This window comes from Thermoplasma volcanium GSS1, from assembly GCF_000011185.1.
In the GTDB taxonomy this organism is placed as follows: domain Archaea; phylum Thermoplasmatota; class Thermoplasmata; order Thermoplasmatales; family Thermoplasmataceae; genus Thermoplasma; species Thermoplasma volcanium.
Map to the genome: position 1 here is coordinate 459507 of NC_002689.2, position 57241 is coordinate 516747.

The 57241-nt window shown below is 40.3% G+C and carries 61 protein-coding genes and 2 tRNA genes (2 of these 63 only partly in view); 30 read left to right on the forward strand and 33 right to left on the reverse strand.

Annotated features, from left to right (window positions below; all coding sequences use genetic code 11):
• The 3 genes from TVG_RS02460 to TVG_RS02470 form a co-directional block, all read left to right on the forward strand.
• Positions 1–151 carry the 3' portion of a YeeE/YedE family protein gene (locus TVG_RS02460; protein ID WP_010916730.1) on the forward strand. The gene continues 1247 nt to the left of window position 1, outside the view, so the window shows 151 of its 1398 coding nt (coding positions 1248–1398); the start codon falls outside the window, past its left edge; its stop codon occupies positions 149–151.
• Positions 152–434: 283 nt separating this feature from the next.
• Positions 435–1601, forward strand: a complete 1167-nt coding sequence (locus TVG_RS02465; RefSeq protein ID WP_010916731.1) for an NAD(P)/FAD-dependent oxidoreductase — start codon at positions 435–437, stop codon at positions 1599–1601.
• A 5-nt stretch (positions 1602–1606) separates the two neighbouring features.
• Positions 1607–2029: a hypothetical protein gene (locus TVG_RS02470; protein WP_010916732.1), complete on the forward strand. Its 423-nt coding sequence runs from the start codon at positions 1607–1609 to the stop codon at positions 2027–2029.
• A gap of 4 nt (positions 2030–2033) precedes the next feature.
• Here the strand turns inward: TVG_RS02470 and TVG_RS02475 are convergent, their stop codons facing one another.
• Positions 2034–2756 (reverse strand): DUF72 domain-containing protein, encoded by a 723-nt coding sequence (locus TVG_RS02475; RefSeq protein WP_010916733.1) that lies wholly within the window; start codon positions 2754–2756, stop codon positions 2034–2036.
• Positions 2757–3005: 249 nt separating this feature from the next.
• Between TVG_RS02475 and TVG_RS02480 the strand changes: the two genes are divergently transcribed.
• The gene (locus TVG_RS02480) at positions 3006–4214 is read left to right on the forward strand and encodes a YeeE/YedE family protein (RefSeq protein WP_010916734.1); all 1209 of its coding nucleotides are present in this window, start codon (positions 3006–3008) and stop codon (positions 4212–4214) included.
• A 5-nt stretch (positions 4215–4219) separates the two neighbouring features.
• Complete coding sequence (locus TVG_RS02485; protein ID WP_048053933.1) at positions 4220–4507, forward strand: hypothetical protein; 288 nt, start codon at positions 4220–4222, stop codon at positions 4505–4507.
• A gap of 12 nt (positions 4508–4519) precedes the next feature.
• Here the strand turns inward: TVG_RS02485 and TVG_RS02490 are convergent, their stop codons facing one another.
• The 3 genes from TVG_RS02490 to TVG_RS02500 all read right to left on the reverse strand — a co-directional run bounded on the left by TVG_RS02490 (position 4520) and on the right by TVG_RS02500 (position 7487).
• Complete coding sequence (locus TVG_RS02490) at positions 4520–5776, reverse strand: arginine deiminase family protein (RefSeq protein ID WP_010916735.1); 1257 nt, start codon at positions 5774–5776, stop codon at positions 4520–4522.
• Positions 5777–5838: 62 nt separating this feature from the next.
• Positions 5839–6846, reverse strand: coding sequence for a 60S ribosomal export protein NMD3 (locus TVG_RS02495; RefSeq protein ID WP_010916736.1), 1008 nt, complete (start codon positions 6844–6846; stop codon positions 5839–5841).
• A 26-nt stretch (positions 6847–6872) separates the two neighbouring features.
• Positions 6873–7487, reverse strand: a complete 615-nt coding sequence (locus TVG_RS02500) for a DUF998 domain-containing protein (protein WP_010916737.1) — start codon at positions 7485–7487, stop codon at positions 6873–6875.
• A gap of 75 nt (positions 7488–7562) precedes the next feature.
• On the opposite strand from TVG_RS02500, the gene TVG_RS02505 reads away from it, so the two are divergent.
• Positions 7563–8645, forward strand: coding sequence for a DUF763 domain-containing protein (locus TVG_RS02505; protein WP_010916738.1), 1083 nt, complete (start codon positions 7563–7565; stop codon positions 8643–8645).
• 45 nt (positions 8646–8690) lie between these two features.
• Positions 8691–8993, forward strand: a complete 303-nt coding sequence (locus TVG_RS02510; protein WP_010916739.1) for a DUF2175 family protein — start codon at positions 8691–8693, stop codon at positions 8991–8993.
• Here the strand turns inward: TVG_RS02510 and TVG_RS02515 are convergent.
• From TVG_RS02515 to TVG_RS02550, 8 genes are all read right to left on the reverse strand, one after another.
• Positions 8988–9155 (reverse strand): 30S ribosomal protein S27ae, encoded by a 168-nt coding sequence (locus TVG_RS02515; RefSeq protein WP_010916740.1) that lies wholly within the window; start codon positions 9153–9155, stop codon positions 8988–8990. The genes TVG_RS02510 and TVG_RS02515 overlap by 6 nt on opposite strands.
• 11 nt (positions 9156–9166) lie before the next feature.
• A complete protein-coding gene (locus TVG_RS02520; protein ID WP_010916741.1) occupies positions 9167–9466 on the reverse strand; it encodes a 30S ribosomal protein S24e in 300 nt (99 codons plus the stop codon).
• A gap of 11 nt (positions 9467–9477) precedes the next feature.
• Positions 9478–9978, reverse strand: a complete 501-nt coding sequence (locus TVG_RS02525) for a GTP-dependent dephospho-CoA kinase family protein (protein WP_010916742.1) — start codon at positions 9976–9978, stop codon at positions 9478–9480.
• Positions 9956–10150, reverse strand: a complete 195-nt coding sequence (gene spt4 / locus TVG_RS02530; protein ID WP_010916743.1) for a transcription elongation factor subunit Spt4 — start codon at positions 10148–10150, stop codon at positions 9956–9958. Before spt4 ends, TVG_RS02525 begins: the two co-directional genes overlap by 23 nt.
• Positions 10147–10725 (reverse strand): DNA-directed RNA polymerase, encoded by a 579-nt coding sequence (locus TVG_RS02535; protein WP_010916744.1) that lies wholly within the window; start codon positions 10723–10725, stop codon positions 10147–10149. The genes spt4 and TVG_RS02535 overlap by 4 nt, the downstream gene beginning before the upstream one ends.
• A gap of 116 nt (positions 10726–10841) precedes the next feature.
• Entirely contained in the window at positions 10842–11939 is a 1098-nt protein-coding gene (gene dnaJ / locus TVG_RS02540) for a molecular chaperone DnaJ (RefSeq protein ID WP_010916745.1), read from the reverse strand.
• A gap of 20 nt (positions 11940–11959) precedes the next feature.
• Positions 11960–13801: a molecular chaperone DnaK gene (gene dnaK / locus TVG_RS02545; RefSeq protein WP_048054084.1), complete on the reverse strand. Its 1842-nt coding sequence runs from the start codon at positions 13799–13801 to the stop codon at positions 11960–11962.
• 5 nt (positions 13802–13806) lie between these two features.
• Positions 13807–14337 carry a nucleotide exchange factor GrpE gene (locus tag TVG_RS02550; RefSeq protein WP_010916747.1) on the reverse strand — a complete coding sequence of 177 codons (531 nt, stop codon included), beginning with the start codon at positions 14335–14337 and terminating at the stop codon, positions 13807–13809.
• Positions 14338–14451: 114 nt separating this feature from the next.
• Between TVG_RS02550 and TVG_RS02555 the strand changes: the two genes are divergently transcribed.
• From TVG_RS02555 to cgi121, 6 genes are all read left to right on the forward strand, one after another.
• Positions 14452–15684, forward strand: coding sequence for an MDR family MFS transporter (locus TVG_RS02555; protein ID WP_010916748.1), 1233 nt, complete (start codon positions 14452–14454; stop codon positions 15682–15684).
• A 24-nt stretch (positions 15685–15708) separates the two neighbouring features.
• Entirely contained in the window at positions 15709–16155 is a 447-nt protein-coding gene (locus tag TVG_RS02560) for a YbhB/YbcL family Raf kinase inhibitor-like protein (protein WP_010916749.1), read from the forward strand.
• 11 nt (positions 16156–16166) lie between these two features.
• Positions 16167–17486, forward strand: a complete 1320-nt coding sequence (locus tag TVG_RS02565; protein WP_010916750.1) for an NfeD family protein — start codon at positions 16167–16169, stop codon at positions 17484–17486.
• A gap of 81 nt (positions 17487–17567) precedes the next feature.
• On the forward strand, positions 17568–17909 hold the full coding sequence (locus tag TVG_RS02570) for a putative transcriptional regulator (RefSeq protein WP_010916751.1): 342 nt from the start codon (positions 17568–17570) through the stop codon (positions 17907–17909).
• A gap of 186 nt (positions 17910–18095) precedes the next feature.
• Positions 18096–20063, forward strand: coding sequence for an ATP-dependent protease LonB (gene lonB / locus TVG_RS02575; RefSeq protein ID WP_010916752.1), 1968 nt, complete (start codon positions 18096–18098; stop codon positions 20061–20063).
• On the forward strand, positions 20053–20478 hold the full coding sequence (gene cgi121 / locus TVG_RS08290) for a KEOPS complex subunit Cgi121 (RefSeq protein ID WP_010916503.1): 426 nt from the start codon (positions 20053–20055) through the stop codon (positions 20476–20478). The genes lonB and cgi121 overlap by 11 nt, the downstream gene beginning before the upstream one ends.
• Here the strand turns inward: cgi121 and cobS are convergent.
• Both cobS and TVG_RS02585 read right to left on the reverse strand, forming a co-directional pair.
• Positions 20418–21194, reverse strand: a complete 777-nt coding sequence (gene cobS, locus TVG_RS02580) for an adenosylcobinamide-GDP ribazoletransferase (protein ID WP_010916753.1) — start codon at positions 21192–21194, stop codon at positions 20418–20420. The two genes, cgi121 and cobS, sit on opposite strands and share 61 nt — an antisense overlap.
• Before the next feature lie 4 nt (positions 21195–21198).
• Positions 21199–22236, reverse strand: a complete 1038-nt coding sequence (locus TVG_RS02585; RefSeq protein ID WP_010916754.1) for a pyridoxal phosphate-dependent aminotransferase — start codon at positions 22234–22236, stop codon at positions 21199–21201.
• Positions 22237–22626: 390 nt separating this feature from the next.
• On the opposite strand from TVG_RS02585, the gene TVG_RS08445 reads away from it, so the two are divergent.
• Together TVG_RS08445 and TVG_RS08450 are read left to right on the forward strand one after the other, a co-directional pair.
• Positions 22627–22776: a hypothetical protein gene (locus tag TVG_RS08445; protein WP_156769052.1), complete on the forward strand. Its 150-nt coding sequence runs from the start codon at positions 22627–22629 to the stop codon at positions 22774–22776.
• Between the two features lie 298 nt (positions 22777–23074).
• On the forward strand, positions 23075–23233 hold the full coding sequence (locus TVG_RS08450; RefSeq protein WP_156769053.1) for a hypothetical protein: 159 nt from the start codon (positions 23075–23077) through the stop codon (positions 23231–23233).
• Between the two features lie 376 nt (positions 23234–23609).
• On the opposite strand, the gene TVG_RS02595 is transcribed toward TVG_RS08450, so the two are convergent.
• Positions 23610–23682: transfer RNA gene (locus TVG_RS02595), tRNA-Arg, on the reverse strand.
• A 1-nt stretch (position 23683) separates the two neighbouring features.
• A complete protein-coding gene (locus tag TVG_RS02600) occupies positions 23684–24166 on the reverse strand; it encodes an adenosine-specific kinase (RefSeq protein WP_010916755.1) in 483 nt (160 codons plus the stop codon).
• A gap of 130 nt (positions 24167–24296) precedes the next feature.
• Between TVG_RS02600 and TVG_RS02605 the strand changes: the two genes are divergently transcribed.
• The 4 genes from TVG_RS02605 to kdpC all read left to right on the forward strand — a co-directional run bounded on the left by TVG_RS02605 (position 24297) and on the right by kdpC (position 30402).
• The gene (locus TVG_RS02605; protein ID WP_010916756.1) at positions 24297–25844 is read left to right on the forward strand and encodes a tRNA uridine(34) 5-carboxymethylaminomethyl modification radical SAM/GNAT enzyme Elp3; all 1548 of its coding nucleotides are present in this window, start codon (positions 24297–24299) and stop codon (positions 25842–25844) included.
• Between the two features lie 174 nt (positions 25845–26018).
• Positions 26019–27776 carry a potassium-transporting ATPase subunit KdpA gene (gene kdpA / locus TVG_RS02610; RefSeq protein WP_010916757.1) on the forward strand — a complete coding sequence of 586 codons (1758 nt, stop codon included), beginning with the start codon at positions 26019–26021 and terminating at the stop codon, positions 27774–27776.
• Positions 27773–29779 carry a potassium-transporting ATPase subunit KdpB gene (kdpB, locus tag TVG_RS02615; RefSeq protein WP_010916758.1) on the forward strand — a complete coding sequence of 669 codons (2007 nt, stop codon included), beginning with the start codon at positions 27773–27775 and terminating at the stop codon, positions 29777–29779. The genes kdpA and kdpB overlap by 4 nt, the downstream gene beginning before the upstream one ends.
• Positions 29773–30402 carry a potassium-transporting ATPase subunit KdpC gene (gene kdpC / locus TVG_RS02620; protein ID WP_010916759.1) on the forward strand — a complete coding sequence of 210 codons (630 nt, stop codon included), beginning with the start codon at positions 29773–29775 and terminating at the stop codon, positions 30400–30402. Before kdpB ends, kdpC begins: the two co-directional genes overlap by 7 nt.
• 12 nt (positions 30403–30414) lie before the next feature.
• On the opposite strand, the gene TVG_RS02625 is transcribed toward kdpC, so the two are convergent.
• The gene (locus tag TVG_RS02625; RefSeq protein ID WP_010916760.1) at positions 30415–31233 is read right to left on the reverse strand and encodes a universal stress protein; all 819 of its coding nucleotides are present in this window, start codon (positions 31231–31233) and stop codon (positions 30415–30417) included.
• A 281-nt stretch (positions 31234–31514) separates the two neighbouring features.
• On the opposite strand from TVG_RS02625, the gene TVG_RS02630 reads away from it, so the two are divergent.
• Positions 31515–32009, forward strand: a complete 495-nt coding sequence (locus TVG_RS02630; protein WP_010916761.1) for a hypothetical protein — start codon at positions 31515–31517, stop codon at positions 32007–32009.
• Here the strand turns inward: TVG_RS02630 and TVG_RS02635 are convergent.
• Complete coding sequence (locus TVG_RS02635) at positions 31995–32984, reverse strand: kinase (RefSeq protein ID WP_010916762.1); 990 nt, start codon at positions 32982–32984, stop codon at positions 31995–31997. The genes TVG_RS02630 and TVG_RS02635 overlap by 15 nt on opposite strands.
• A gap of 85 nt (positions 32985–33069) precedes the next feature.
• On the opposite strand from TVG_RS02635, the gene TVG_RS02640 reads away from it, so the two are divergent.
• Complete coding sequence (locus tag TVG_RS02640) at positions 33070–33945, forward strand: TIGR01777 family oxidoreductase (RefSeq protein WP_010916763.1); 876 nt, start codon at positions 33070–33072, stop codon at positions 33943–33945.
• 2 nt (positions 33946–33947) lie between these two features.
• Here TVG_RS02640 and twy1 read toward each other — a convergent pair whose 3' ends face one another.
• The 4 genes from twy1 to TVG_RS02660 all read right to left on the reverse strand — a co-directional run bounded on the left by twy1 (position 33948) and on the right by TVG_RS02660 (position 38343).
• The gene (twy1, locus tag TVG_RS02645; RefSeq protein WP_010916764.1) at positions 33948–34886 is read right to left on the reverse strand and encodes a 4-demethylwyosine synthase TYW1; all 939 of its coding nucleotides are present in this window, start codon (positions 34884–34886) and stop codon (positions 33948–33950) included.
• Positions 34887–34959: 73 nt separating this feature from the next.
• Complete coding sequence (gene thsB, locus TVG_RS02650) at positions 34960–36594, reverse strand: thermosome subunit beta (RefSeq protein ID WP_010916765.1); 1635 nt, start codon at positions 36592–36594, stop codon at positions 34960–34962.
• A gap of 73 nt (positions 36595–36667) precedes the next feature.
• Complete coding sequence (thiE, locus tag TVG_RS02655) at positions 36668–37303, reverse strand: thiamine phosphate synthase (protein ID WP_010916766.1); 636 nt, start codon at positions 37301–37303, stop codon at positions 36668–36670.
• Complete coding sequence (locus TVG_RS02660; RefSeq protein ID WP_162009530.1) at positions 37300–38343, reverse strand: AIR synthase family protein; 1044 nt, start codon at positions 38341–38343, stop codon at positions 37300–37302. Before TVG_RS02660 ends, thiE begins: the two co-directional genes overlap by 4 nt.
• Positions 38344–38482: 139 nt before the next feature.
• On the opposite strand from TVG_RS02660, the gene TVG_RS02665 reads away from it, so the two are divergent.
• Genes TVG_RS02665 through TVG_RS02675 form a run of 3 tightly spaced genes read left to right on the forward strand, consistent with a single transcriptional unit; the run spans position 38483 to position 41736 of the window.
• Positions 38483–40036, forward strand: coding sequence for an APC family permease (locus TVG_RS02665; protein ID WP_010916768.1), 1554 nt, complete (start codon positions 38483–38485; stop codon positions 40034–40036).
• A gap of 4 nt (positions 40037–40040) precedes the next feature.
• Positions 40041–40961, forward strand: a complete 921-nt coding sequence (locus tag TVG_RS02670; protein ID WP_010916769.1) for an ABC transporter ATP-binding protein — start codon at positions 40041–40043, stop codon at positions 40959–40961.
• A 1-nt stretch (position 40962) separates the two neighbouring features.
• Positions 40963–41736: an ABC transporter ATP-binding protein gene (locus tag TVG_RS02675; protein WP_010916770.1), complete on the forward strand. Its 774-nt coding sequence runs from the start codon at positions 40963–40965 to the stop codon at positions 41734–41736.
• 129 nt (positions 41737–41865) lie between these two features.
• Here the strand turns inward: TVG_RS02675 and thiD are convergent, their stop codons facing one another.
• The 3 genes from thiD to TVG_RS02690 form a co-directional block, all read right to left on the reverse strand.
• Positions 41866–42666: a bifunctional hydroxymethylpyrimidine kinase/phosphomethylpyrimidine kinase gene (gene thiD, locus TVG_RS02680; RefSeq protein ID WP_010916771.1), complete on the reverse strand. Its 801-nt coding sequence runs from the start codon at positions 42664–42666 to the stop codon at positions 41866–41868.
• A 69-nt stretch (positions 42667–42735) separates the two neighbouring features.
• Positions 42736–43416 carry a helix-turn-helix domain-containing protein gene (locus tag TVG_RS02685; RefSeq protein WP_010916772.1) on the reverse strand — a complete coding sequence of 227 codons (681 nt, stop codon included), beginning with the start codon at positions 43414–43416 and terminating at the stop codon, positions 42736–42738.
• Positions 43417–43520: 104 nt separating this feature from the next.
• Positions 43521–44777 (reverse strand): amidohydrolase family protein, encoded by a 1257-nt coding sequence (locus tag TVG_RS02690; RefSeq protein WP_010916773.1) that lies wholly within the window; start codon positions 44775–44777, stop codon positions 43521–43523.
• Positions 44778–44893: 116 nt separating this feature from the next.
• Between TVG_RS02690 and TVG_RS02695 the strand changes: the two genes are divergently transcribed.
• From TVG_RS02695 to TVG_RS02710, 4 genes are all read left to right on the forward strand, one after another.
• Positions 44894–45361 carry a PadR family transcriptional regulator gene (locus TVG_RS02695; RefSeq protein WP_010916774.1) on the forward strand — a complete coding sequence of 156 codons (468 nt, stop codon included), beginning with the start codon at positions 44894–44896 and terminating at the stop codon, positions 45359–45361.
• Positions 45348–46793 carry an MFS transporter gene (locus TVG_RS02700; RefSeq protein WP_010916775.1) on the forward strand — a complete coding sequence of 482 codons (1446 nt, stop codon included), beginning with the start codon at positions 45348–45350 and terminating at the stop codon, positions 46791–46793. Before TVG_RS02695 ends, TVG_RS02700 begins: the two co-directional genes overlap by 14 nt.
• The gene (locus TVG_RS02705) at positions 46783–48384 is read left to right on the forward strand and encodes a COG1361 S-layer family protein (RefSeq protein WP_048053935.1); all 1602 of its coding nucleotides are present in this window, start codon (positions 46783–46785) and stop codon (positions 48382–48384) included. The genes TVG_RS02700 and TVG_RS02705 overlap by 11 nt, the downstream gene beginning before the upstream one ends.
• Positions 48385–48468: 84 nt before the next feature.
• A tRNA-Gly gene (locus tag TVG_RS02710) sits at positions 48469–48555 on the forward strand.
• Between the two features lie 90 nt (positions 48556–48645).
• Here TVG_RS02710 and TVG_RS08455 read toward each other — a convergent pair.
• The 3 genes from TVG_RS08455 to TVG_RS08950 all read right to left on the reverse strand — a co-directional run bounded on the left by TVG_RS08455 (position 48646) and on the right by TVG_RS08950 (position 49420).
• The gene (locus tag TVG_RS08455; protein ID WP_156769054.1) at positions 48646–48816 is read right to left on the reverse strand and encodes a hypothetical protein; all 171 of its coding nucleotides are present in this window, start codon (positions 48814–48816) and stop codon (positions 48646–48648) included.
• Positions 48817–48962: 146 nt separating this feature from the next.
• Positions 48963–49157: a hypothetical protein gene (locus tag TVG_RS02715; RefSeq protein WP_048053936.1), complete on the reverse strand. Its 195-nt coding sequence runs from the start codon at positions 49155–49157 to the stop codon at positions 48963–48965.
• A 104-nt stretch (positions 49158–49261) separates the two neighbouring features.
• Positions 49262–49420: a helix-turn-helix domain-containing protein gene (locus TVG_RS08950; RefSeq protein WP_083755827.1), complete on the reverse strand. Its 159-nt coding sequence runs from the start codon at positions 49418–49420 to the stop codon at positions 49262–49264.
• A 570-nt stretch (positions 49421–49990) separates the two neighbouring features.
• On the opposite strand from TVG_RS08950, the gene TVG_RS02720 reads away from it, so the two are divergent.
• Complete coding sequence (locus tag TVG_RS02720) at positions 49991–50653, forward strand: winged helix-turn-helix domain-containing protein/riboflavin kinase (protein WP_010916777.1); 663 nt, start codon at positions 49991–49993, stop codon at positions 50651–50653.
• A gap of 4 nt (positions 50654–50657) precedes the next feature.
• On the opposite strand, the gene TVG_RS02725 is transcribed toward TVG_RS02720, so the two are convergent.
• The 4 genes from TVG_RS02725 to TVG_RS02740 form a co-directional block, all read right to left on the reverse strand.
• Positions 50658–50909 (reverse strand): hypothetical protein, encoded by a 252-nt coding sequence (locus TVG_RS02725; RefSeq protein WP_156769055.1) that lies wholly within the window; start codon positions 50907–50909, stop codon positions 50658–50660.
• A 9-nt stretch (positions 50910–50918) separates the two neighbouring features.
• Entirely contained in the window at positions 50919–53198 is a 2280-nt protein-coding gene (purL, locus tag TVG_RS02730) for a phosphoribosylformylglycinamidine synthase subunit PurL (protein WP_010916779.1), read from the reverse strand.
• Positions 53199–53302: 104 nt separating this feature from the next.
• Positions 53303–54391 carry a glycosyltransferase gene (locus TVG_RS02735; RefSeq protein WP_010916780.1) on the reverse strand — a complete coding sequence of 363 codons (1089 nt, stop codon included), beginning with the start codon at positions 54389–54391 and terminating at the stop codon, positions 53303–53305.
• 74 nt (positions 54392–54465) lie between these two features.
• On the reverse strand, positions 54466–55512 hold the full coding sequence (locus tag TVG_RS02740) for an ATP-NAD kinase family protein (protein WP_010916781.1): 1047 nt from the start codon (positions 55510–55512) through the stop codon (positions 54466–54468).
• A gap of 186 nt (positions 55513–55698) precedes the next feature.
• Between TVG_RS02740 and TVG_RS02745 the strand changes: the two genes are divergently transcribed.
• Complete coding sequence (locus TVG_RS02745; protein WP_010916782.1) at positions 55699–56898, forward strand: MFS transporter; 1200 nt, start codon at positions 55699–55701, stop codon at positions 56896–56898.
• 94 nt (positions 56899–56992) lie between these two features.
• Here TVG_RS02745 and TVG_RS02750 read toward each other — a convergent pair whose 3' ends face one another.
• Positions 56993–57241: the 3' portion of a MarC family protein gene (locus TVG_RS02750; RefSeq protein WP_010916783.1), read on the reverse strand. The gene runs 363 nt beyond the window's last position; only the last 249 of its 612 coding nucleotides appear in the window; the start codon falls outside the window, past its right edge; it ends in the stop codon at positions 56993–56995.

Below are 57241 nucleotides of genomic sequence, written 5' to 3' on the forward strand. Positions count from 1 at the left end.
GAACGGCTGTGCCTCAGGGCACATCCTTAGCGGCAACATCCAGATGGCTATTTCTAGTTTTGTCTTTATGATTTTTGTACTTCTGGGAGCCTGGGTTACATTGAGATACTTTATGCATCTCAAAATTAACTCTCAGGGTTACACAAAATAATATTATAAACCTTCATAAAAATTATATTTTTTAACTATGGAATACGTATAGTATTGAAATTAGAATTTCCATTTTTAATATAACATGTTTTATATTAATATAATCATGAAAATTAATTATAACTATGTCGATACTCTTTAATTTTTAGAACTCTATTATTTGCTCTGACGTCGTTAAAAAATCGTTATTATCTTATCACGATAAGTACCCAAAGATATAGGATGTAATTTCCCATGATTATGAAAAGAGAATAAATATTAACTGAAAATCAATAAACATTCATATGGCGAAAAAAATAGTCATAATAGGGGCTGGAGCTGGGGGCGGAATTTCTCTTAGTAAACTTAGGCGAGTGTTGAAAGACGAAGATGTTGATATAACTATAATCGATAAATTGGGAAGAACAGATTTCCAGCCGTCTTACATTTTCTTATCAATAGGTCAGAAAAGAGTAAAAGATTTATCTAGAGACTTTAACCTTCTAAATGGTGGGCATGTAAAAACAGTAAAGGATGAAGTTGTATCTGTTGATGCACAAAACAGGATCGTAAATACTTTAAAAGGCAAATATAGTTATGATTATCTTATTATGTCTCCGGGCCCAGATATAAAAAAAGATTCCTTTGAAGGCATAGAAGCTACAGATAGCGTATGGACATTGGAAGATTCCCTTAAGCTGAGAGCCAAAATAAAAGAGTTCAACGGAGGAAAGATACTCATAAGCGTGTCCTCACAATGGTACAAGTGTCCGCCAGTGCCTTGGGAGATGGCCCTATTGCTTGATGATTACTTTAGAAAAAAGAACATGAGGGATAAGGTTGAGATAACCGTTGCTCATCCTGTATCTAAACCCATGGAGATGTATGGGCCTGGATTGTCTGATCCATTTGCAAAAATGTTGGAAAAAAGATCGATCGGTGGATTATATGGAAAGAAACTTTTAGGAATTGATGCTTCAAAAAAGGAAGCTGTCTTTGAAGATGACGATAGGTTGAGATTTGATCTTTCAATAGTTGCTCCTCCACATTCACCACCATCATTCATAAAAGATAACGAATATCTCAGATCAAAAAATGGATGGGCTTCAACCAATTTAAAGGATTTTAGAAACCCGAAATACGATGACATTTTCGCAATCGGTGATGTAATAGCTCCTACTATACAAATAGGTATGGCAGGTGTACTTGCCCATTTTCAGGCAGATACAGCTTCCTCTGCTATAGCTGAGGATATAATTGGTTATCCATTTATAGACTACAATAAGAATGCCGTGTGTATAATAGCGACAGGCAGTTCTGGGGTATTTTCGTATTGTGATCTTTCAGCCAAATTAACAGATCCAAGCGTAAAGTTTCCGGAGTGTAGGATGATAGGGAACGATCCTCTTTTCAGATTCGCTCATGATTTATATGAAGTGAATTTCCTTTCGTCCATATATGGCAATAGGTGATTTGAATGGATGAAAATAAAGAGAAGGATATTAATGATATAAGTAAAGAACTTAACAAATTGAAACCCACTATAGATCTTCTTAAGTCAATGCAAGAAACAGGAATGACTGAGACGTTAAAGTATCTCGTTGAGAATTATGATACAATTTTCAATCTCACAGCTAGGATGGACATTTACGATATAGCTACTGGGCTCAAGAAGCTTTCAAAGCTGGCAGCTTCATTGAGTTCAATAGACGATAATTATTTTGATGAACTTGCTAGGATAGTTAAGAATCTTCCGGAGGTAATAGAAAAATCAAATAAAGCTGCAGATGAAAACAAGAATATAGGGGTACTAGGCCTATTAAAGTTAATGAGATCGAACGATATCCTTTTTTTGATCTTTATGGCTTTGGAAATATCAAGAGAACTTAGAAAAAAATGAATATTCAAGTTTTCGAAAGGAGGAGAGATTTAATCTCTTCTGCATTTTTTGGCGCATAACCATTGTAATCATTGTTGAAGTAAATGTAAGCATAATCTGGCGATAAATCGATGATCCTATTGAGCATATCCTTCAGTTTTTCTAAAGGATAATCCGTAGCATATCCGTTTGTATCCCCATGCATTCTCATATATATGATAACATCTTGGATCAATAGGAACGGCAAATCTTTCGAACTTACCGTTGCTATGTGGAATCCATTATCTACCAATGAAGATAATATTTTTTTATCGAACCAACTTTTGTGCCTGAATTCCAATACCCTGCAATATTTGGATAATGGGATTTTCGCAATGAGTGATACGTTCTCTTCGCTATATTTAAATGAGGGCGGAAACTGGAACAATAAGCATCCTAATTTTTCTTTAAGCTTTCCTGCTACGTTGTAGAATTTCAATATTTCTTCATCGGTATCCCTAAGTCTTTTAATGTGGGTGATGGATCTATTTATCTTTAAACTGTAGGTGAAATTTTCCGGTGATGAATTATACCAACCCAAAGCTGTTTTATCCGAAGGAAAACGATAGAATGTTGAATTAAGTTCTACAGTATTAAATCGAGACGAGTAATAACGGAACCAATACTTCGTATGTATATCTTCAGGATAAAACCTGCCTTTCCAGTGAAGATAGAACCATCCAGAACAGCCTATAAAAAATTTTACCATGTGTCCCAGTTATAGTAATATATTACAATTTCTTTATCTTTATGAATTTATGTTTTTAGATCTTTGTGCCTCATGTTCTTGAAATATTATAGAAAATTCGTTCTAGTGTTAACTAAAAGGAACAACGAGGCAATTTTTTTATAAATGTGTATTATTCATAAAATAATCATATTTATGAATATTCTGTACAGATATGATAAGTTTAAATATTTCTATGAAATTATTAGGTGATTAAGCAGAGGAATATAAATGATAAGTGTGACAGCATATGAGTGGATCGGCCTATTCATTGGTATGATTATTGGCGGATTGGCTGAGGCGTGGGGGATCTCTAACCCTGAAGTTCTCATCAGACTTGGAAAATGGGAAGACAGGCTATTCATCGGCTGCATCGCAATTGCAATAGGCGCAGGTGCAATAGTACTATATGGGCTTTCAGCTCTAGGAGTGTCTTTCCATTGGGGTATAAAGCCAGATTACGTGATCGGTGTTGCTCTCGGTGGGATAATATTTGGTACTGGTATAGCCATATCTGGCTACGTGCCGGGTACCGTCTGGATGGCCCTCGGTGAAGGGAGGAGAGACGCAATATACGCTGTGCTTGGTGGCCTTCTGGGTGCTGCAAGCTGGACATTGATTTATCAAACAAGTTTTGGACATTGGCTTACAACTTACCTGAACTTTGGTCAGATTTATTTCGGTGGAAAAGTCGGTACTGACTTAAAATTAGGCTTTATTATAGCGATAGTTTGGGCTATCATAATGTTCGTTATAGCATATACGCTTCCAAGGTATAGAAAAGGGAAGAGTTGTGCATACCTTTCCACACACAAAAATTATAAACTGGATGCAGAGGAAGAAAAGGAGTATATAGAGACAGCAAACTTCTTGATGGAAGGAACTTCTATGCCTATCGGTAAAAACAATTTACCAGAGAAGGTAAATTATCACTGGACAGTTTCATCAAAACTCTTCGGCGTAACTATGCTGTCTGTTGGGATCATTATAGGTCTTACCGTAGTGCTTGAGATGTTTCTGCACCAGATATTTGGAGAATCAACTACATATTCATGGATTGTTGCTCAGATATGGCTTCCGGCTGGGTACTGGCAGTACAGCACAATAGTTGTACACACCATAGGATGGGAACCATTCAGTGATATAGGTACCCTATTCGGTGCATTCCTCGCTTCAATCTTCTTCACAAGGAGATTCCAGGCTTTCAGTAATGTTATACCTCCATCTTGGAAGGAAAGATTTGGGAACAGCCAGATCAAAAGGGCTGCTGGGGCTTTTTCAGGAGCATACCTGATGCTGCTTGGTGCACGGATGGCAGACGGATGTGCCTCAGGACACATATTGAGTGGTGATTTACAGATGGCTGTGAGCAGCTTGGAGTTCTTCATATTCGTAGTAATATTCCTGCTTCTTGTTGCTCATATAATATACAGGAGGTAAGTGAGATGTCAAGTGAAATTAATGAAGAAAAATTAAACACAACTATGGAGGAAAGAAGAAAGAAGGAACCCGAGAGAAAAAATGAAGGTGGAATAAAAGCGTTCATATTAAGCATGGTGGCTATTGTCGTGATTACGGCTGCGTTGACCTCGGGCACATACAAGGGATACGATCCTAACCCTTATTCAGTGGCAATAACCGGATTCTTCGCCATAGTAACTATAGTAATGACAGCAGTATGGTATAGATCGAAATACAATAATTACTTTTACAATTCGGATCAAAAAAATTAATGGCTATTGCCATTAATTCCTATTGAGAGTTGCAGTCATGCAGTGAGCTCCACCGTATCCTCCTGTTAGTTCTATCAACTCTGCATCTATAAAATCTATTCCAAAATCTTTTATCTCCTTTCTATTTGGGAATATTTTTTCTCCTATTTTACTCAGTTCTGTTTTTATTACTTCTTCAGTTGATTTATCAAATGCCCTCTGGCTTATTAGCCGTTTTATGACACTTTCCACGTTAACAGATATTATCTTTCTATCGCTTATTGTTAGGAAATTGGAAGAATAGGCAAGTTGTTCTGGAACTGTTAGGTCTATGAAATTAAAACCCTTCTCCTTCAAGTATTCGTAAAGGTTAGTTTCGCTTAATTTTTCGTATCTGCTCCTTGATTTTTTCCCGTAAACGCGTGCTTTTGCCCTTTTTGCGAGATATGTGGATGTAACGGCAATACCATCGCCAGCCAAATTAAAGTAAGTATCCAGATGCATGTTCACCATATTGTCCTCCTGAGAAAATTCGTATTTTGGATTTTCAACAACTAGCACCTCGTCACAGTCTATTTTTCCTGAAGATAATGCCTGGAAAGCGCCATTGTAATCTGTCCTCGATCCAGTTCCTATAAATGCGAAATCGCCTGCGGGCATGAAATCTCCCCCTTCAAAATGTGCGTTTTGAGGCATTTTAAAGGCGTCCGTTTCGCCAAACACGTTCAGCAGTACGAAACTGGTTATATCAGATTCACTCTTTCTCTGTTCTCTCTTCATATTTCCAATTATCACTCCGGAATCAGCTACTGCCTGCTGATCCCTCATAAAATAGAGGTTAGCCAGCGGTATATTCGAGTAGACAGTAGGATAATTGCCTGAGTTTTCATAGTCGTTTTTAAGGTCTATAGATGGTTCAAGTATGAGATAATCAAGAAGCGTTTTACTGTCTATTTGCCTGATATTTTCAGCGAATTCGTTTTCTGCCCTTCTTATATCCTCTATCCTGCCATAGAAATGTACTATAGACCTGACATAGTTCAGTAAAAGCTCCCTGAAATTTGCATCATAATCAGCCTTTTTTATTATTTCTTCTTCAAGCCTGTATACTTTAATTCCATTCTCCCGTAAAATTTCTTCAAGCCTAATGTGCTCTTCAATGGCTTTTTTTACACTGAAAACTCTCTCGAATAGAAAAGGCCTCGGAGCAAGCATCGCATACTCTATTTCTATGGATGGCCTGTGTATCATGACCTCCCTGAGGGGAGACCACTCTGACCGTGCTCGCATATACCAATATAGCTAACTCAATTATAAACTTCAATTTATTTGGCCATGTGGTGAAGTATCTGTCACATGAAGTATTTTCCTTTGTATGTGAATAAATAGACTTCATCAGACTCTGGAGTGCCTTTGACCGTGATCATCTTAAAAGTCTGTGCATCCATCAGGAGGCTTTCATTTCCCTGCCTTGAGACAACTATGAATTTTCTCATTTGTGGTTCTTTGGTGACGATCTTTCCATCGTTTACAAAGAACGTGTTTCTGTTTATCCTTGTCTTATCTTCTGTTTCTACGTCAATCACATCTATGTGCCTATTCCTTATGGCGGTAAGTATATACTTCTTCCTGTTTACAGAAAGGAGCGATCCCTCCTTAGCATCAAGTATCCTCAACGAATACGTGAATCTGAAGAACTTCTTTCCATCCTTTACTCCAGCCAACGTTTTCGTAACTATTATGCTTGAAAAGAAATGATCTAGGACAAAGGATGAAACTACATCGCCGTCAGTCCTCTTGCCTAAATATATGTCAATCCCTTCAGGCTTTTTTTCCACCTTTGAAATAAAAGATTCAGCATCTTCCTTCTTTCTTTTCTCGACAATAGCTTCGATACTTTCAAGGACTGATTCTAGTATATTATCATACTTTGTGCTTACTGTCCTTAACTGTATTGTAGCTTCAAAATATGAACCAGTTATCTTGTTGCAAGTTGGGCAGCTTATGTAAGTAACGGAATAAGGAATAGCTACATTTTGAATTTTGTCCTTCATATTGCTTCTTTTTATTGTAACCGGAAGTATTATCTGCTTATTCTTTTCATCGAAGAATATGCCCTTTTCATCGCCTGAAATCCGGGCATTAACGTCGCTGCATTTAACTTCATCAAGCAGCATCGGCAACAGCTTATTGCCGTAGCTATCCCTGTACCATTTTTTACCTATGCGTATAGATCCACACTTTGGGCAGAATACCAAGCTGACTGGGCCGATATTTTCAACGTTTGTGTTATCATAAATGCAACTGCTGCACATGCCATGCTCAACAGCTTCATTTCTGCCACAAACTACACACTTCATTTAATACCTATATTGCGAGTTTATTATTAAGTTTTGAGGCGTACTTTCTTCGCCCTTACAATTGCTAAGTTTGCAAGGTATATCGATACTACTATGTCTATGACAGAGATGCCAAACACCTCACCTTCAGCCACTGAACCCCATCTTACGGAAGAATACACGATCCAAGATGCGAGTATTATTAAAATTATTGTAATGCCAAATTTTTTGTCTCCAACTAAATACATACCAATACCAATCGTTACAAATGATATCGAACTCAATATGAAGAACCATATTGAAACAAAGGCGTGTGGATAGGTGCCCTCGTGGTAGATACCTATAAGAGCAAGGAATAGGGCCGATATTATAAAGAAGGATAGCCCCATTATCTCTACTTTTGAATTTACGTGTGATATAGAAAGGACTGAAAAAGAAAATACAAGGAGAGCAGTAACCATTAATCCTCCATTGTAAATGAACGGATATGTTGGAGCAGGATGTCCGTTTGAGATGAAGTTTCCTCCACCCAAATCACTGAGTGCATTTACATTTATCCTAAACCACGGGTTAAAATGTATAGATATAGCAATGGTTAACCATGCACATATGATAGCTGCTATTCCTGTGAAAAATATTAAATTGTAAAAATCCCGCTGCATCAAAAATAATATATAAATTAACGTTAAGAACTTTTTCTAAGAAAAGATTTTTAATCGCAAAAAAATTGTCTAATATTGGAAAGAAAAGGTACATCTATACTGCCGCTCCATTATGGGCACCCTCCTGAATATTTATACTGCAGGGCAGTAAAGCTTTCTGGCCTGCTCTCAGAGCTCGTTATAGAGAACTACGGTGTAGAAGAACTAATAAGGAGGATCGCAGACCCCTTCTGGTTCCACTCTATGTCCTTAGCTATAGGCTTCGATTGGAACTCTAGCGGTACTACTGTATTTGCACTTAGCGCTTTGAAGGATTACTTCAGCAAAAGACCCGGCGAGATCGTAATCTGTGGCGGAAAGGGAAAGAAAATGGGTAGTATGCAGGATGAACTCGAATCTGCTAGAGCCTTAGGGTTTATTACAGCAAGTGAATCCAACAAATTATCGGTGGATGCAAAGAGAGTAGCTAAAATCGATAACAATCTTTTGCAGGATGGTTTTGATATATACCTGCAGTTTCTTGTGGTCTCTTCAAAGGGTACCCATGCCGTAGTGCAGCAGGGCATGAATACTCAGCTGCGATCTGCAAGGAGATATCATTGGACCTTAGGCAATACGTTTGCAGGTATTGATGGCAGAAACGGCATCTCTTCTGAGCTAGTGTTGGATAGAACGTTAGACTTATCGGCTAAAGAAAGTGAAGGGAATAGGAAAGGTATAGTTGACGTTATACGGGAGAAGTCCTTTTTGAATGTCCCTGGCGAGAAACAAGCTACTCTCGATGGATTTGTTATGCCTGAGCTAAGGATGGATTATAGGATCAATTGGAATAAAGTCAGGAATCTTTACGAATATAATGTAGACGACTTCGAGCAGGTGTACATGGCCCCAGGCATTGGAAAAAGCACCATAAGAGCCCTCTCCTTCCTTGCGGAGATAGTATACGGAGAAAAGCCTTCTTTCAAGGATCCAGTAAAATACTCGTTCGCATTAGGCGGCAAAGACGGGGTGCCAAAGCCTGTCAACGTATACGATTATGACAAAGCGATCGAGTTCTATCAAGATGTCCTAAAACACATTGAAATCGGTGATCAATCTAGAAAGAACCTTGTTAAACTATTGGCAAGAATGAGTGCTGAGGCTTCCAGAATAAAATAATTATTATTTAAAAACATTTAAATTTGAATCTGCTATTTGTGAAACATGGCAGAATACAAATGCTATGTTTGCGAAAAGCCAGTTAAGACCGGGGAAAAATTCACATTTACTAAGAAAGGTTCAGTTCACTATGACTGCTTTATTGCAGACAAAAGGAACAAACTGGGCGAGGAGAAGCTTGAAAACCTTAGAGTCCTATCGATTTTATTAGACTCCAATCTGCAGAACCTTGTTAATGTACTAGGTGTGCCTGCAGATTCTCCTGAATTAGCTGAAATAAAAAGGCAAAATATTCAAAGCATAGAGAAAATGGCAGGTGATATAACTAGAAAGATAGAAGAATTATGATTTTGCTTTTTTAACCTTTTTAAATTCTGTGTAGCCGCACCTACCACAGGTGAACCTGTCTGCGTGTTCAGCAAGAAACACTCCAGGGCCGCACCTTGGGCAAAATCTGTGCTTCCTTACAAGTTTTCCATCCGCGATTTCGTATAGTTCTCTCTTTTGCATTCATACACCCCTTATTTTGCTTCCTTCTGTTTTAGCCCGTTTCTTATCAGTTCGTAGTCTGGTTCATACAGCATTGCACTGGCTTTGTCTTGGTATATCTTTGTATATCCCACAATTTCGTGCTTGCCAGTAAGCTGTTTGTTGCTCTCCACTATGATAAGCTCTTTCTGTGCGCCCTCGTGCTTCGCAATTATTTCCTTTATCTCTTCCCTAGAAGGTGTCCTTGCGTTTTCAAACTTTAGCGTGTACTTCAATTCCTTCCTCTTTAGGATAGGATTGTCCCTCTTTTCAGTTATTACTAATTCAACCATACCATTCACCTTTATTCTATGGCCATCTTGGCAATAACCTCGGTTACGTGATCCCTAAGGTCATCTGTAACTGTCAAGGCGGCCATACCAACATCGGGTATGCCATAGGCTATTACCGTATTATTCTTTGAATAATAAATTATCGGAAGGACAGCAAGATCCTCCTCACCGATGACCTCTATCCGTGTCGGCTTATTATTTTCTATCGAACTCTTTATAGCTTCTATGAGATCGAAAGATATAGTTCCAGGGTCGTTTCTTACAGTTATAGATCCTTCTTCGTGTTGAAATATGCTTTCTCCTCTCTTTGTTTTTAAATCGACAATTTGGAGAAATAATTTCGCGCCTGCTCTCCTTAGATTCGTTGTAGTCACATCCCCAACTGAATCCAACTGTGTTGATTTGGAGACCTCTACCATCTCATCTATCGTTACTAGCTTCCCATTTCTTTTCTTTATTTCTTCCCTAGCCTCAGCAGTAATTATATATTTACTGCCTGACCTTAATAGCATACATACCTGGCTCAGATATTCCTGCACGCTTAGCAATTGCAGAAAATTCCGGTTCTGTTATAATGAGGAATCCAAACCATTCAGTTGTAGTCTTCTCATCTGGATGAATTGGGCATGTTTTCTCAGGTGTTAGCCTTTTACATTTTTTGCAGGCCCTATACTGTACCTTCATGCTTGTGCCTCCTTTTCCAACCACTCTAGCTTCCCTAATCCGACCTGCTTCATAGTGAATCCTATCTTGCTATCCTCAACAGATGACGAAGCCAGATTTAAGGCCACTATCCTTACCCTTACCTTGTCGCCAACCTTAAGATCCCTCTTTGTATCTTTTCCTATAAACCTCTTATTCTCAAGATCTACGTCTATCCTATCATCCATAATCTGGCTTATATGGAGAAGCCCCTCGAATGAGCTGAATTTCACAAATGCGCCAAACTTCTGTACAGAAACAACCTCTCCGTCCACTATCTCCTGCATTTCGGGGTAGAATACTAATGCACTGTATTTTACCTCTTGATATACGCCACCGTCGCCGTGAACTATTGAGCCTTCGCCGACTGCCTTTGTGCTTATGATAGATATGACAAGATACTTCCCCTCGTTTACACCCGTTTTTTCATTTACTACATCTACTAACTTCCCCTCGAGGGAACGCTTAGTTACTTCCTCAACGGCCTTATCGTAATCCTCACCAAGCATATCCGGAGGGATTCTTGCTATATATTTATCTTCAACCATCATATACATACATATCACCTTTAACTGGACTTATATTATTACTATTATATTTTACATGCTTGCTAAGTCAACTTATATTTAAACTTAAACCTTATTCATAAGATAATAATTAATTTTGCTTAAGATTAATGGAACCAGGATTTGTGGTTCTCCTTTATATCGAAAAGTTCCCTTATGAGTTCTCTCTGCTTTGCCGTTAGCCTTTTTGGTACTTCGACATTAATTCTAACTAGAAGATCACCTGAACCATGCCCATTTAAGTGTGGCATTCCAGCGCCCTTTATTTTAATCACATCTCCTGGTTGGGTCCCCTCAGGAATCTTTAGGTTATATTTTTCATTGAATATTTGTATAGGTATGTCTGCACCTAGCGCCGCCTGACCAAAGTTGATCTTTTGGTCGAGCAATAGGTCGTCGTTAATTCTCTGTAGATTCTTGTCTTGTTTTATCCTTAGGATAACGTAGAGATCCCCGGTTCGGCCATCATAGGACTGACCTTTTCCAGAGACCCTTAACCTCAGATTATCTGTTGCACCCCTTGGTATTTTAACAGTTATATCCTCGTCTACGACTATCGTACCCGTCCCGTTGCATCTTGGGCATTTTTCCTCAGGTATTCTACCCTTACCACCACATGTGTTGCAAGTCGTAACAGTTACCATTCTAAAAAAGCCCTGGCCTCTAACTACTCTCTGCTGACCTGTGCCATGGCAGGTTGGACAAGTTATTAGTTTCCCGTTTTTAGCACCAGTTCCCTTGCAATCTGGGCAAATAGCATTTCTCCGGAATTTTATCCTTTTCTCTGTTCCGTAATATGCTTCTTCCAGTGAAATGTCAAGGTTCGTATACATGTCGAGGTCGATGTTCCTCGTAGACTGTCTATTGCCAAACCCTGAGAAGAAATCGGATCCAAAGTTACCGCCGAAGATTTCATTGAATATGTCATTTATGTCGCTGAAATGAGTAAAGTTATCCCAGTTGAAGTTGCTGCCTCCGCCGCCAAAATCAACAGACCCTGTTTGGTCATAAATGCGCCTCTTCTCAGGGTCCGAAAGGACTTCGTAAGCTTCGCTGATTTCCTTGAATTTTTCTTCAGCTTCTGCCTTGTTATCTGGATGTAGATCAGGATGCCATTTCTTTGCAAGCTCACGGAATGCCTTTTTAATATCTTCCTCAGAGGCATTCCTATCTACGCCAAGTATTTTGTAATAATCCTTTGCCATTCTATCTTTCTTCGATTATTCTAACTCTTCTCTTTGTACTCCGCATCAACGGTCTTATCATTTTCTTGTTTTGAAGAGTTCTGGTTTCCACTGCCTGTCTGTGTAGTGCTTGATGCAGACTGGTACATTTTTGTGCCTACTTCCTGTATATCTTTAGATATCTTTTCCATAAGCGTCTTGACGTTGTCCATGTTCTTTTCCTCTATGGCTTTTCTTAGATCTTTGACTTCCGAAAGTATCCTATCTTTTGTCTCCTTGTCCACTTTGTCACCAGCCTCGTTTAGAGTCTTTTCAACACTGTATGCTAATGATTCAGCGTTGTTTAAAGTCTCGATCTGTTCCTTCATTTTCCTATCTTGCTCTGCGTACTGTTCAGCTTCTTTTTTCATCCTCTCAATTTCATCCTTTGAGAGCTTTGTGGAAGCGGTTATAGTTATGCCCTGTTTCTTTCCAGTGGCTTTATCTACTGCAGTGACGTTAAGTATGCCGTTTGAATCTATATCGAATGTAACCTCAATCTGTGGAATACCCCTGGGCGCAGGTGCAATACCGGTTAGGTTGAACATACCAAGAGAGACATTGTCTTTTGCTAAAGGCCTTTCTCCCTGTACGACGTGTATTGTGACAGTGGTCTGCATATCCTCTGCCGTTGTAAATACCTGGCTTTTCCTTACTGGGATTGTAGTGTTTGCTGGGATTATTGGTGTGGCAATGCCGCCAAGAGTTTCAACGCTCAGTGTCAACGGCGTTACATCAAGCAGAACAATATCTTTTATTTCACCCTTAAGTACCGCACCCTGGATTGCCGCTCCAATAGCCACGGCTTCCATTGGGTCTACACCACCTTCGGCTTTAATACCTAGATAATCCTCAACGTATTTCCTGACGTATGGTATCCTGGTTGGGCCTCCAACGAAAAGCAGCTTAGTTATATCGGTCTTTTTGAGCTTTGCTCCTTCAAGGGCTTTATCTATCGGTGCTTTCACTCTTTCTACTATCGGTGAAATAAGCTCCTCAAGTTTAGCCCTTGTAAGCGTCATCTTAATATGCTTTGGTCCAGAACTTGTTACCGTTATATACGGTAGATCAATATCACTTGATAATGTTGTCGATAGTTCTATTTTAGCCTTTTCGGCTGCATCTCTAAGCCTTATGTAAGCGCCCCTGTCCTTTCTTAGATCTATGCCCTCCTTTTTCTGGAAGTCATCAGCAATATAATTGACGATGGCTTCGTCCATATCGGTACCGCCTAATTGGGTATCTCCAGAAGTTGAAAGTACCTGGACGTTCGGCCTCTTCGAAATCTCAATTATCGTGACATCGAGAGTGCCTCCGCCTAGATCAAAGACTAGGATCTTCTCGCTCTTTCCAGATTTGTCGACTCCGTAAGCGAGGGCAGCAGCCGTTGGTTCATTGATGATCCTTTTTACGTCAAAGCCGGCTATTGTTCCTGCGTCCTTTGTTGCTTGCCTCTGATTATCGTTGAAGTATGCAGGAACGGTTATAACAGCCTCGTTGACAGGTTCTCCTAGGAATGCCTCGGCGTCCTTCTTTATCTTTTGAAGTATAAAGGCAGAAATTTGCTGTGGAGTAAACTCTTTATCAAAAACTTTGAATTTATAATCTGTACCCATCTTTCTCTTAGCAGCAAATATTGTGCCTTCTGGGTTTAGGAGCGCCTGTCTCCTAGCAGGCTCTCCTACCAGCATCTGCCCATCCTTTGTAAAAGCTACATAACTTGGAAATGCCTTACCGCCAATCGAGACCCCTTCAGAACTTGGTATGACGGTGGGTTTTCCAGAGATCACGACAGCAGCAGCAGAGTTACTTGTTCCTAGATCTATACCTATTATCTTCGACATATTCATCACCTTTTAACAACAATTACCTTAGATGTCCTCAATACACTGTTATTAAGGGTATAACCCCTTTGAACTTCGTATTTGATTTTGCCATCTTCGCCATCCTGAGTCATTCCGATAGCTTCATGCAGGTAGGGATCAAATTTTTCTCCCTCGGCTTTTATGGGTTGGAGACCATATTTTGAGAGTATACTGAGCATCTGATCCCTTATTCTGATTAGGTTGTTATCTTTTTCTGCTTGGATCGCAGCATCCATTGAATCTATCACTGGGAGAAAGTCCTTAATAAGACTCTCATTGGCATTTTTTCTGATAATTTCAGTTTCCCTGTCTTTTATTTTAAGATAATTCTCCATATCGGCGAGCTTATGTTTATATGCTTCTGAAATCTCAGCTAATTTTCTGCTGGACTGTTCAGCAATGCTACGGTAAAGTATGGCTTCTTCAGCTCTCTTCTTCAGATTTCTTGTCTTTGACTTTATTATTTCAGTGCTTATAGGATCCTTAATGTAATTTGATGACGAAGGTGAATACATCCATCAGGTATATTTGTTCTTCTATATAAAGATAGTGAGATATCTGATAGTATCTATCAATTGCCCTCTATTTTCACTATTTTAATATAGTGTGCAGTCATTTAGTGCTAAATTATGGCATATATTTATGGTTTTAGAACTCTTGATCGAAGGGTATTCTATCTCGCACTATCTAGGCTCATAAGAGCCTCAGGTAGAGTATCTTCCTTTATTTTCCTACCGCTAATCTTTATCGAGATATATAGTATCAGCTTTCTGATAACTGGCCTAATACTTGGATCTTCTGCCATAGCTATGGCTTTCGTCCAGTATTATTCAGGCCGCTGGACAGACAGGATAGGTAGGAGGTTTTTCCTAATAGTAATCCCAATACCGGCTGCTGTTTTCTATTTTTTAATGTTTACAACGGTCTATTTGCACATGTCCGTTATTCTTTTGATAATATTTTGGTACGGAACGATAATAACTAATTCGCTTCAGTACCCTGCAATAGAAGCTTCTGTAGCCGATGTTACCAGCACAAGCGAGAGGTTATCAGGATACACTCTTATAAGAATAATGGCTAACTTAGGTGCAGCAGTTGGACCACTTGCGGGAGGATTTCTGGCTGGCATAAACTTTTCTTATATTTTTTTGCTCGCATCCATTTTTACAGTCATAGAGCTGTTTATACTATATTACAATGTGCGTGAAACATTCCTACCTGCAAGAGCAATAGCGGAAAAGATAAAACTTAAGATATTTAAAACAGATCGTTTCTTCTTCCTCTTTACGCTTGTCGGCGTATTTTTAGGCTTCACGCTAAGGCAAAACGGCCCAACACTAACCGTTTACGCTTTCGACCTCAAGAACCTACCATTAATGGACATAGGTTACCTCTATTCGTTGAACGGTATAGTTGTCATTGCCCTACAGATGCCAATACTAAGACTTATGTCTTCAAGGTCCAACCCAGTCTTCTGGCGTGGCATCGGTACGATCTATTATTCAATCGGCTTCGTTATACTAGGGATTGCTCCGACTTTTCTATACATTCTCCTCGCTATGTTTATATTTACCGTTGGTGAGGATTTTATGTCTCCTACTACTCAAACTATAATAACGACTTTAGCTCCAGCTGAGAAGAAAGGAAGTTATATTGGTTCATACAATTTGCTCACGAGCTTCGGTCGTTTCTTCGGCACTATTTTCGGTCTCTATTTTCTATTCATCTATCAAAAAACAACCTTCACTTTTTGGATAATTATAGCAACTTCCACAGGTGTAATTGGGTTGCTGTACATATTTATGAGCGAGAGCTTTATTAAGAGGACAAGCAAGATAGCTACACTTCCAGGAAAAGCTTAATAAGTTATTATAGATATTATTAATATGAAAATCTCCATAAAAGATTTTGAAAACGAATCATCAATACCGACTAAATTCACCTGTGATGGAGAAGACGAAATGCCCGTATTGTCTGTTACGGACGTCCCAAAGGAAGCCAAGTGTCTCGCTTTAGTTGTCGACGATCCAGATGCACCGTCCGGTTTATTTACTCACTGCATTATATACGATATACCTTTAAGCAAAATGGAGATAGATTCATCTATATTAAACGAAAAAGGCGTTAAGGCAGGAATCAACGATTTCGGGGAAAAGGGATATAGGGGTCCATGCCCACCGCCTGGAAAGCCGCATCGATATTATTTCACTGTGTATGCATTAAACACAGAGATAAAAGAAGATGGACTAAAGAGGAGAGAATTTGACAAAGAAATTAAAAACCATATCATTGAGAAAGTTTCCTATATGGGTACATATATAAGGAAGCATTAAATTGTTAATACGTGGATTCAGCAAAGGCATTACTTTTAATAATTGTCATTTTCATATTATCGCTTCTACTTGTAGAGGGAATTGGAAATTCAGTAGCTACTCCTCAGAAAAATATAGTTGTAATAAATCTTGATGAAGAGATAGACGCTGGATCGGCCAATATGATTACGAGTACTTTATCGAGTGTATCTAATTCGACTACAGCTGCTGTTGTTATTTATATGAACACTCCGGGAGGCATATTGGAGAATATGATGCAGATGGTTTCAGCCATCTCATCTGTCGAAAACCAAGGGATAATAACCATAACGTATGTGCCTGTTGATGGGATGGCTGCTTCTGCTGGATCCTATGTTGCCATGGCATGTGATTACATATTTATGGGCAATGGTTCGTACATAGGGCCATCTACGCCTATCGTAGTTGCTGGTACTTCACTTGAGCAGCAGCACACTACAAGTGCAATGGAGCAATACATGGTCAGCCTTGCGGAGCAACACGGCAGGAACACAACAGCTGTGTTTTCTATGGTGAGTAATAATACAGCATATACCGATGTAGAGGCCTACAAGATAGGCATATCTAACGGTATTTACAATTCGCTGAGCGAGGCACTTGCCTCTATCCATCTTCAGAATTATCCTCTCGTAGAAGTCTATCCATCTGCATATGACAATTTCTTAAGCTTTATAGGTAACGCTTACGTTGACGGAATATTTATATTGCTTGGCTTCGTAGCCATAATGCTTGACATATATCATGGGAGTGTGGTGCTTACGGTCATTGGCATAGCATTGCTAGTCCTAGGCTTTTTAGGACTGCAACTGATATCGGCATCTCTTGTCGGGGTTCTTCTTCTTATACTTGGTTCGGTTCTTATACTCCTAGAGGCTAAAATGGGTCACGGTTTTGCATTGCTGTCTGGTGTTGTTATAGGCCTCGTTGGTACATTCATGCTGGCAAGTCCCTATTATTCATCGAACCCAGGATACTCGCCTTCACCATTTACTACATTTGATCTTCTTACTTCTATCCTAATAGTAATTGTGGCAGGTTTTCTGGCATTTTATATAAGGAGAATTGTAAGGACCATAAAGTTCAGGGGACGCTGGACAGGAGCTGAATCCCTTATAGGGAGAAGTGCCAAAGCAGTTTCCAATATAAATTCGCACGGATGGGTTTCTGTTGATGGTATTGAATGGCAAGCCAAGAGCAATGATGGTAAGCCCATAAACAAAGGTGAACCTGTAAAGATAGTGGATAGGAGCGGTCTAGTCCTCATAGTTGAGCGTACCAATACAGAGGAAAAACAGGATCTAAAATTAAAGTAGGATGCGCATTGTTATCTTTATGTCAGACATGCATCTAAACATACTAAAAAAATTTATATACTGTATACTGCATTTTCATCTATGGAACCGATAATCGATGGAAACATATTAAGATCATTAAACAGAAGCGAACTTAGGAGAAAGGTTCTTTTCTACTTATTGTCAATATATCCCTACAGGTCTTACCTTTCAGAGATATCGAGGGCAGTAAAGTCAGACCCCTCAAACGTAAAAGGTTGCCTAGAAGGTCTAGGCGTAAGGTATACAGGAGAAGAGAGCCTGATTGGGCTTGGCCTAGTCATAGTTGAACAATCTAAGAATGGCTTCAAATACTTTAAGATAAACCCTGAAATTGTTGATGAAGTAAGGAATATGAAAGTGATGTTCAACGATAAGAAGGTATTTACCGTTGAAATAGGTTAATTCTATATTTCTTTGATAATAATATTATAATTGTCGAAGTTTAAGCAACAAATTGTTTTGATGAATTACTTGTCTTCTATTGCTTCGTTTGATCAACCGCGGCGCAATTTTCTTCATTAGATTTGCCAACATTTTAATCATTCCTATTTAGGAAAGACTTATTTATGAAATTTTGATTATCAAGACGTGGAAGAAAACATAGAAAGCGTAGAGGAGTGGGTCAGCAAGCTGGACATTGAAACCACGAAAGATATTCACGTGCCAAAACTTCTCTTCGATCAGGTAATAGGGCAGGATCAGGCAGGAGAAATTGTAAAAAAAGCTGCCCTGCAGAGGAGGCACGTGATTCTTATTGGAGAGCCAGGAACAGGGAAGTCTATGCTCGCTCAGTCGATGGTGGATTTTCTTCCAAAGAGTGAGCTTGAGGATATACTGGTATTCCCTAACCCAGAAGACCCCAACAAGCCGAAGATTAAAACCGTCCCAGCAGGGAAGGGTAAGGAGATAGTTAGACAATATCAGATCAAAGCTGAAAGAGAGAAAAGAGATAGGTCTAGAAGCATAATGTTTGTGATATTTTCAGTAGTGCTCTTGGGAATAATAGCGGCTATAGTGCTAAGATCTATTACGCTAATATTCTTCGCCATAATGGCTGCCGCATTTCTATACATGGCTATGGCCTTCAACCCAGTTATAAGAAACGAAAAGGCTATGGTGCCTAAACTCTTAGTTTCGCATTCATCTACAGATAAACCACCGTTTGTTGATTCTACAGGAGCACATTCTGGGGCCTTGCTTGGTGATGTGAGGCACGATCCATTCCAGTCTGGAGGTTTAGAAACACCTGCTCACGAAAGGGTTGAGGCTGGCAATATACACAAAGCCCATAAAGGGGTTTTGTTCATCGATGAAATAAACCTGCTTAGGCCGGAAGACCAGCAAGCCATATTGACTGCACTTCAGGAGAAAAAATACCCCATTTCTGGCCAGAGTGAAAGAAGTGCTGGCGCTATGGTACAAACTGAACCTGTCCCGTGTGACTTTGTTCTTGTAGCTGCCGGCAACTATGATGCCATAAGGAATATGCATCCAGCCTTAAGGTCCAGGATAAGAGGGTATGGATATGAGGTTGTTGTTAACGATTACATGGACGACAACGATGAAAATAGGAAAAAACTAGTACAGTTCATAGCCCAAGAGGTTGAAAAGGACAAAAAGATACCTCACTTCGATAAGTCAGCAATTGTAGAGATCATAAAAGAGGCCCAAAAGAGATCAGGCAGAAGAAATAAGCTAACCCTAAGGCTTAGGGAACTTGGCGGTCTGGTAAGGGTAGCTGGAGACATTGCGGTATCGCAGAAACGCAATATTGTTACTGCTTCGGATGTCATAGCAGCCAAGGCCCTTTCAAAGCCACTCGAGCAGCAGATTGCGGATAAATCAATTGAAATAAAGAAGATCTACAAAACATTTAGAACCGAAGGCAGTGTAGTGGGAATGGTCAACGGGCTTGCGGTTGTTGGTGCAGATACTGGTATGGCCGAGTATACTGGCGTCGTATTGCCGATCGTTGCAGAAGTTACACCTGCAGAACATAAAGGTGCAGGCAACATAATTGCTACGGGAAAACTAGGTGACATAGCTAAAGAGGCCGTATTGAATGTATCTGCTGTCTTCAAGAAAATAACTGGGAAAGACATATCTAACATGGATATACACATACAGTTTGTTGGTACTTACGAAGGTGTAGAAGGCGACTCGGCTAGCGTATCTATAGCTACTGCAGTTATATCTGCCATAGAGAATATACCGGTTGACCAGAGCGTAGCTATGACCGGTTCCTTAAGTGTCCGGGGCGACGTACTTCCTGTCGGCGGTGTAACTGCCAAGGTAGAGGCGGCTATAGAGGCAGGAATGGCAAAGGTTATAGTGCCAGAACTGAACTATAACGACATTATACTTGACGCAGAACACATTAACAGGATACAGATAATACCGGCTAGGACAATAGAAGACGTATTAAAGGTTGCACTCGTCAATTCCCCTGAGAAAGATAAGCTATTTGACAGGATAGCAAGCATAATCAACAACGCAAAGATAATAAAGCCGCAGAAACCAGTAGCATCAACTCGTGCTGGGCAGAATGTCGCATAAAGTGGTCTACTTCAAAATAAAATATAAGATAGATATCAATAAAATTGTAGGTTTTATTAGATCAACCAAAAATCTATTTCAATTGATAGACGGCAGGTGTTTATTATCCCAAACGCAGATCCTATCTGCAATCTCTAGGGCAGGAAGAAGGTACATAAAAGGGTCTCGAGTAAACAATGAAGGCATACTCATACTCATGTTCGTTTCAGCGTCAACACAGATCGATTCTGCAATAAGTTCATGCGGTTTGAAGCCAGATAGCAGTACTGCGGCCCTTATATATGATGATGAGTCAGACTATTCTAATTTCATTGCTAAATTTCCTGAGTTTGTAATGGTTGATCCCTTCGTCCCCTATGACGTAAAGGATGACAGCATTTTTGAAAAGATGTCGTATGTTGATGCCACGTTATAATGTGCAATTATTATCAACATAAAAATAAATAGTGATCTAGAAAACTCGCCTAAAAATCCAATCACATCACCGTTTATGCCTCCAAATCTTCTCGATATCATTGTCTTTGTCAATTGCACTATTAAAAGGTTCAAAGCTACAATTACAACATAAAGAGGAGAAAATATGAATGAAACTATTATTGGTATAGCTAAGAATTCTATTGTGTAACCAACACTATGCTTTCTAAATAAACTAATAAAATAGTCAGCAAGGCCTGGAACGAAAGGTTGCGAACCGATCAGAGAGATCATCATTGATGATCCAGAAACTACTTGTCCGATCAAAATACCGACAAGGCCTATATATAGGGTAGATCGCGCCAAAGAAAGAACTGCAATTCCATAAACAAAAATTACTGCGAAAATACCACCTGCCCCTACATGATGATCCTTAATAACCTCTGGTATGCGGGATTTATCCCTGACCATAAGTGCATCCCCTAAGTCGGCAGTAGCATCAAAATGGTTTAGGCCGTTGTAAATAATGATCGAAGATATGCTAAGGAAAGATGCAATAAGGTGAGAAAATTGCCAAGTTATGTACAAGATCGAATCGCCAATGAGGGCACCCACCGTAACAACCAGAGGCAAGAAAGTAATTGGGTTTCCAATATCTTTTTGCCTAGAGGGCACAAGTGTAAAAAATGAAAACGATGATCTAAGACCGGAAATCATCACACTACACCGCTTCTTTCTTTAAAAATTCTTTCAGAACGTTAAAGTCCTCCTCAGGTTTGTTGGATGTAAGGCAAACTCTTATGTGGTGTTCTTCCCCAAAGAACGATCCAGGCGCGAAGAGTATACCATAACGCTCTACAGCTAGCTTTGCAAGCTTTACAGATTCTATATTTTTGCTATAGCTCAAAAATATGAACGGTGCCCCTTCAGGTTCTTTGTACGATATGCCCGGCAATCCTTCCAAGTATTCTCTCGCAACTCGTAGATTTTTATTGATTAGATTGTCTTCAGCTTCCTTAAAATAGTTCCATTTTTGTATGGCTTGTGCCGCAATATATAGCGAAAAGCTGGCGTTATTTATCGACGTCAAATCCTTTATTCTCCTCATACCAGCTACGTTGTGCTCTGAGGATATTATCCAGCCAGTGCGTAGATTGCTAAGTCCGTAAAACTTTGTCATAGTGCCGCTTACTACCATTGTTTCAGATCCGTCAAAAAGGGTAGGCCGTGTACCGGACGGCAAAAAATCTCTGAACGTCTCATCTATATAAATCAAACCTTCAGAATGGATTACGTTATCCAATAAGGATATACGATCTGAATATTGGGCCGTAGGGTTATTGGGCAAAGTCATAGCAATGCTTTCATTCTTGGATATTCTCCCTGGCATAACTTTGGATTCTATTTTAGAGGTCTCAATGCCAAGGGACTCAGGCACGAGGAACATTGGTTCATATTCCGGCAATGGGACATGTATCCTCTTAGAAACGGAAGAAAGGTGCGACAAGGCGATGAATATTGCTTCAGTACCGCCTACAGTTGGTATTATTAGGTCTTGATCGACCCTAAGTCTTCTTGAGAGAGCCTCAGTGAACCTGTATTCTACTTCCCCAGCAGCATCAAGATAGTGCTCATAAGACGTATCTATGCCAAGCGATTTCAAGTCGGGTTCTGGCATACCGCTGTTCGAAAGATTATGCTTTGCTTTTTCTCTATACTCCCTGATAAACTCAAGCCACTGAAAAGTAAGCCACTGCATAAAGCAATATACTCTCTGGGTATAGAATTTTATTTATCATAATTTTGTTTATTCGATTCTGCGAACTAAATTGCATCTTTGGACATATCAAGCAGAGATTAGTTAGAATATGATACTATGATGCTGATCGCATTACCATCGCACCGTTCTCAAGAAGGCTTGGTAAAAGCCTTGACATCAACAACATAAATTATAAGGTGAGTATATATTCCTTTGTCTACTGCCAATTTGGCGAAACAATACATTATGAAGTTCATCGATCTTTTTTATGATCCATAAATCATTTACCAAAGTGTCTATAGAAAGGTGAAGGAAGCTAAATCATCTTGTCATAAAATAGATTTTATAACGTATGTATCGGATGGAGAACCAACGCAGGGCATTAATCTAATGAACGAAGTTCGCAGGCTAAAGAAAATTGGAATAAAGACAGCCATAATTACGAATTCATCCCTTATAGATAGGGAAAACATAAAACGTGATCTCCTGGAATTTGACTGGGTGTCTTTTAAAGTAGACAGCATAACGAATGGCATATAGAGGGCTTAGGATAGGCCTTATATAGCAATATCTATGTAGCAAATTAATTAGAGTATACTTGCTTTCCCTAAAGAGTACAGCGGCACTCTAGTAACAGAAACTATGCTGATTGGCAACTTAAGCTACGATTTTGTAGGAAACTCGAAGTTCATTAAACTTTTGAACCCTAGAAAAGCCTAAATATACGTTCCAACACGCCCATCAGCAGGGAAATGGGTCTCTATACCAGGCCATTCAGTCATCCATGAGACTTTCCAAGTGTATTCATATGAGCTTTGGTTCGGAACGTGTTTAGGTTTTGTCAGGCAAGATCGTTAACGATTTCTACGTAGGTTCAAGTACCGAACAGGATCTGCTTTCCTTCCTCCTTGTCCATCCTACGAACGAGAAGGCGTTCAGAGCTTCGATTGTGGAAAATACAAGGGTGTGCTTGAAAAGCTTGCCTCAAGCGGATTGATAGTTTCAGTCCTTTGAAGGGGAAAAAACGTAGTACGTCTTTTGGCCAATTGCAGATAAAACTAATAAACCGCATATACGTTTTCATTTAATCACGCTTATTGTTAATGTTTTAATTCTTCATAAGAGGTATTCATCGAAATAGCGATCAGATAAATTGTATTTCATTCGTAAATGCCTGCCTATATGTGATTAAAATTCGGTAGGCTTGATTCGGTTTTATACTGATCAAAGCACGTATTGTATGCGGTTAAACCTAATGGATTAAAACAAATAAAAAAATACGAATATAAATAAAGAATGGATCAGCGAGGATGTCTAATTGGCCAAGTTCTTAAAATAAAGGCAATCGAGGGGAAATTCCGGGATAAATTAAACGGGCCCGCCGGGAATCGAACCCGGATTAGGGGCTCCGGAGGCCCCTGTGATATCCGTTTACACTACGGGCCCTTCACTGTTTGTATCCTATTTTCCTTAGCAGATCCCTCCTCTTTTTCTTATCGTCATCGGATTCAACGCCTACTGGAGACATGCCATCAATAACGCCAAGTACGCCATTCCCATTCTCTCCCTTGTATATAATTATCTTTAGGCTGTTTGCTGTAGCTGCAAAAATACCACCTACTTCCTGGCAGCTTTTTACTGCATTGAGTATGTTTATCGGATATGCATCTCTCAGCAATATCACAAACGTGTGCCCAGCAGATATTCTCTTGATATTTTCTATCGCAGCGTTGACAAGTTCATCGTCATTGCCTTCGTACCTGATAAGGCGATCACCGCTTGCTTCGGAAAATGCAATCGCGTATCTGCATTTTGGCATGCTTGTATGTACTATCTCGTTGAGGTCTTCTACAGTCTTTATGAAATGAGAATAACCAACTATTATGTTCGAATCGTTAGGTACTATCATATCCACAGCTTCGATATCCATACTTGTTGTAATTGCTTATCTTCTTAAATTGCTTTCCCTAGTGCGATCTGTTGCGTGATAATCTTTGATATCCTATAAATTGGTGATGGTTTATGGAATATTCTTATTAACGGATTATCAATTGAGTTGCATGGATTTTTTCTCCGAAATCAGGGAGAAACTGTTAAACGGCGAGATTGAAAGCAAAGAGGAACTCGAAGATCTAAAGGTAGAGCTGTCTAGGAAGTACCATCTTGATTATGTTCCTGGAGATGTTGAAATTTTAAATTCGTACGAGTTCGATGACGATGTAAAGAGCATGTTGAGGAGAAAGCCTACAAGAACGATATCTGGGGTTTCTGTTGTTGCAGCTATGACATCACCGGATCGCTGTCCTCATGGAAAATGCATCTTCTGCCCAGGCGGAGTAGACAACAATTCACCACAATCATATACTGGATTTGAGCCAGCAGCCCTTCGCGGAAGGAACAATAGGTACGATCCGTACATGGAGACCTTTAGCAGGATCAAGCAACTGGAAACTATCGGTCACGATACTTCAAAGATAGACCTCATAGTAATGGGCGGCACGTTCACTGCAAGGCCTGTTGACTATCAAAATTCATTTATAAAGGGATGTCTGGATGCTATGAACGGATACATATCCAACGATCTGTATCAGGCAATAAAGATAAACGAGACGAGTGAACATAGATGCATAGGCCTTACTGTTGAGACAAAGCCAGACTGGTTCTTTGAGAAGGAGATAGATGATGCCCTGAATTACGGGACTACTAAGGTAGAATTAGGAGTTCAAAATATAAACGATCGCATACTCCGCATTAACAACAGGGGGCATACAGTAGAGGACATAGCCCGTTCCACACAGCTCGCCAGAGATGCAGGGCTTAAGATCGTATACCATATAATGCCTGGTATGTATGGTTCAAGCCCTTCACTAGATAGGGAATCATTCTTGCTTATGGTTAACGATGAACGTTTTAAGCCAGATATGTTGAAAATATATCCAACTCTGGTTACAAAGGGCACGGCTCTATACAACCTGTGGAAAAATGGAAAGTATAGGCCATATACAACCGAAGAGACGGTCGAATTAATAGTTGACTTCATGAAGATGATGCCGCCGTGGATAAGGGTGCAAAGGATACAAAGAGACATACCTGTTCAGTTTATTGTAGCCGGTGTTAAGAGATCAGATCTAAGGAACCTAGTGGAAGAAAGAATTAGGAAGGAAGGTACAAAAACTAGGGAGATAAGGTACCGTGAAATAGGACATTACAACGGAAGCGTTGAAAACATCCATCTTAGTGTTGACAAGTATGAGGCTGCAGGGGGCACGGAATATTTTATCTCCTATGTGACCGATGACGATCATATAGTTGGTTTCGTAAGGTTGAGACAGCCATCCGAAATGGCGCATAGACAAGAGATGCTTGGATCTGCAATAGTTCGTGAGCTCAAGGTGTTCGGGCAGGAGGTGCCGGTAGGCCGCAGAGACTTAAAGAATTGGCAGCATCATGGCTATGGCATGCGATTAATGGAAGAAGCAGAAAGGATAGCGAGGGATGACCTTGGCTTGGATCGTATACTGGTAATAAGCGGTATAGGAGTAAGGCAGTACTTCAGGAAGATAGGATATGAAGACCTAGGGCCGTACGTTGCAAAATCTTTAAAGTAATGCATATTTCATTTCATTGTTTCGGAAATTTTATCTATATTAAGTTATTGTGTAAAATTTAAATATCATATACTAATCTAACGGAAAGATGTTTGCCTCAATCATCATACTTTCCACGATCGTGTTGATTATGGCGATCTACCTTATATATAGCATATTAGAGGCAGAAAAGATATGATATTTCCTGCAGAGGATGTGTATTTCTGGTCGAAGTTCTTTGCTACGGAGAGAGCTGTCTCAGGTGTTATAATAATATTCATATACCTTGGAATAACATCAATTTTCTCCTACGTCCTATCATTCTATATTGCTAAGATATACAGGGATGAGCCAACTTTCCTGAGAAAACTAACTGGTTCTGTAATATCATTCTTCGAAAAAATTATAGGGGAGAGCGAGAATCATCAAATGGAATTCAAGGAGTATTTTATAAATCTTCTTCTTTTCAATTTTTTTGCCGGTCTTATATCTTTTCTCGTTATAATGTATCAGAAATACTTGCCTTTTTCATACTATGCGACTGGCATGAGCCCTTCACTTGACTTCAACACAGTAGTTAGCTTCCTGACAAACACAAATCTGCAGCACTACTCTAACCCCTTTCGGCTGTCTTACTTTAGCCAGACCTTTGTTATCACCGGCTTAATGTTCTTATCTGCTGGTACAGGTTTTGCAGCTTCAATGGCTTTTGTCAGGGGTCTCCGCACAGATGTAGGAAAAATAGGCAATTTTTATCATGATTTTCTTGTATCAATTTTTGATCTGATACTCCCCCTCTCTATACTTGTTACGATAATACTCATACTCGCTGGAGTACCAGAAACAATTCAAAGATTCATATCTGTAACGCCTTTTTTTACGAATAATACCGTGAACATACCGCTTGGGCCGGTAGCTACGCTTGAAGCAATAAAAAATATTGGAACAAATGGCGGTGGATTCTACGGTGCGAATGCTGGCTTTCCCTTTGAGAATCCGGACTGGTTTACTAATTTGCTTGAATTTGTTTCGTTCACAATTATACCCTTAGGCTCCCTCATGGCACTAGGTATCGTATTTGAAGATAGAAAGTTCGGAAGGATGCTCTATTATGTGATTATGTTCTTCTTTGTTTTTGACGGCCTCTTCGCTTTCTTTGGCGAATACGTTGGCGTCCCCTTCTTGCACATTGGATACTATACTGGAAATATGCTTGGGAAAGAGACTGCGATCGGAGTATCTCAGAGCAGCATATTCGCTGTGGGCGCAACTCTAACCTCTACAGGTGCTTCTGATGGAGCCCTCGTCTCTTACACTCCTGCCGGAATAATTGGCGTCTTGATAGGCCTACTCTTAAATGACCCGTTAGGTGGAGTAGGAACAGGAGTTCTCAATATATTTATGTATATCATATTCACAGTTTTCATCGGCTCGCTTATGGTTGGAAAGCTGCCAGAATTGATGTCCCTCAGGATAGGCTCCAAAGAAATAAAGTACTCTACGCTCTCACTAGTCACGCACCCACTCCTTGTTGTAATTCCGTTGGGGATAACGCTGATGATACCGCACCTGAGCTCTACATTTGTAAATCCAAACTCTTCGAGAATAACTGAATTACTCTATGAATTTGCTTCAGCAGCTTCAAACAACGGATCTGAGATGGGTGGTTTCTTAACAAATCAACCGTACTTTAATTATCTGGACGGGGTTATTATGCTTCTTGGCAGATACTTATTGATGGGGTTCCAGCTTGTTATAGCGCAGTCTTTTTCTATTAAGAAAGCCAAGGTTCAGTATTTAAGATCGATAGATACAAGCAACTCAGTCTTTGCACTTCTGTTAATATCTGCAATGCTTATAATTGGCCTTCTATCTTATTTCCCTATAATAGTACTTGGGCCGCTTCTATCTTGGACTCACGATTTTAGCCTGATTGTGGGGGCGATTCTGTGAACCAGAACATAATTTACACGGTTTATGGAGATTTAAAGTTGACACTTAAAAACATGAGGCCGGATGTACTCCTTCACAATCCAGTAATGTTTCTAACCGAAGTATCACTCTTTGTATCTATTTTTATATACATTTTCCCCAGTTTCTTCGGCGTGCCATACACTGGTACGTATAGATCTTTTTATGTTGCAGTAGTTGTGTTGTTGTTCCTTACTGTGTTTTTTTCAAGCATAAGCACTGCTTTGTCCGAAGGAAAGAGTAAAGCAATAACTGATTCATTAAAGAAATTCAAGACCGATGTTATTGCTCACGTACAAAAAGATGGAAATATAGTCGATGTGAGATCGAACGAACTGAAAAAGAATGATATAATAATTATTTACAAAGACGAAATAGTGCCAATAGATGGAGAAGTAATTGAAGGCTCAGGCTACGTAGATGAATCTAACGTAACGGGAGAATCACGGGCAGTAATGAAGGTAATCGGCGATACCGTTACTGGATCGACGAGGCTTGTTACAGATAAACTAAAGATAAGGGCTACAGCAGACCCAGGCAGCACGTTTATAGATAAGATGATCGAACTCGTTGAAAAGTCGACTAGAGAAAAGACTCCAAACGAAATATCGCTTACCGTATTCTTGTCAGGTCTTACACTTATTTTCCTCGTAATAACTGCTTCTATATTCGCTATTTCACATTACTTTGGAAGGACAGCAAATATTGTGATGCTCATAGTTTTGCTGATAGCTCTGATTCCAACAACAATTGGAGCACTGTTGCCGGCAATAGGTATAGCTGCAATAAATAAGGTATCCGAATACAATATAATTGCAAAGAGTGGGAGGGCAATAGAGAACGCTGGAGACATAGACACTATAATCCTAGACAAAACCGGAACAATTACCATAGGAGAAAGGAAAGCTGTAAAATTCTATCCGAACAAGGGCATATCAGACGTAGAGTTTGCAAAACTTGCCGCCATGTCATCATACTACGATCAGACTAAGGAAGGCCTATCGATTTTCGAACTGGCAAAAAAACAAGGAGCAGAGATAAGCAAAGACGATCTTAAGGGTTATGAGTTCATACCATTCTCGTCTGAAACAAAATTCAGTGGTATACAATCTCCTAGCGATACTGTAATAAAGGGATCCCTTAAGGCCTTAAAGGAGAAGTTCCAAGTCGCAGATGAATTCATAGAAGCATTATGCAAGGAAATATCTATGCGAGGAGGTACAGCCATACCTGTTGTTCACAATGGGAAGTTTGCTGGTGTCATCGAACTTCAGGATTTGATAAAGCCTGGCATTAAAGAGAGAATATCCGAGATTAAAAACATGGACATAAAGACGGTTATGTGCACAGGCGATGACGAGGTAACAGCACAATACATATCGGCCCAGGCAGGCATCGACGAATATATTGCCAACTCTAAGCCGGTGGACAAGTACAACGTTGTGATAAGGGAGAAGGAGGGCCAGAGGATGGTTGCCATGGTCGGAGATGGGACGAACGATGCACCAGCTTTGGCTAAGGCGGATGTTGGGCTGGCAATGAACAATGGTACTCAGGCCGCAAAAGAGGCCGCAAATATGATCGATTTAGACAGCAATCCGACAAAGCTTATGGATGTAATATTTCTTGGCAAGCAGATACTCATAACTAGAGGATCGCTAACAACGTTTAGTATAGCAAATGATATATCGAAGTATTTCGTAATAATACCAGCTATATTTTATATGTTTCCAAGTTTATCTCTCGTGAATATCCTTGACTTGACAGATCCCATAGTTGCAGTTACATCAGCTTTGATCTTCAATACTATCATTATAGTCTTTTTGATACCGTTGGCATTAGGCGGAGTACATTATAAACCCACATCAATTTCTGAGATGCTAAAGCGCAACCTTATGATATATGGTATTGGGGGAGTTATTACACCTTTTATAGCTATTAAGCTCATATATATGCTGCTCATTGCATGGGGGGTGACATGGTGAAGAGTCCACTAAAGGCGTTGGTTATTTCGCTCGTATTCCTGTTCGTATTGGGCTTTTTATTCCCTACCGTTACTTCGCTGATCACCGAGAAGGCTCTGCCTAACCAGTCCGAGGGCCAGCCAATTAAGATAGATGGTAAGGTATATGGAAGCTATTTGCTGGCTGAAGCCTTTAATTCTTCAATATTCTTCCATCCAAGGCCTTCTGCCATAGGCTATAACCTTAGTGAATCAGGCTCATACCCCTATTCCTTAGGGAACCCTGAGGTGCTAAACCTCACAGAAAAATATTTGGATGAGTTTCTGAAGGATAACCCCGGAATAAACGCATCTCAGATCCCTTATGCAATGCTCTCATATTCTGCCTCTGGCTTGGATCCGAATATACCTTTACAGGGTGCTTTAATACAAATACCAAGAATATCAATCGCACTTCACAGCATAACCAATAATTCTGTATCTTTATGGGAGAATTACCTAAACGATCTTGTAAACAAGTATACAACGCAGAACTTCCCGTTTTTCGGTTCCTATTACGTCAATATAATGTACCTTAACGTTAATATCTTAGAGTACCTAATGAATAATGGGTACATAAAATCCCTAAATTCAATTCCGCCATGAAAATTCGAAGGATTATTTTTTGAATAGTATACTGTCAAAGTCTCCTGTTTTCATGAGATCTTTAATAATGCTATTAACACGTATTTTTCCGTTTTCACCGGCCTTTACTCCAAGCACAACTGCATCTGCACCTGTGCTTGCTGCCCCATTTAGGACAGATTCTTTGAGGTCATATTTTGTTCCACCCTTTATAACAGTTACGTTGTCACCAAAGTTCGACACTATCTCATTCATATAGTCGAAAATATAGCTGAACCTATGTGTAGGATTTGAATCAAACGCCCTAAGGTCAGCCAACACTGCTTTTGCCCCCATAACTTTTTTTAACGTAAGGCCGAAGGCCACTGCACTCCTTGTGTTTATGGTTTCGCTGAGTGGTATGTAGATCGATTTGTAAGGAAAATTTTGGGTTTTTACAGATACAAGTGCAGTAGGTGATTCTGCCTTCTTTATAACCTGATTTGACACAGGGCCAGAAGTTATTCTTGTTATTATCGATCTCTTTTCAGAGGCTATTATCACTAGATCATAAGAATGCCTGTTTATTTCGTTGATGAGCGCTGACTTCACATCGCTGCTTGTTATGATCTTTGGTATTATCTTTATATTTCTAGCTAACCCTTCTTTATAAGCGTTGGTTACGACATTTATCTTATTTGTCCACATTATATCTTTGGCCTGATCCCTCACCGTTACGGCACTTATCTCAGATCCAAATACGTCTGCAAGAGCCATAGCTATGTGAAGGACGCGCCTTGAGCTTCGGCCTTCAGCCATGGGTACAGCTATTTTGCCCAAGTGTAGTGAGTATGGTCTTGGGATCTCAAACATAGTAAATAGTACTCACATTTGTTATTTAATCTTTTGTGTTTTTAGAGATAATGCTGATATTATTTATCTAACTCGATAGTTGCTGTATATGAAAAATGTTGCCTTAGATAGATTATTATGATCAATGATTATTTAAATAATAATGGTACTGTTTGACACTTTGTTTTAATAATATGAACTAAATATATTACCAGCAATAAAAAATAATAACTGCAACTTGTTGTCGGATACAAAAGGCAACATGGTAAAAATATAAATCAATCCTATACAATATACCTACATTGAGAATTAAAACTATATCTATATACGACGGCACTGTAGATAGAGATGCTGTGAAAAGCCTTCTCGGGGAGAGTACAATAATGGTATTAGACATGGACGCCATACAGCATCACACCCTCAATGTAAGTGAATACACTTACCTATCCCATTTTTTTAGCATAGTAGTCGTCAATTTAGCTAGGAAGCTAAACGACTTAATAGATAGCATCATGGCCGGATCGTCTATGGTTGTTATCTCGCCATGGGTGAAAGAACGGGTTTTACGTGATTTCCTTGACGTTTCGGAAAACGTCGTAATGCCGTACGTGAATGTGGCACTTCTGCATGTATATCAGGATATGGGAGGCCAATATTATTTAGTGGAATACCCGATTGATAAGCCGTTTAAGACAGCGTTCTATCTTGGTGTACCTCCAGACGATACGTATACCCAAGTAGATGGGTTCCCTGACAGCGTGAAGAATATTATATTCAGGGATTCAGCGAATAAATAGACGCCTTGTCCCCCTTTTGTCAAACGAAGTCCTTACTACAAAGTTAGAAGCATTCATCATTGCTCTCTGGAGTTCGTTTATCTTTCCAGGTCTTGAAAGAACAAGGATGAATCCCTGAGATCCGCCGCCCATCAGCCTTGCTGCGGATGCTCCGTTCTTCAAGGCGCTCTCTATTATGGTGTCTACACGCCTGTTCGTAGTCTTTTGCCCTAGGGTCTTCTTTATTTCCCAGCCGTAATTTATTGCCTGATCAAATTCGGAGTAATCGTTATCGATCACTGCTTTTCGAAGCCTGAAGGCAACCTCTTTTAGCTGTAAAAGTTTCTCCGTGGTCTCCTGATCGCCCTGAGTGGCCGCTCTGACCTGATCTATAAGTACTTCTGAACTCTGCCTAGTATGGCCTGTATATATGAGGATAATTCTCTTTTCTAATTCAGATGTGAAGTCCCCATACTTGTCAAGCATCTCATACTTTACACCATCGCCGTTGAACTCCATGAACTTGAACCCACCGAGTGCAATTGCATATGGATCTTGTAACCCCAAAACTATGTGGAAATAATTCTTTTCTATATTGTATGATTCCCTGGCAATACTTTCCCAATTGTACTTCGTTTTTCTTATTATCGAAGTTAGATTGACAAGTGCTGACATGGCTGCACTTGAGGATCCGAGCCCTGAACCGGGCGGCACGTCACCGCTCATTATTATTCTGCCAGTCCTTAGGCCGCTTCTTAAAAGGTAATCTAACATCCTACTAGATACTGTACTTGGGCCGTGCATGTTTATTATATAGCTTTTAACAAAGTCTCTAGATGATAATTCTGTCTGGTAGCCGTCGTCTATGTACCTTACGGTTACACCTCTGTCGATAGTTGCGTTGACTACCGCACCACCGTATTTCGATACGAACGGCTCTATATCTGTTCCACCGCCTCCAAATGTTATACGGAGTGGGCTGTATGAAAGTATCACTCTGGAATATCATAAATACACTATAAAATATTGTTTAACTCTCATAACACAAACTATTTTATTTTTCTTAATAGTTGTGTGTTCCATGAAAGTAGTTATATTTGGAGGGACAGGACTCATAGGGAGAGCCATATATTCATCGTTGCCTCACGATTTTTACATAGTGTCAAGATCGGCGAAGGGACAAGAAGGTCAGGCGCATATTATCGGATTGGACGAAATAGACAAAATTAAGGAATGTGATGTCGTGATTAACCTTTCAGGATATAGCATCGCATCCAAGAGATGGAACAGAAAAGTTAAGGAAGAGATAGTGCGAAGTAGGATAGATACAACAAGGCTGGTGGTAAATTTCATACGAAACTTAGAAAAGAAGCCTTCCGCGTTTCTATCTGGATCTGCCATAGGTTTCTATGGTCACAATACCAATAAGGAACTCACAGAAGAAGATCCGTTTGGAAGTGGCTTCTTGGCTGATCTTGCAAGATCCTGGGAAGAGGAAGCGATGCAGGCAGATGGGATTTGCCGGACAGTATTGTTAAGAACGGCAAACTTTTTAAGTCCGAAGGGCGGATTCCTCTCTGCTCTCATCAATCCAAAGTCAAAAAACGTAATGTACTTTGGTGACGGGCGGCAACCCGTATCGTGGATGCATTACGCCGATTACGTAAAGGCTGTAGAGTTCGTTATAGAAAACGCTAGTATCGCTGGGCCAGTGAATATGTCGTCTCCTCAGCCAGTCACATTCAAGGAGTTTGCTGAGGCTTTTTCAAAAAGTCTTGGTAGCCACATAAGATCCATACCGGAATTCTTAGGCAAGATCGCACTTGGATCTGAGATGTACAGAGAACTTATGTCAGGTCAAAAAGTTATTCCGAAGAAGTTGATTCAGGCCGGATTCAAGTTTGATTTTCCAGATATAAATACAGCTGCATCATCCATAGCTTCGCTTATGAAATAATCTTAAATGTTAGAAAAATCTATCTTTGCCTTGGACGGATCTTTTGCAATCATGGCTACCCTGCTTTCTACTCTGTCTGCAACAAATTGGTATCCAAGTTTTTCGGAGAGGCTGTGAGAAAATTCTAGTATTTCACTGTGTGGAGGCATATTATTAGTGCTAAGCTTGCTTATTGAGTATCCTACGTGTACATAACCCTTAGCTTCAATGAAATCTGGATCTCCTTTACTATCGAGTTTAGCATATTCTTCAACGTATGGCATGTTTACGTCCCTAACGAGGGTATGCCTTATAACCTTCCTTGTGTTAAGGCTTGGCAATAGTTCAAGTGTCTTGTTTAGATTTTCCCATCCATTGCCTATTGATGGCTGAAGAAGCTGATTGAATATCTGCTTGTTTGGTGCAGCTACAGTTACGTATAGTTGTGTTGGCAAAGGATCGAGTTTTTCAAGAACCATTGGCAAAGTGCCGTTAGTAACAAGGAACGTGCTTATGCCTCTCTTCTTTGCCGCTGCTATAAGCTCTCCAAGCCTGCTATATAGGGTTGGCTCGCCCGTAAGCGATATTGCCATGTGTTTTGGGTGTGTGGCCTCTTCCCATATCTCCTTAGATACCTTTGGGTTTCCCTTGAATCCGGATATTAGCTTCAGGTGTTGCTTAATGCTCTCTTCAAGTATAAATTCAGGGTCATCTTCATCGGAAATATGCATGGAATCAAAACCCTGAAAGCGCCAGCAAAAAGCACAGTTTTCTGTGCATGCGTTTAAGGCTGGTGTCATCTGTATGCATTGGTGTGATTTTATACCATAAAACGTGTTTTTATAGCAGCCTTGGCCTCCTAAGAGTTCATCTTTTGTCCAGTGGCATACCTTTACGGCAGAGTGCTTTCCGACAAGCCCGTAATGTTCCTTCTTGTATATGTCAGCGTAGAGGTTATTCACGGATAATGCATGCAGAACCTATATTTAACTAAATCGTAACAAAAATAATTTTAAAAATGTATTACATTAAATTTTAGTCCTCACCTGATGAGGACTCAGAAGACGGCGACTTAGGTGGATTCGAAGAGGAACCGCTCGACTTTGTCGCAATCACATCGTCTATGCGGAGTATCATTATTGCAGCTTCGGTTGCAGATTCAATGGCCTGCTTGCCCACCCTTATTGGCTCTATGACTCCGTTGTTAACCATGTCCTCTATTTCGCCGCTGAATACATTTACACCAGCATATTTGTTGCCCTTTGCGTGTTCAGCTCTCAGCTTCAGTATTATGTCTATAGGATCTAATCCGGCGTTTTCAGCAAGGGCTCTGGGCACTTCTTCGATGGCATCTGCGAATTTTTCAATTGCAAGCTGCTGCCTGCCACCTATTTTCTGTGCATATGATCTGAGCCTTACTGCTATCTCTGCTGCAGTTGCTCCACCACCAGCGGTATAGGCTCCATCCTCGAGAGCACTGGCAACTACGTGCAGCGAATCAGTTATGGATCTCTCCATTTCATCAACAACGTGTTCAGTCTCGCCTCTAACTAGAACACTTACCGCTTTCGGATTCTTGCAGCCAGTAACAAAGGTCATGTAGTCGTCTCCAACTTTGACTTGTTCTACTCTGTCAGCGGATCCAAGATCACTAGCCGAAATCTCATCTATAGTTGAGACAACTGTCGCGCCTGTAGCTTTTGCGAGTTTGTCCATATCGCTCTTCTTTACCCTGCGTACTGCGTATATCCCTTCTTTCGATAGATAGTGCTGGGCCATGTCGTCTATTCCCTTCTGGGTAATTACAACGTTGGCACCCACGGATTTAATTTTTTCAACCATCTCTCTGAGCATGTTTTCTTCCTGCGCTAGGAACTTCTGTATCATGCTCGGGTCTTCGATCCTGAGGTTTGTATCAAATTCAGGCTTCTTAATTTCGAGTGGGGCATCTAGGAGGGCAATCTTTGCATTCTTAACTACATCCGGCATTCCAGGGTGGACCTTTTCCTTGTCTACTATTATTCCGTTTATCAACGCAGTGTCATCTATTGCACCACCCTGTTTCTTTACGACCTGTATATTGTCAAAATCCACGTAATACTTCCCATCCCTAAGCTCTGCTACAGATTTAACAGCTTCATAGGATATCTCTGCGAGTTTGTCCTTTGCTACAGATGCACTTTTGCTGTTAAGTGATGTCTGTGCCAACTTTATAAGGAGCTCCTTTTCGTCTTTGCCGATCTTTGTTGATATTTCATCTATGATCCTCTTTGCCTCTTCAGAAGCCATTCTGTAACCTTCAGATATGACCGTTGGGTGTACATTCTGGTTTATAAGTGCCTCAGCCTGCTGTAGTAGGCCGCCAGCGATGATCACTGCGGTGGTTGTTCCATCTCCAACAAAGGAATCCTGTGTCTTAGATACCTCTACCATCATTTTGGCAGCAGGGTGTTCTACATCCATCTCTTTGAGAATTGTAACACCGTCGTTGGTAATTACTATGTCGCCAAGAGAATCCACCAGCATCTTGTCCATTCCCCTTGGGCCAAGGCTGGATCTGACAGAGTTCGAAATCGCAATTGCTGCCTCTATATTCTCTTTCATCGCATCCTTGCCGCTCTCTCTTTTTGTACCTTCCTTAAGAATGAATATTGGTTGTCCCGCTATCATAGCTATCTAACAGAGTAAAAATAAACTTCTATATAAGCATTTCTAGAAATAATCTCTAATTTATAATAATGTTTTAACATCGACCGTTGATAATATCCTCAACTTTCTCCTTTAGTTCCTTGGCTGCTTTCTTTACGTTCTCAGCTGCAAGGATAGCTGAAACTACTGCGATGCCATCTATGCTATAGCCGCAAAATTTTGTTATAGTTTCTAGATTTATGCCTCCTATGACAAAAATTGGTATCTTCACAAAATGTCTTGCCTTTTCCAGTATTTTTATATCGTAAATTCCTGCGTCCTTCTTTGTATCGGTGTGAAAGAAGGAGCCGAATGCAACATAGCTTGCGCCCTTTTTTTCAGCCTCAGTTGCAAGTTCGAGGTTTCCGTAGGTTGATACTCCGATTAGGCCATTGAAAACGTCCCTAACTTGCTCAATTGGAGGATCATCTCTACCTATATGAACTCCATCTGCACCAGCTTCTTTAGCTAATTTAGGATCGTCATCAACGAAAAATGGTATACCATAATCTGCAGCAATAGATGTTAGTTTTCTCGCAACCTGCAGCTTAACTGAATATGCATTCGTTTTGTCCCTGTACTGTAGTATGTCGACACCTCCCTCTATGGCATCGATGATCTTTTCGTAAAACTCGGCACCATAGTAGTCGTACGTTACGAGATAGAGCCCTCTAAGCTTTTTTTCATTCATGAAAGCCCCATCTTCATTGATTTTTCAACGGCATACCAGAAAGGATCCTTTTCCGGTTCACCTATTGGCTCTGATCCATCCTTGAATTTAATTCCTTCATCCTTCGTTGTCATCTTTCCTATTACATAAGAGTCTATTCCTGATTTCGTGAGTCTCTTCATGAACTCGTCTGCATATTCCGGATCAATAGTCATCAGCAGCGTGCCTTCGCTTATGGATCTTAAGGGATCGATTCCGAATAGGGAATGTATCTCCTTTACGTAATCGTCAACGTGTATAGCTTCCTTGTCGATTGATACGCCATTTCCAGAGGCTTCAGCGACTTCGTACACTGCTCCAAGTAGTCCTCCCTCAGTGGCATCGTGCATGCTGGTTATCGCTTTTCTTGTTCCAAATTCAATAGCCTGAATTGCCTCATCCACAGTGCTTAATTTCCTGAACAATTCAAAGCCGTAACGATATTTATCTTCACCAAGGTTTTTCTTAACGTGATTTGGAAAAATCCTAGTGAGTAATGATGCTGCTTCTATGCCTGCAGTTTTCGTCATAATCATAATGTCACCTGGCCTTGCCATAGCTGTAGTTACATATTTGTCATCATCGGTGAAGCCAAACATGGTTGCTCCGCCTACCATTGGAAATCCTGTATTTGCATACCTAGCCGTATGCCCCGTTATGATCGATGTCTTGTACTTATAAGCCTCTTCATGTACAGTCTTCCACATTCTCGCTATCTCTTCATTAGAAATGCTAATGGGAAGGTTTAGATCTACTGTCATATATTCGGGATAAACACCCGCCGTGGTTATATCAGAGGCCAATATGTGGTATGCAAACCAAGCAGAATCTTCATAACCAAACACAGGGTCGAAATAGAATGGATCAGTTGTCACAGCCATTACCTTTCCGTTACCGATGCTTATAATGCCAGTATCAACTCCATTCTTTGGTGGAACCTTATCTTCAGGTCTTCTATATCCAGTGTAACGAAGTATACTCTCGGTGAAAAATTTTCTATCTAATTTCCCAGGATTCTCCAAATACATCACCATCCGCGTGCTTATTGGATGAATGCTAACCAGCATAATAAGGGTTTTAATGCGAGGTGTGATTATTAGCATAAGCCTAAATTAATTAGCATTATGGAAATATTATATAATACGAAATAATTACTGGGCAATGAACGTTGGGAATACCACTTACGAATCAAAGAGGTTGCATGGTGATGTAAGCACATGGGGAGCTATAGCAGAAGAGATATCGGCTATGGCTCCTGCCTGCGATACTGTAGCGTTCATGACCTCAGCAGCAATGTTTGCATACGTCCTTACGCCTTTGGCTTTTTTAATAGCTACATTAACAATGTATTTGGAAGTAAATACTCTCTATCACCTTTCTAAACATCATGCCAGTGCAGGCGGATACTACGGATATATATCCACAGCTCTTGGGGCTAGGAGCGCTGTACTATCTGGGTTCCTATACGTTATGTATCAAGCTGTAAGCACGGCCGCGATACCGGTATATGTTGCTGGTATACTGCTCCCAGGGATAATGTCATATTTCTTTCATATAACGTTGCCAATTTGGATATGGATTCCTTTCATCGCGGTATTTATAGTTGCACCCATAATCCTAGCGATACTTGGTATTAGGCCGCAGATGAAGTACGTTAAATACGCCTCTATTTTTGAAGTCGCTTTTCTTGGTGTTCTTGGTCTTATAATAATTCTTCGTTCTCCAGATAATACGATACAGGTATTCAACCCGTTTGCTTGGTCCTCATACTATTCAGAGTTCAAGCCTATCGGAGGGCCGTTTGCCGGTCTAGGGCTTGGAATGATATTTGGATTGACAAGCTTCATTGGCTACGGAGGATCTGCACCTCTGGGTGAAGAGGTGAAAGTACATAGATCCATCACCCGTGCACTCGTTTTGGGACTTCTGATTGTTGGTGCAATATTGACAGAAGTAGCCTACGCCCTTACTGTAGGGTGGGGCACGACAAATATGGCAACTTTTGCAACTTCAGCTATACCGGGAGTCATAGTGGCGACGATGTACGCAGGAATAACAGGTGGATTGCTGCTATCGCTTGTAGCTTTTAATTCCGCTTTTTCAGATTCTGTTGCAATGCAGGCAAATGCTGGCAGAGTTTATTTTGCAATGGCAAGGGACCGCGTAATACCAGAAAAGTTCTCCAAGATCAGCAAGAGATTTGGAAGTCCTTATGTAGCTCTTATCTTTATTGCAGTCGTATCGATAGCAACGGCGATGCTTATTCCATTCCTAGTGGAGGTTGCAATGGGGTATGCACCATTATACCTGATAACGTCTCATAACATCGAAAAAGTCAATTTAATACTCGAATACTCCTTTGATCTGCTATCTACAATGGCATTGGTCGGCTTGATATCGGTACATCTGCTTCTTAACACATCAGTTATGACACTATTTAGAAGGCTAAAAGAGAAGCACTACGGTCTGCATAAGATAACGCATCCCATAGAGCATTATTTACTTCCATCCGTTGCTACCGGTATATTCGTATTTGTACTATATGAATCTATAATACCGCCTGTGTTTCCGATAACACAGGCAGTTGAGGCGATCGTCGTTTACATAGTCTTCATGATAATATACATTGTTTTTCTAGGGCGGGTAAAGCCAGACGTAATAAAGAATGCTGGAAAGACCGTAAACCTTGTCAAGGAAGAGGATCTTGAGAGATAACATCATGAATGAAGAAATACTGCCAATACTTACCGTTAAGGATCTAAACGCTGGATATCTCACCAATGAAAAATACATCGGCATTATACACAACATAAATATTGAACTTAATCGTGGCAAAATTGTTGGAATTACTGGTTTGTCAGGATCGGGAAAGACAACGCTTCTTAAATCCATACTCTTGGAGACCCACATAAAATCTGGAGAAATAATTTTTAATGGAAAACCCATCATGCCTGGCGATACCAAAAATTATAGGAGATCAGTAATTTACGTACCTCAAAATTCTCTGGATTCCTTGGATATCATATGGCCGATAGAGGATCAGGTAAAGAAGATACTAAAGCAACATAACGTTGTTTACGACATAAACAAAGTCTCGGAAATAGCTAAACTAATCGATTTGGATATATCGATGCTGAAGCTCAAATCATTCGAAGTTAGTTACGGTACTAGACATAAGATAGTCTTGCTTATGTCTATCTTAATGGCGAAGCGTGATCTAGTTGTATTGATGGATGAACCAACATTATCACAGGATGCAATAACTGCTGAAGGCATCCTTAACATAATAGTAAAGCTCGCAAAGGACTACGGTTCCTCATTCATAATTGTATCAAGCAGTCCTGAGCCTGTATTTTATGCATCTGATTTTATTTATATAATGTATGGTGGTTGGATTGTAGAGAACGGAACACCCAATGATTTATCGAAATGGCCAAAACATCCTTTTACATACGAATTTATAAATATGCTGCCTGCACACAAAACAAGAGATCGGTTCCCCAAGTTTCCTATGACAGAATTTAGTGAGAATGGTTGCCCTTACTCCATATATTGCAAAAATAAGATAAAAGGATGCGATTCTCACATAAACATGTTCGGAGAGGGCCACAAATACAGGTGCCTGAATCCAGTGGTTTAGTATGAGGTTATACATTGAGAATATCTCAAAAGTTTATAAGAGGCGCACATCCGCATTTAAATGGGTAGATATTCCAGCGCTCAAAAATATCTCTTATGAATTCGATGAGGGAACGATCTATGGTGTAATAGGGCCATCCGGGTCTGGTAAGACAACGTTAGCCAACATATCTGTGCTCTATGATCGGCCAGACTCCGGATCTGTATACTACGGAAACAAAGAAGTAACGAGGATGAAACCTGCAGATCTTAAAAGCTACGCAGGTATTGTCAGGTACGTATTTCAGGACCCATACACCTCTCTGGAGCCACTAAGGACTGTTGGCTGGCACATAGACACTGCAGCTCAATCTATTCACATAGTACAAGAAGAAGCATGGAAAATTGCGACATATCTAGGTATGCCAGAGAGCAGGTATCGTGATTCGATAGTCGAAGACCTCTCTGGCGGTCAAAGGCAAAGGTTGGCCTTCATAATAGCCATGATCGCAGATCCAGCCATAATAATCCTAGACGAACCATTTTCTATGTTGGATTCATATAATTCAATGTTCCTCTTGAACTATTTAAGGATGAACAAGAAAGGAAGAGTAATCATTTATATAGACCAGAACATAGGGAAGGTTCTGTATGTTGCCGATAGAATACTGGTAATGGATAATGGGTCTATAGTGGAAGATCAAGAGCTCTCTGGCATTTTATCTACCCCTTCGCATGAAACAACTAAGAAGCTCCTAAAGAGCTATAGAAAAATATATGATGGGTTGCTAAAATGATGGTGTGACATTTCAGCCGATATACAAATAGGATGCGACTCAGCAATTCCGTACTTTTAAATAAAATTAACAGCCCATTTAAATTACGGTAAGGACTATTTTTGTAAAATTATGCAAAGTATAGAAGCATCATGGATGGCATTCACCATAACGCCACCAGTGGCAAAGCGATCCAAAGCCTGATCCTGTTGGGAACGAATTCCTTATTGATCCTTCCACATATTCTTTCCCCAACGCTATCGCCTCTTGTTCTCTGTATCCTTTTATAAGAAAGGAAAGTATAGCTGAAGATAATGTATCGCCTGTACCGTGTGTATTTTTAGTTTCATACCTTGTACCTTCAAATTTGAGGATATTTGAGCCATCATAGTATATGTCTATTGGCGGCCCATTGAAATGTCCTCCTTTAACTAGTACTTTCAAGCCAATTTCTGTACCTATTTTTTCAGCTGCAGCCTTCATATCCTCTATTGTGGATATGGACATACTTGCTAGAATCTCTGCCTCTGGAATATTTGGTGTAACTATTGTACTTTCCGGTAAAAGATATTTTATTAGCGATTCGATCGCATCCTCTCTCAAAAGCCTAGCATTGCTTTTTGATACCATTACAGGATCCACTATAACAGGTTTTATAGAATAATCTTTTATCGATCCCGTTACAACTTTAATTATTTCGCTCGAGAATAACATGCCGGTCTTGGCCCCATCCACCTTTATGTCCTTAGCGACTGTGTCTATCTGCAGTTTCACAAATTCTGGTGGCACAGGCAATATACCGGAAACTTCATAAGAATTTTGAGCTGTAACAGCAGTAATTACTGACATCCCAAAGACCGAAAGGGAGTTGAACGTCTTTAGGTCGGCTTGGATGCCTGCCCCACCTCCGCTATCCGAACCCGCAATTGTTAAGGCTTTTGGTATTGGCATGAGATTAGCATCGCATAATGAAATGTTAATTTTTGTTTATGAAAGAGGAGGCTAATTATAATGAGAATTCTATCTTAACTGACTCATGACATGGGAAACAGCTTCAGGGCTCATCTCTGTAATGAGGAGGGGGATATTCTCAATATCTGCCAGTTTTATGGCAAGGTCATCCACGTTGTCTGGCTGTATGTATACGACAGCCGCTGGTTTTAGCGGATGTACTCTTATAGCTATCATAGGGCTCCTTCCAAATTTTACATCGGTGAAGAATATTGCTCTCTCACTAGACCAGCCATACAATTTACTGTATTCATAATATGAAAAAGCAAGTATCGCCTTGACACCATCTACTATTGTGTAACCTCGTATATTTCTCTCCACCGATACATGCGATACATTCTTGCCGTTCATCGCGCGTATGGCTTTTTCAAGTGGGACATCTCTGTCGTAATCCTTTATATCTATTAATGCATCTGAAGGTACTCCGCTCTTGTACTTCTTTATAACGTATCCTCCCCTCCTTTCGTCTATAGTTATTAAGGCATCTACTATTTTCCTTACTGAGGCGATGCTGGGAAATTTTCGTCTCCCCGTTTCATAATCACTTATTACAGACGGAGACTGGTTGAGAAAATTTGAGAGTTCAAGTTGGGATACTTTAAATTCCTCACGCCATTTTCTTATAGTTTCTGCAGGCGAATCTGAAAGTGTTATTTCTCCGGCTATCTTTTCCCTCAGTTCTATGTCCATATATGTGAAGTGACTATGTCAATAAAAATTTGTCGAAGTTAGATGCGGCATTTGTCGAAACAATATTCTCATTGTTTTACGTTCTAAATTATTCCCTATTGCGATTACTTGAACTCTGAATTTGTAAATTTATTGCTATGGAAGCCAAGGATCTTTCCGTTAATTTTTTTTATTTCCCCGTCTATAATAACCGTATCTACATTTTGCGGGCTAGATGAATAAACTATGTTGCTTACAGCATTTGCTTCGTTGGTCGGGATCATTGATGGTATAGTAGCATCCAGTAAAACAACATCAGCTAATTTGCCAACTTCTATGGATCCCGCATTTAGTTGAAGAGCACGAGCTGCATTCCTGGTTGCCATGTCAAGGATCTCCTGCGCTTTCATAAGAGATGCGTCCCATCTATAATTTTTTACAGATATAGCTGAAAATTTCATTGCCTGGAACATGTCCAGCGAATTGTTGCTACCGTTGCTATCAGTTCCAATGGTTACATTTACGTTTTCCCGCATCATTTCTGGTATCGGCGGTATACCTCCGGTGCCCAGTTTGAAATTACTGATCGAATTCCACGATACGTTAACGCCATCTTTAGAAAGTAAACGGACTTCGTGGTAGGTTGCCCAAACGCAGTGGGCAGCTAAGACTCTCTTGTTGAGAATACCTATATTATGGAGATGCTCTATCGGCCTTTCTCCTAATTTCTTTACGGCATCGTATACCTCTTTTCTGGTCTCTGAAAGATGCATGTGGAGTATAGTGCCGTATTTTTCAGCTAAATCCATAGCCCTCCTGAACGTGTCGTCATTTGCAACGTATATGCCTTGTACACCCACCGATGGTACAACGTACTTATTTCCAACATGATTCCTTATAAAATTCTCAGCATTTTCTACAGGATCTCCGATCTGTGTTGTCAACTCTTTGTCAAGCGTCACCCATGATAGAAAGGCCCTTATTCCGATTTCTTCCGCAGCTTTAGCTATTATATCCTCAGAATAGTAAAGGTCTACAAAGGCAGTAATCCCATTGCCAATCATTTCGTACATGCCTAGTTTCGCTGAATTGAATATGCCTGTGCTTGTTCTATCAGAATCATACTCAAACGTCTTTTTTAAAAAAGAATCAAGATCGACATCGTCAAATAGGCCCTTCGAAGCTGACATCCCTACATGTGCATGGGTGTTTATCAAGCCAGGCATCAGTACCTTGTTTGTACCGTCTATTAAAATGTCACCATCAACCTCGTCTTTGCCAACATATTGAATCTTGTTCCCATCAATTTTTACATTCCCTCTATAAACGTCTCTATTGTCATTCTGGGTAACTATGATGGCATTTGATATTGCAATAGACATACTGGTTCATGTCAAGCTTAATATTTATGTTTCGTAGATATCGTTATCTGAAAGGCTTTATAATAATAGGTGAACTGTTATGTTTAAATAGTATGATCATATGTCGAAATCGACATATGGATACCTACGCCACTAGGATACTGATCCTTCTTTCAGGAAGGGAAATGACGCTTTACGAGATCTCAAAAAGGGTTGATCTTTATTCAACGGTATCCCATGGTACGGTATTTCCAGTAATAAAGAAACTTTTAGATGGTGGGTTTATAAAATACAGAATGGAAGGGAACAAGAAGCTTTACTACGCAACAGAAAAGGGCCAGAACTACGTTACGAACATCCAGAACATTGGTAGGGAATTGAAGGAAAAGATCATGGAGAAAAGTATGGGTAATGCCCTGTTCTATCTGAACCTATTATCTAGTGACGAAGATGCTGAGGCCTTAAGAACAGCCATTGGTCTGCTAATGCCCACATTCATAAGGATGGTTGAAGTGGTTTTCAGGCTTTACAAGGACGGAAAAAAAGATGAGATAGGCAGCCTAGTAGCAAAATTTGGAGAGATGGCACAAGATGGATCAAGTTAAACATTCTACCAGGACAATAGCTATAGCGGCCTTCGCAGGCCTGCTTGTCACGTACGTAGAAACAATGATAACACCTGCACTGCCAATCTTAGTTACGTTCTTTGATACGAACTACGATAAGCTCTCTTGGGTAATAACGGCATACATCATCTCTGGAACAATATCTTCTGCGATATTTGGAAGGCTTGCAGATATGTACGGAAAGAAGCGTATATTTATAGTTCTAGCCGGTGTTTATTCAATAGCAGTTTCTTTTGGTGGCTTCGCAAAGACGCTTGAAGAGCTTATAATTATACGGACAGTTCAGGGTCTTGGTATGGGCATGTTTCCTGTTTCTTTTGCCCTCATAAATGATCAGGTGCCGAAAAACAGGCTCGCACTAGCTCAAGGCATAGTCAGCTCAACTTTCTCTGGAGGGGCAGCAATAGGGCTGGTGCTTGGGGCCTGGATAACACAGAATTATGGCTGGCAGTGGTCCTATCATTCCTCTATACCGGTCGCACTTATTCTTCTTGCAGTAGCCGCTATTTATCTTCACGATGAATCATCAAGAAGAAAAAGCACAGTGGATTTCATAGGTGTCTCGATGCTGGCGATAGCCCTTGTCTCGCTTATTTTAGGCCTATCAGAGGGCGAATACTGGGGATGGTCTTCGGCATCAATTATTTCTCTATTTGCCCTTTCATTGATTCTAGTTTTTGCTTTTGTTTACCTGGAGCAAAGATCACCTGAACCATTCATAAACCTGTCGCTGCTTAAAACGAGGAACGTTCTTCTTGCCAATATAGCAGGCTTATTTGCCATGGCTGGTATGTTTTTCCTATTCTATTCCGTACCGCCGTTGCTGCAAGACCCAGAACCAGCTGGATTCGGCGTAACTATAGTTGAGTCTGGACTTATACTGCTTCCAGCCGCTGTGCTGAACATGGTTTTCGCACCCTTGGCAGCTAAACTGACAACGAACAGAGGCCCAAAAACTGCCATAATTGTAGGTCTTATAATACTGTTCTTCAGCTACTTTGGCCTTTATTATAACAGATCATCGATAGTAGCGATCCTTGAAGACGCATCTATTATGGGCATGGGAATATCATTCATATTCGTGGGCATAATCAATATATTGCTAGTGTCTGTTCCTAGGGAGAAGGCCGGAGAAAGTACCGGTATGAACGTTGTATTCAGGAACATTGGAACCTCGTTGGCACCTGCAATTGGTGGTGTTTTCGAAACAATGTACGTAACATATTCCCTCGTCGGCGTAGTTCCTGGAAATTTTGCGGGCCTAGGCTTTATCCCAATATTTTCTTCTTTTCCTTCTTCAGCGGCATACGATAGCATATACATGGTTGGTATGATATTTGTTGTAGTAGCTCTAGTTCTTTCTATGTTTATGAAAAACGTTGTAGTTGGAGGTGTAAGCGATGCGTTATAAGTATATTTCGATAATATTGCTAGCTGCCGTTTTACTTGCATCAAGCAGTGTTATGCCAGTTTCATATGGGAGTACCCCTATTGTAGAGGTATCTGGAGTATCGTGGTACACTGTTAATTCATCAGAGGTTGTAGCTCCAGGGATGACTTTTGTACCATTGGTCGTTACATTCGTCCCACTAGCCAACCTTTCGAGTGTTACTGCATTTATAAATGTGACGAAGTACAATCAAGGTATTTTGAGTTACGTCAATACCTACGGGTACAACCCTGGGCCAACGGAGTACAATTTTAGTTATTTGCCAGCAGGGAAGCCGGTTACATTGGTTCAAATGGTAAACGTTAACCCAAACGCATCCGACGGTCTTTACAGGGAAGCATTGTACGTTTCCGGATTGTACTCTAGCATTCCGGTTTTTGAGAATGTATCGTTTTCTGTCCCTATTCTAGGGAAGTCGAGTATCTTGGTGTTAAATTCCTTTTTCGGTACTCAAAGTAATCCCATGGCAGGCAGATCCGGGATGAGGTTCGTGCCTCTTACCGTGATGCTGGAAAATAATGGGAACGTGTACACTCAGAACGTTTCCATATCTTATGTTCCGCAAGGTCCAATTTACGGTTACACTCAAAATACCACACTGGCTGTGATTCCTCCTGGGGAAGCAGTGCCAGTCACATTTATCGTTTCAGTAAAGAATAACGCTACAAACGGCGTATTTGTTCAGAATTTAAGCTTGAGATATCTTGGTGCATATCACAACGTATCGTTTAATCTGCAGTTAGACGGTTATTCGGAACTGTCTCTCACTTATTATTTCTTTGACCCGCCGATCGTATACACAAATGAAAAATTCATCTCACTTAAAATAGGTATTCAGAACAGTGGGAATACTTATGCTAAAAATACTTCTATCTTTATTACATCATCCGACTTCACTGTCCTGTCGCATGGATACAACGTTTCGTACCTGCCATCGGGTCAATTCAATTTCACATTTTTAATCAATTCCGGATCGATGTATGGAACCCAAGAGATAGATATCCATATTGGCAGCGGAGTTTTCCCTATACTTATATATGTGCATAGAGTAGGAGAGCTTTTCGTATCGTACTCCCAGACAACTTTGCAGCCAGGAGTTGACAAGTCATCTCTTTACTTTAACATCACTAATGAAGGGAACCGCACAATGTACGATATAAACGTGCATCTATTGTATCCCGCTATATTAACAATACATACACCGTCATCGAATCCACTGCTTGCCTTGACAGCCAACAATATAACTATAGCAAGGCTTGTCCCAGGGCAGAGTTTTCTTGTTGTATTCGTTGTCGATACGTCTAGCGCCGCCCATTCCGGTCAGTATCCTATTCAGTTGTACGCATCTTGGCATTATAATAACACGAACTACTTATTTTTCAAAGTCTACGACACTAGCGTCAGAATATCTCCCACAGTTGAGCAGCAGCTATCAGACTTTTTCACTTTCAACTACGTCACTGTAGCGGTACTAGCCGTTATAGTTGTAGTAGTGGTTGGCATAGCAGTATATGCAGGGGTAAAGTCCAGGAAGGGAAATAAGGGTAGATAAAGGATCTACCCTTCTGACGCATACTTTCCAACTCGAAACCGAAATATTTTAAATCGCAAATATGATTACCGCAAAAGCATTTGTGCGGAAGTAGTGTAGTCTGGCATCACAGGAGCTTCCCAACTTTTAGGGAAAAAGCTCCTAACCCGGGTTCAAATCCCGGCTTCCGCATACTCGAATTGAGAGAAAACAACTTTAATGGCAATTTTCAAAATTAATTTTCTTCTCGCCAGCCATTATAAGCCCTTTTCTACGCAATCATCAAAAGCTCCTACTCTTTTTTAGGTTAGCCAAGCAATTGCTTTCAAATAGCACTTCGTTTATTTGCGCCTTGCTTGTCTGCACCTCTTGGGCTCTGTTTTCTTTAGGCTTATCGCCGTCTTCAACTACATAGGTAACACGCTTCAGGACCACAGGAACTATAACATGCACAATTGGCAAGAATTTGGAAATCTTCTTTAATATGAATCTAGGCTATGCGCCTAAGACATCAGCAAAAGCGCCGTCAATAATGGCTAATTCATCATCGCTCAATTTAAAATGGTCATCTTTGTATTTCTTTCTAAACATCGAAAATATTAGGTTAAAGAAGCCACAGATTTTGATTTCAGATAATAGGGAGACAACATCAAAATCGCCATCTTCATTTCCATTTTTACTACTGTATTTTCTGGATTATGCGTCTTTGCTGAGTGAACCTGAAGCCTTCTTTCTTCTTTAAAGTACTTGTTATGGGTCTGGCAATAGTATTCTATATCGCTTTGGCTTTTCATTTAATCACCTAAAATAACTTCTAATGCGTAGTAGTTGCAGTAAGATTACCCTTCTCTTTTCTTGAAGTAAGAAGAGGTTATGTTTTTTGAGCTCGCTTCAGCATTTAGGCAAATGTGACATGGGAAGCGTTCAGTCTTTTGGAGAGGTCTTCAAGGTTTATTTTCTTAGGATAGCTGAAAAATCCAAGCGTTAGGGCTATTTTGACCACATATTCCTGGCGACTTGTAATTTCGCTTCTCTCAGAAAACGTTCTTTTCCTCAGCTGTTGAAACTAGACACTATTTTTGGTAAGCCTGTCCATAAAGCCTTTCACTGTAGCTTCATTAGGAACTAGCAGCTTCATTATAATATCGCTATAATCTTTTTAATAAGCTCCTGTTAGGAATAAATACCAGTCAATTATGGTTTTGCAGACAGCACATTCGTGTGCATTTACTATTGCAGTGATATGGCTGCCATCCACGATTGTGATGCTGTCGCTTCTATTCTATTCGACTTCTAAATAGGGTTTCTTGGCTTTACTACTAGGAATGAAGAATTCGGGGCGATCCTTTATACCTTTTTTGCGTCTTTGAACGTCTCTGATTTTAATACTTGCAGAATGTGATTCAATGATATTCTTGATCCATTTTACTGGCACCTTGAATCTGTCTCTACTTCGATCATGAAGATTCAGCCGTCGATTTCTCCTTAGTTCTTAAATTGGATTTATGTATATCTAATAAAATTAATGAAAATACAAAATATTCAAAGTCTGTACAGGAATTTTTATTATAACCGATATAGTAGAGTTAACAATGATTGAAAAATAGTAGAAGGTGATACCGTAGGGATGGATACTTCAGACCAATATTACAGAGCGATTAAGAAGATAAAGGAAGCGTCCGACTCTTCAAACAAAGCCTATCTTACATCTTCAAAACTAGCCAATATGCTTGGGTTAAGCCAGCAATCAGCTTCCCGCATAATAATAGACCTTGAAAAACTGGGGTATATTACTCGAACAGTCTCAAAGCGTGGCCAACTTCTTACTATAACAGAAAAAGGCTTAGACCTGCTTTATACTGAATTTGCTGAGCTTTCTCGGATACTATCTATAAAGAGCAATATAGTAATGACCGGCATAGTAGTACCAGGCATGGGTGAAGGCAAATATTACATCTCCAGAAAGCAATACATAATCCAATTCCAGGAAAAACTTGGTATAATACCATACCTCGGTACTCTAAACATAAAAGTTGATCCATCAAGCATCCCAGAGCTACGTAAGCTAAGGGGCTTCACCGGCATACACATAGAGGGTTTCAGGACTGAGGATAGGACTTTTGGATCGGTGAAGGCCTTCAGGTGTAAGACAAACGGTGTGCCTTCTTTTTTAATAATGCCAGAAAGAACGGTATATACTGATGTTGTTGAAATTATATCTGACAAGTATCTAAGAAACGAACTCAATCTCAAGGACGGTGATGAGGTAACAATCGAAGTGACTGCCTAAAGCCTTAAACTTCAATTGAACCGTCGTCTATTTCCTTGATTAAACGTTCAAACATTTTCCTGACATCGTTTTCTTTCAAATTGCAGTCTAGGATCTCTTTATAAATTTCAAATGGGTCTTCTTTATCACTAGGATCTCCTTCATAGACCGCGATGTATCCACATATTTTCTCGGCATCGTAGTTTAACCTGTACTCAAGCTTTACTGTCACATTTTTATTCTCTATATACTCTTGCAGGTTGATCAATTCGTTCAAATTACCACCTCATATGTATGCGTCCAGCCCATGTTCCCATCTTTCCCTGAGATCTTGAACAGGCAGATCCACCAAATTCATTCCGTATTCGTCGATAATTATTCGGTCTCCTCCAGTTTCTCCTATTCGCACTATCTTTAAATCTTTAAATTCCGCAGTGAATTCTTCTTCATGTATCGGATCAATCTCAAGCACTATTTGGTTTCCGCACTCCGAGAAGAGCTTCACTGAAGATCGCGAAGCCGATACGTTTCCAAGATCGATGTTGAAGCCTATTCCACTTCCAAATGACATCTCGGCAAGGGCCATGAATAAGCCTCCATCTGATACGTCGTGTGCCGAAAGTATGTAGGGCGAGAATTTTCCGATCTTTTCTATTTCAAGCTGAAGCTCGGAGAGGTTAGGAGCTGGCAGGAAGCCATCAAATATGTTGTTCATTCTGGCGTATTCACTTCCAGAAAGGTTGTCGCATGGTGTTCCAACAAGGTATATCTGGCTCTTATTTTTCTTAAAGTAGGTTGTTCTTGCCTTGGTCACGTCGTCGATGATACCAACCATCATTATAGTTGGTGTTGGCATTATATCTTTATTTCTGAATTCGTTGTAAAAACTAACGTTGCCAGCCACTACAGGCAACGAGAATTTTCGGCAAAAATCTCCTATCGCCCTGACGGATTCAACAAATTGGCCCATTATATCTTGCCTCTCCGGATTCCCAAAGTTTAGTGCATCAACGACTGAGTTTGGCTTTCCACCTGTCGACACTATATTTCTAACAGCTTCAGACAGAGTTTCTAGCGTACCATTATATGGATCTATAGATACAAAGTTTGGCCTAGAACCAGAGGTTATTAGAAGTCCTCGCATTGAATCCTCTAGAGGCTTAATTACGGTGGCATCAGAATGAGTCTCTAAGTTAGGCCTTCCTGAAAATGGGCCAACGATGGTGGAACCACGTACTGTATGATCATACTGCCTAACAACGTTGAACCTTGCACTGTTGTTCAGCCTGGAAACAAAGTTTAAGGCGAAATCGTTGAGATCTTCAGGTTCACTTGGTATAGATACTTTTTTCTCTATATTTTTTCTTTCGAACGGTCTCTGGTATACTGGTGCTTTGTCGAGAAATTCTATGTCCATGTCTATTATCTTCTTATTTTTATATCTAACAGTTATTTTCTTTCCTTCAACTACTGTCCCGAGGATCGAAAAATCAAGTGACCATTTTTCTGCTATTTCCTTCATCTTTTCAACGTCTTCAGGCAGCACCTCTACGAGCATCCTCTCCTGGCTCTCGCTTATCCATATCTCCCATCCGGACATGTCGGTGTCTTTAAGTTTTATGTCGTCTAGGGATATCTCTGCTCCAAATCCACCAGCGAATACCATCTCAGTGGCAGCACTAGAAAGGCCGCCGCCTCCCAGATCCTTCATAGCTTTGATTATACCCAGTTCGTTAGCTTCAAGCACAGCCCTCATCATAGGGTGCTCTACGATAGGGTTGCCAAGCTGTATTGCGTTTCTGCTGCTCTTTGAAATCCTCGTTAAGGTAGCTGAGGCGAAGTTAACTCCGTGTATTCCATCCCTACCTGTCTTTCCTCCTACAAGAAGGAGTTTGTCCCCTGCTTTATAGGACTTCGATCTTACTATCCTGTCCTTCCTTACTATGCCAATACAACCGGCATTTACCAACGGGTTTGAGTTATATGACTGGTCAAAGTAGACCGATCCGGCCACATTAGGTACACCAATCCTGTTCCCGTAATCTCTTATGCCTCCAACAACTCCCTGAAATATATATCTTGGCGAAAGCAGTGCGTCGTATTTTTGTGAAGCCACATCGCCCATAAATAGAGAATCTACCAGCGCGATAGGTTGTGCTCCCATACATACAACGTCCCTTACTATCCCGCCTATACCCGTTGCAGCTCCCCCATAAGGTTCAACAGCACTCGGGTGGTTATGGCTTTCCATCTTCAAAACGTAGGCGTAGTCCTTATCGAACTCAACAACACCTGCATCATCTTCCATAGCCAATATTGTGTAATCTGTTTTCAAGTTTGTGAGGTACTTTTTCAGATAAAATTTTGATGACTTGTATGAGCAATGTTCGCTCCATGACTGCGCTATCGCGTGTATTTCTGCATCTATTGGATCACGGCCTTCCTTAATAAAATAATCTCTCACAGCTTTCATCTCATCGAGTGATAGCGAGAGGCCGTGCCTCTTGCTCATGTTGATTAAGTCATCGTCATTCATGTCCCTAATCTTGATGTGTCGATATATCATTGCAAAGGCATATTACATCGGTTTAAAACGTTTAGCAGTAAGAACCCATCATACATGCATTGAAATATGAATGATTTATTCAAAATGTAATATATTTGGCAATTTCAATGATCAACTAAGCTCATATACAAGCTAAGAAGCTGATCTATATGCCTGTCTATGCTATACTTGCTTATGGCGAGCGTTCTAGCGGAAGTTGACATTTCGGAATATGTTGCTTGATCAATGTTCAATAGTTTATTTGCTATGTGTTTGATGTTCGAGAAATCTTCGTATACTATTGCGTTCGTGTCTTCCTTTACAGGAAACTCCTTTGAAACAATGGCTGGCAAACCCATTGAAAGCGCTTCGAAAACTGATATGCCAAAAGTATCTGCAGAAGACGGATAGATAAAGAACTTAGATACTTCCATAAGCTGCTTTTTCTCATCTTCTTTAACGTAGCCTAAAATATTTACGTTACTAATATCATTTTCTTTTACGTAAGCCTTCATCCTTTCAAGCTCCGGTCCTACGCCTGCGATGATGAATTTATATCCAGTCCCTTTCATTTCATTAGCTAGCTCTAGGACTCTATAGACCCCCTTGTCCTTTGTAAGCCTGCCAAGATATAATATTATGTCCTGCTTATTTGAAGCTTTAGCTGGTGAAAGCTCATCCGTATCTACGAATAAAGGTACAGTAACTATATTTTTAAGGCCGCACCTTTCTAAATAAGCCTTGACTTGGCAGCTCGGAGCAAGAACGAATTTGCATTTTCTGTAGAGATAAATACTGTACCTCTTCCCTAAGTCGAAGATTAAGTCGGAGAATGGCAGCCTTATGCTTTCCCTCATTTTATCTATATCCGTGTGGAATGTGGATATAGGCTTCTTTCCAAGTCTTCTAGCCACCAGATAACCCACAGAACTCATGTAGAAGGCGTTATGAAGGTGGATCACATCCGGCATAATATCAACTGCAGTTTTGAACTCCCTGAATGGAAATGGGATGAGAGGCATTCTATACTGATCATATGGAGGAAAGGGCACAGTACGTGGTATGAAGACGTTTTTTTCATGCGGATCTCCCGTAAGCGAAAAGATGTACACCTCATGCCCTCTTTTCTCTAGCCCCCTTTTGACGTCTTTAAGGTAGGTTGAAACACCATCTGGCGTAGGATAATAGGTGTCGGAAAAGTACGCGATTTTCACTTATTACCACGCCTCCCTCTGCATCGACTCTGACTTCATGAAAGTACAGCTGATCGTGAAGTTAAATTGCCTCTTCATCTTATGACCTTTACGAGCTTGTACCTGCCATAACCTACAAGCACTTTTACATATCCGTTCGACCATAGAGGTATCTGTGTATCGATATAAACATACTTCAGGTGCTCTGCCTTGGAAGGTGAAGAAACAACGATTAAATTTTCCTCACCGACTCTTTCTAGGATTCTGTCTGATATCTGCTTGTTACCTCTCCCTAAGAGAAAGTTCTGTCCACCCACAGGTGATATTACTAGCATGCATTTGTCCGAACATGCTTCATAAATCTCGCTTTCTGACGCATCTTCTTTAATCAGTTTTTTGTTCCTTAAAATATCGAAGCCAAGTACGTTGCTCTTAATTCCCATCTCCTCTTCGATTGTTTTGCACGTATTCCCTGGCCCTATGATATAAGTCTCATCTGCCATATGCTCGATCACATACTCTGCTATGTCCTCAGCTCCAGCAATGTCATACTCTGCCTTTGAGTTTTCAACTATATATTGGGCTTCCGGTACTTTAAGTTGACCATACCTCTTTACACTGAGTATGCCCTTTCTGTATAGCTCCTCATCTATATCAACAACTTCTGCTTTATCTATCCTGTAGTTGCCCTTTGCAACCTGATTGACAGCATCTGCCGCACGCTCCGGAGATATGGCAAATACAGAGCTATACATCTTTACACCAGCTGGAACGCCAATAACAGGTAAGTCGTTACGTGAGTTAAGTATGTCCCTCGCAGTTCCATCTCCCCCAACAAATACCAGCAAATCGGCGCTTTCTATAGATTTGACAAAATTTATTGTATCTTGCCTGGTAGTAGGCGAAGAAGGCGTGTATATGACATCATATTCCTTGGTATATATACTTACTTCTGACTCACCCATACAACCCGATGGCACAAAAAAATGTAGCCCATTAAAGTCGAGCTTCTTAAGAAACCTGTGCGACCTAACGATGGAGATAGATTTAGAAACATCCTCTAAGGCTAGGCCATCAGACCCCTTCAGGTTCAACGTAGCGCCAAGCCCAGCCACTGGATTTATAACGAAAGCAATATTCATAAACTATAATCCTATACATACTATATTATCTTATTAAATTCAACGCATTTAGTTCATTATAACAAATTTTTACGTTTTGTATTTTCTGCCTATTTGACATCTCCTACAATTCTCCTCCAGAAACTTTATATGTAGATTTTTTGCATTATAAACCTTTTATAACCGGTATCCATACTCTAAAAATCAATGGACACGGGGAATACGAGTGATGATGCTGGATACGCCCGTTCGTTTAGGCTCATTTTAACTTCCAGATCTGCAAGGAGCATCGGAATAATATTTGTAGCGCTATCTCTACCACTTTATCTGCTTATCCTTCACGTTTCAATAGTAAACATCGGGATCATTTATGTAGGCACAGCCTTAGTAAACGTTTCATTCTCCTTAGGCATAGGTATGCTTGGAGACAGAATAGGATACAAGTATTCACTTATGCTTGGTGAGCTTCCCGCCCTCGTGGCAACGACGTTCCTTGCCTTTTCAAAAAGCGTCGATCTAATCGTAATAGCAACTATAGTTTCAGGAAGTGTGGGAGCATCAGGTGGAATGCGTGGCTCATTTTCCGTGGGCATAACACCGTACATAGCCAGGATCTGGAAAGACCAGAGCGAGAGGATCTCTAAAATGGCGTACATAACCTTTGTTGCCTCAATCTCGTCAATAGGCGGCAGCCTTATGCTTTATTCTCACGCCTACGTATCAAAGTACTTTGGAAACGCCGGTGCATTCGAACTCCTCTACAAGTTATCTTTCCTGTTAATATTAGTTTCATTTCTTTCACTTTCATTAATAAAATATGATGGGAAACAGAACAAAACAACGAAATTCCTTAGAAGAGAAACGCTGAAATTTTCAGCACGTGTGATAACTACCAATATAATAAACGGAAGCGCGATAGGCTTCTCCATGGCCCTTATTACAGCATGGTTCGAAATAAGGTATGGTGCATCTCCATCGAGGATCGGCTTAATTTTTACTATTTCTTATATTACTACGGCATTGGGATCTTACGTTGCTGGCCATATTAAGATCGAGAGAAAAAGTGCAGTTTACTTAGGCTCCGCTACAAGGATCGCACAGGGCCTGCTCCTTATAGCTATGGCACTCTCCCCACTCTTTTATCTTGCATCTGCGATATACATAGTGAGGACTATTGTTGCAGGATTTGGTACCCCAATCCGAAACGTTGTCAATATTCAGGGTGTTAGAGAAGAGGACCTCGGGACAGCTTCTAGCATACAGGGTGCACCTTCAAGGATCGCACAGTCTACGTCAGGAATAGCTGGGTTTCTGATGGATTACTACCCGCCTCTTCCTGTCGAGATAGGTGGCATAATACAGGCCGTTGGCGGATACGTGTACTATCGTTTGCTGAAAAAATACTGATTATTCTGTATTTCCAGTATAATAGCGAAAATACTTGTTATTTTCTAAGGACGGTGGCAATCCTAGATTTATACTGCTGTGATGTTATGTAAATCTAGTGCACTAGGAACAGGGCAGTTACTGCATCTATGAAATACTGTATTGCAAATCCAGCCAGCAGCAATCCGAATATCCTTGAAACGGCCTTCATCGCTTTGTTTCCTATGAATTTAGAGACTATTGAAGCCTCCTTGAAGAATATGTATACCATGAGAAATATTATTCCTATTGATACGAAAGTGAATATCTTATCTATTAATGGGCCCTTCATTAGTATTATAACAAGAGAAATGGCCCCGGGGCC

Excerpts from the sequence above, each read along its gene's own strand:
- TVG_RS02585 (WP_010916754.1), bottom strand. The coding sequence starts at position 22,236 with ATGCAGTGGCTTACTTTTCAGTGGCTTGAGTTTATCAGGGAGTATAGA.
- TVG_RS02705 (WP_048053935.1), top strand. The coding sequence starts at position 46,783 with ATGCGTTATAAGTATATTTCGATAATATTGCTAGCTGCCGTTTTACTT.
- TVG_RS02470 (WP_010916732.1), top strand. The coding sequence starts at position 1,607 with ATGGATGAAAATAAAGAGAAGGATATTAATGATATAAGTAAAGAACTT.
- dnaK (WP_048054084.1), bottom strand. The coding sequence starts at position 13,801 with ATGTCGAAGATAATAGGTATAGATCTAGGAACAAGTAACTCTGCTGCT.
- kdpA (WP_010916757.1), top strand. The coding sequence starts at position 26,019 with ATGATATTTCCTGCAGAGGATGTGTATTTCTGGTCGAAGTTCTTTGCT.
- TVG_RS02740 (WP_010916781.1), bottom strand. The coding sequence starts at position 55,512 with ATGAATATTGCTTTCGTTATAAATCCAGTGGCTGGGCTTGGCGCTACG.
- TVG_RS02525 (WP_010916742.1), bottom strand. The coding sequence starts at position 9,978 with ATGCTATTAAGGTCAGGCAGTAAATATATAATTACTGCTGAGGCTAGG.
- TVG_RS02605 (WP_010916756.1), top strand. The coding sequence starts at position 24,297 with ATGGATTTTTTCTCCGAAATCAGGGAGAAACTGTTAAACGGCGAGATT.
- TVG_RS02685 (WP_010916772.1), bottom strand. The coding sequence starts at position 43,416 with ATGGACATAGAACTGAGGGAAAAGATAGCCGGAGAAATAACACTTTCA.
- TVG_RS02720 (WP_010916777.1), top strand. The coding sequence starts at position 49,991 with ATGGATACTTCAGACCAATATTACAGAGCGATTAAGAAGATAAAGGAA.
- TVG_RS02715 (WP_048053936.1), bottom strand. The coding sequence starts at position 49,157 with ATGAAAAGCCAAAGCGATATAGAATACTATTGCCAGACCCATAACAAG.
- TVG_RS02625 (WP_010916760.1), bottom strand. The coding sequence starts at position 31,233 with ATGTTTGAGATCCCAAGACCATACTCACTACACTTGGGCAAAATAGCT.
- kdpC (WP_010916759.1), top strand. The coding sequence starts at position 29,773 with ATGGTGAAGAGTCCACTAAAGGCGTTGGTTATTTCGCTCGTATTCCTG.
- TVG_RS02465 (WP_010916731.1), top strand. The coding sequence starts at position 435 with ATGGCGAAAAAAATAGTCATAATAGGGGCTGGAGCTGGGGGCGGAATT.
- TVG_RS02500 (WP_010916737.1), bottom strand. The coding sequence starts at position 7,487 with ATGCAGCGGGATTTTTACAATTTAATATTTTTCACAGGAATAGCAGCT.
- TVG_RS02665 (WP_010916768.1), top strand. The coding sequence starts at position 38,483 with ATGAACGTTGGGAATACCACTTACGAATCAAAGAGGTTGCATGGTGAT.
- TVG_RS02550 (WP_010916747.1), bottom strand. The coding sequence starts at position 14,337 with ATGTATTCACCTTCGTCATCAAATTACATTAAGGATCCTATAAGCACT.
- cgi121 (WP_010916503.1), top strand. The coding sequence starts at position 20,053 with ATGTCGCATAAAGTGGTCTACTTCAAAATAAAATATAAGATAGATATC.
- TVG_RS02510 (WP_010916739.1), top strand. The coding sequence starts at position 8,691 with ATGGCAGAATACAAATGCTATGTTTGCGAAAAGCCAGTTAAGACCGGG.
- TVG_RS02475 (WP_010916733.1), bottom strand. The coding sequence starts at position 2,756 with ATGGTAAAATTTTTTATAGGCTGTTCTGGATGGTTCTATCTTCACTGG.
- TVG_RS02640 (WP_010916763.1), top strand. The coding sequence starts at position 33,070 with ATGAAAGTAGTTATATTTGGAGGGACAGGACTCATAGGGAGAGCCATA.
- TVG_RS02745 (WP_010916782.1), top strand. The coding sequence starts at position 55,699 with ATGGACACGGGGAATACGAGTGATGATGCTGGATACGCCCGTTCGTTT.
- TVG_RS02535 (WP_010916744.1), bottom strand. The coding sequence starts at position 10,725 with ATGTATATGATGGTTGAAGATAAATATATAGCAAGAATCCCTCCGGAT.
- dnaJ (WP_010916745.1), bottom strand. The coding sequence starts at position 11,939 with ATGGCAAAGGATTATTACAAAATACTTGGCGTAGATAGGAATGCCTCT.
- TVG_RS02495 (WP_010916736.1), bottom strand. The coding sequence starts at position 6,846 with ATGAAGTGTGTAGTTTGTGGCAGAAATGAAGCTGTTGAGCATGGCATG.
- thiE (WP_010916766.1), bottom strand. The coding sequence starts at position 37,303 with ATGAATGAAAAAAAGCTTAGAGGGCTCTATCTCGTAACGTACGACTAC.
- purL (WP_010916779.1), bottom strand. The coding sequence starts at position 53,198 with ATGATATATCGACACATCAAGATTAGGGACATGAATGACGATGACTTA.
- TVG_RS02675 (WP_010916770.1), top strand. The coding sequence starts at position 40,963 with ATGAGGTTATACATTGAGAATATCTCAAAAGTTTATAAGAGGCGCACA.
- TVG_RS02700 (WP_010916775.1), top strand. The coding sequence starts at position 45,348 with ATGGATCAAGTTAAACATTCTACCAGGACAATAGCTATAGCGGCCTTC.
- TVG_RS02560 (WP_010916749.1), top strand. The coding sequence starts at position 15,709 with ATGAAAATCTCCATAAAAGATTTTGAAAACGAATCATCAATACCGACT.
- TVG_RS02485 (WP_048053933.1), top strand. The coding sequence starts at position 4,220 with ATGTCAAGTGAAATTAATGAAGAAAAATTAAACACAACTATGGAGGAA.
- TVG_RS02520 (WP_010916741.1), bottom strand. The coding sequence starts at position 9,466 with ATGGTTGAATTAGTAATAACTGAAAAGAGGGACAATCCTATCCTAAAG.
- TVG_RS02600 (WP_010916755.1), bottom strand. The coding sequence starts at position 24,166 with ATGGATATCGAAGCTGTGGATATGATAGTACCTAACGATTCGAACATA.
- thiD (WP_010916771.1), bottom strand. The coding sequence starts at position 42,666 with ATGCCAATACCAAAAGCCTTAACAATTGCGGGTTCGGATAGCGGAGGT.
- TVG_RS02515 (WP_010916740.1), bottom strand. The coding sequence starts at position 9,155 with ATGCAAAAGAGAGAACTATACGAAATCGCGGATGGAAAACTTGTAAGG.
- TVG_RS02570 (WP_010916751.1), top strand. The coding sequence starts at position 17,568 with ATGGAACCGATAATCGATGGAAACATATTAAGATCATTAAACAGAAGC.
- TVG_RS02695 (WP_010916774.1), top strand. The coding sequence starts at position 44,894 with ATGGATACCTACGCCACTAGGATACTGATCCTTCTTTCAGGAAGGGAA.
- cobS (WP_010916753.1), bottom strand. The coding sequence starts at position 21,194 with ATGATTTCCGGTCTTAGATCATCGTTTTCATTTTTTACACTTGTGCCC.
- TVG_RS08445 (WP_156769052.1), top strand. The coding sequence starts at position 22,627 with ATGAACGAAGTTCGCAGGCTAAAGAAAATTGGAATAAAGACAGCCATA.
- spt4 (WP_010916743.1), bottom strand. The coding sequence starts at position 10,150 with ATGAAGGTACAGTATAGGGCCTGCAAAAAATGTAAAAGGCTAACACCT.
- thsB (WP_010916765.1), bottom strand. The coding sequence starts at position 36,594 with ATGATAGCGGGACAACCAATATTCATTCTTAAGGAAGGTACAAAAAGA.
- TVG_RS02480 (WP_010916734.1), top strand. The coding sequence starts at position 3,006 with ATGATAAGTGTGACAGCATATGAGTGGATCGGCCTATTCATTGGTATG.
- TVG_RS02555 (WP_010916748.1), top strand. The coding sequence starts at position 14,452 with ATGGCATATATTTATGGTTTTAGAACTCTTGATCGAAGGGTATTCTAT.
- TVG_RS02670 (WP_010916769.1), top strand. The coding sequence starts at position 40,041 with ATGAATGAAGAAATACTGCCAATACTTACCGTTAAGGATCTAAACGCT.
- TVG_RS02690 (WP_010916773.1), bottom strand. The coding sequence starts at position 44,777 with ATGTCTATTGCAATATCAAATGCCATCATAGTTACCCAGAATGACAAT.
- TVG_RS02490 (WP_010916735.1), bottom strand. The coding sequence starts at position 5,776 with ATGCGAGCACGGTCAGAGTGGTCTCCCCTCAGGGAGGTCATGATACAC.